This window comes from Devosia sp. J2-20, assembly GCF_055808475.1.
In genome coordinates, this window is record NZ_CM147870.1 from 229,118 (window position 1) to 283,352 (window position 54,235).

At 62.4% G+C, this 54,235-nt stretch carries 60 protein-coding genes, 2 tRNA genes and 3 pseudogenes (2 of these 65 cut by a window edge); 38 read left to right on the forward strand and 27 right to left on the reverse strand.

Translation table 11 applies throughout. The features are described from left to right. Window positions 1-72 carry the 3' end of a DUF4260 domain-containing protein gene (locus AC0L37_RS01125; protein ID WP_282222224.1) on the forward strand. Its footprint begins 315 nt before the window's first position, so 72 of the gene's 387 nt are visible here — the last part of the coding sequence; its start codon lies beyond the left edge, outside the window; it ends in the stop codon at window positions 70-72. A gap of 13 nt (window positions 73-85) precedes the next feature. On the opposite strand, the gene gluQRS is transcribed toward AC0L37_RS01125, so the two are convergent. Next, window positions 86-946: a tRNA glutamyl-Q(34) synthetase GluQRS gene (gene gluQRS, locus AC0L37_RS01130; RefSeq protein WP_282222223.1), complete on the reverse strand. Its 861-nt coding sequence runs from the start codon at window positions 944-946 to the stop codon at window positions 86-88. A gap of 14 nt (window positions 947-960) precedes the next feature. On the opposite strand from gluQRS, the gene AC0L37_RS01135 reads away from it, so the two are divergent. The 3 genes and pseudogenes from AC0L37_RS01135 (at window position 961) to AC0L37_RS01145 (ending at window position 2,922) form a co-directional block, all read left to right on the forward strand. After that, complete coding sequence (locus AC0L37_RS01135) at window positions 961-1,620, forward strand: DNA-3-methyladenine glycosylase family protein (RefSeq protein ID WP_212659722.1); 660 nt, start codon at window positions 961-963, stop codon at window positions 1,618-1,620. Next, a complete protein-coding gene (locus tag AC0L37_RS01140; RefSeq protein ID WP_212659721.1) occupies window positions 1,617-2,276 on the forward strand; it encodes an alpha/beta hydrolase in 660 nt (219 codons plus the stop codon). The genes AC0L37_RS01135 and AC0L37_RS01140 overlap by 4 nt, the downstream gene beginning before the upstream one ends. Before the next feature lie 89 nt (window positions 2,277-2,365). Beyond that, window positions 2,366-2,922 (forward strand): annotated as a pseudogene (locus tag AC0L37_RS01145) (HNH endonuclease). Here the strand turns inward: AC0L37_RS01145 and AC0L37_RS01150 are convergent. The 3 genes from AC0L37_RS01150 to AC0L37_RS01160 form a co-directional block, all read right to left on the reverse strand. Then, the gene (locus tag AC0L37_RS01150; protein ID WP_212659719.1) at window positions 2,919-3,428 is read right to left on the reverse strand and encodes a disulfide bond formation protein B; all 510 of its coding nucleotides are present in this window, start codon (window positions 3,426-3,428) and stop codon (window positions 2,919-2,921) included. The pseudogene AC0L37_RS01145 and the gene AC0L37_RS01150 sit on opposite strands and share 4 nt — an antisense overlap. A gap of 84 nt (window positions 3,429-3,512) precedes the next feature. Beyond that, the gene (locus AC0L37_RS01155; RefSeq protein WP_212659718.1) at window positions 3,513-4,346 is read right to left on the reverse strand and encodes a DUF72 domain-containing protein; all 834 of its coding nucleotides are present in this window, start codon (window positions 4,344-4,346) and stop codon (window positions 3,513-3,515) included. Between the two features lie 37 nt (window positions 4,347-4,383). Next, window positions 4,384-5,241: an EamA family transporter gene (locus AC0L37_RS01160; RefSeq protein ID WP_282222222.1), complete on the reverse strand. Its 858-nt coding sequence runs from the start codon at window positions 5,239-5,241 to the stop codon at window positions 4,384-4,386. A gap of 77 nt (window positions 5,242-5,318) precedes the next feature. Between AC0L37_RS01160 and AC0L37_RS01165 the strand changes: the two genes are divergently transcribed. Then, entirely contained in the window at window positions 5,319-5,798 is a 480-nt protein-coding gene (locus AC0L37_RS01165) for a MarR family winged helix-turn-helix transcriptional regulator (RefSeq protein WP_282222221.1), read from the forward strand. An 83-nt stretch (window positions 5,799-5,881) separates the two neighbouring features. Here AC0L37_RS01165 and AC0L37_RS01170 read toward each other — a convergent pair whose 3' ends face one another. The 4 genes from AC0L37_RS01170 to AC0L37_RS01185 form a co-directional block, all read right to left on the reverse strand. Continuing rightward, window positions 5,882-6,559 carry an outer membrane protein gene (locus AC0L37_RS01170; RefSeq protein ID WP_282222220.1) on the reverse strand — a complete coding sequence of 226 codons (678 nt, stop codon included), beginning with the start codon at window positions 6,557-6,559 and terminating at the stop codon, window positions 5,882-5,884. Between the two features lie 197 nt (window positions 6,560-6,756). Next, window positions 6,757-6,840: transfer RNA gene (locus AC0L37_RS01175), tRNA-Leu, on the reverse strand. Between the two features lie 54 nt (window positions 6,841-6,894). Then, window positions 6,895-7,203, reverse strand: a complete 309-nt coding sequence (locus AC0L37_RS01180) for an AzlD domain-containing protein (protein WP_212659714.1) — start codon at window positions 7,201-7,203, stop codon at window positions 6,895-6,897. Next, entirely contained in the window at window positions 7,193-7,915 is a 723-nt protein-coding gene (locus tag AC0L37_RS01185; protein WP_269371491.1) for an AzlC family ABC transporter permease, read from the reverse strand. The genes AC0L37_RS01180 and AC0L37_RS01185 overlap by 11 nt, the downstream gene beginning before the upstream one ends. A gap of 265 nt (window positions 7,916-8,180) precedes the next feature. On the opposite strand from AC0L37_RS01185, the gene AC0L37_RS01190 reads away from it, so the two are divergent. From AC0L37_RS01190 to AC0L37_RS01205, 4 genes are all read left to right on the forward strand, one after another. Beyond that, window positions 8,181-9,539 carry an MATE family efflux transporter gene (locus AC0L37_RS01190; RefSeq protein WP_282222219.1) on the forward strand — a complete coding sequence of 453 codons (1,359 nt, stop codon included), beginning with the start codon at window positions 8,181-8,183 and terminating at the stop codon, window positions 9,537-9,539. A 107-nt stretch (window positions 9,540-9,646) separates the two neighbouring features. Beyond that, the gene (locus AC0L37_RS01195; protein ID WP_282222218.1) at window positions 9,647-10,231 is read left to right on the forward strand and encodes a TetR/AcrR family transcriptional regulator; all 585 of its coding nucleotides are present in this window, start codon (window positions 9,647-9,649) and stop codon (window positions 10,229-10,231) included. Beyond that, window positions 10,224-11,237: an NAD-dependent epimerase/dehydratase family protein gene (locus tag AC0L37_RS01200; RefSeq protein WP_282222217.1), complete on the forward strand. Its 1,014-nt coding sequence runs from the start codon at window positions 10,224-10,226 to the stop codon at window positions 11,235-11,237. The genes AC0L37_RS01195 and AC0L37_RS01200 overlap by 8 nt, the downstream gene beginning before the upstream one ends. Window positions 11,238-11,277: 40 nt before the next feature. After that, window positions 11,278-11,841, forward strand: coding sequence for a peroxiredoxin family protein (locus AC0L37_RS01205; protein ID WP_282222216.1), 564 nt, complete (start codon window positions 11,278-11,280; stop codon window positions 11,839-11,841). Window positions 11,842-11,933: 92 nt separating this feature from the next. On the opposite strand, the gene secA is transcribed toward AC0L37_RS01205, so the two are convergent. Continuing rightward, window positions 11,934-14,678: a preprotein translocase subunit SecA gene (gene secA, locus AC0L37_RS01210; protein WP_212659708.1), complete on the reverse strand. Its 2,745-nt coding sequence runs from the start codon at window positions 14,676-14,678 to the stop codon at window positions 11,934-11,936. A gap of 378 nt (window positions 14,679-15,056) precedes the next feature. On the opposite strand from secA, the gene AC0L37_RS01215 reads away from it, so the two are divergent. Further along, complete coding sequence (locus AC0L37_RS01215; protein ID WP_282222215.1) at window positions 15,057-15,440, forward strand: SurA N-terminal domain-containing protein; 384 nt, start codon at window positions 15,057-15,059, stop codon at window positions 15,438-15,440. Further along, entirely contained in the window at window positions 15,437-15,949 is a 513-nt protein-coding gene (locus AC0L37_RS01220; protein WP_282222214.1) for a peptidylprolyl isomerase, read from the forward strand. Before AC0L37_RS01215 ends, AC0L37_RS01220 begins: the two co-directional genes overlap by 4 nt. Window positions 15,950-15,957: 8 nt before the next feature. Here the strand turns inward: AC0L37_RS01220 and AC0L37_RS01225 are convergent, their stop codons facing one another. Then, window positions 15,958-16,569, reverse strand: a complete 612-nt coding sequence (locus AC0L37_RS01225) for a TetR/AcrR family transcriptional regulator (protein ID WP_212659706.1) — start codon at window positions 16,567-16,569, stop codon at window positions 15,958-15,960. A 101-nt stretch (window positions 16,570-16,670) separates the two neighbouring features. On the opposite strand from AC0L37_RS01225, the gene AC0L37_RS01230 reads away from it, so the two are divergent. From AC0L37_RS01230 to AC0L37_RS01250, 5 genes are all read left to right on the forward strand, one after another. Further along, window positions 16,671-16,898, forward strand: a complete 228-nt coding sequence (locus tag AC0L37_RS01230; protein ID WP_282222213.1) for a putative antibiotic biosynthesis monooxygenase — start codon at window positions 16,671-16,673, stop codon at window positions 16,896-16,898. A 130-nt stretch (window positions 16,899-17,028) separates the two neighbouring features. Continuing rightward, window positions 17,029-18,261, forward strand: coding sequence for a bifunctional glutamate N-acetyltransferase/amino-acid acetyltransferase ArgJ (argJ, locus tag AC0L37_RS01235; protein ID WP_212659704.1), 1,233 nt, complete (start codon window positions 17,029-17,031; stop codon window positions 18,259-18,261). Window positions 18,262-18,263: 2 nt separating this feature from the next. Further along, window positions 18,264-19,013: a GNAT family N-acetyltransferase gene (locus AC0L37_RS01240; protein ID WP_212659703.1), complete on the forward strand. Its 750-nt coding sequence runs from the start codon at window positions 18,264-18,266 to the stop codon at window positions 19,011-19,013. Further along, window positions 19,010-19,414, forward strand: a complete 405-nt coding sequence (locus AC0L37_RS01245) for a (deoxy)nucleoside triphosphate pyrophosphohydrolase (RefSeq protein WP_282222212.1) — start codon at window positions 19,010-19,012, stop codon at window positions 19,412-19,414. Before AC0L37_RS01240 ends, AC0L37_RS01245 begins: the two co-directional genes overlap by 4 nt. 34 nt (window positions 19,415-19,448) lie before the next feature. Beyond that, window positions 19,449-19,640 (forward strand): Flp family type IVb pilin, encoded by a 192-nt coding sequence (locus AC0L37_RS01250; RefSeq protein WP_212659701.1) that lies wholly within the window; start codon window positions 19,449-19,451, stop codon window positions 19,638-19,640. Window positions 19,641-19,656: 16 nt separating this feature from the next. Here the strand turns inward: AC0L37_RS01250 and AC0L37_RS01255 are convergent, their stop codons facing one another. Both AC0L37_RS01255 and AC0L37_RS01260 read right to left on the reverse strand, forming a co-directional pair. Then, entirely contained in the window at window positions 19,657-21,135 is a 1,479-nt protein-coding gene (locus AC0L37_RS01255; RefSeq protein WP_282222211.1) for a M48 family metalloprotease, read from the reverse strand. After that, the gene (locus AC0L37_RS01260; protein ID WP_473313946.1) at window positions 21,135-21,974 is read right to left on the reverse strand and encodes a thermonuclease family protein; all 840 of its coding nucleotides are present in this window, start codon (window positions 21,972-21,974) and stop codon (window positions 21,135-21,137) included. The genes AC0L37_RS01255 and AC0L37_RS01260 overlap by 1 nt, the downstream gene beginning before the upstream one ends. A gap of 144 nt (window positions 21,975-22,118) precedes the next feature. Here AC0L37_RS01260 and AC0L37_RS01265 point away from each other — a divergent pair, with 144 nt between their 5' ends. Continuing rightward, complete coding sequence (locus AC0L37_RS01265) at window positions 22,119-23,273, forward strand: D-alanyl-D-alanine carboxypeptidase family protein (protein WP_282222209.1); 1,155 nt, start codon at window positions 22,119-22,121, stop codon at window positions 23,271-23,273. Between the two features lie 3 nt (window positions 23,274-23,276). Here AC0L37_RS01265 and AC0L37_RS01270 read toward each other — a convergent pair whose 3' ends face one another. The 6 genes from AC0L37_RS01270 to AC0L37_RS01295 form a co-directional block, all read right to left on the reverse strand. Next, window positions 23,277-23,441, reverse strand: a complete 165-nt coding sequence (locus AC0L37_RS01270; protein WP_473315466.1) for a sulfurtransferase TusA family protein — start codon at window positions 23,439-23,441, stop codon at window positions 23,277-23,279. Between the two features lie 46 nt (window positions 23,442-23,487). Further along, a complete protein-coding gene (locus AC0L37_RS01275) occupies window positions 23,488-23,982 on the reverse strand; it encodes a CAP domain-containing protein (protein ID WP_282222207.1) in 495 nt (164 codons plus the stop codon). 129 nt (window positions 23,983-24,111) lie between these two features. After that, window positions 24,112-24,624, reverse strand: a complete 513-nt coding sequence (locus AC0L37_RS01280; protein ID WP_282222206.1) for a GNAT family N-acetyltransferase — start codon at window positions 24,622-24,624, stop codon at window positions 24,112-24,114. A 131-nt stretch (window positions 24,625-24,755) separates the two neighbouring features. Next, window positions 24,756-24,832: transfer RNA gene (locus tag AC0L37_RS01285), tRNA-Arg, on the reverse strand. Window positions 24,833-24,975: 143 nt separating this feature from the next. Continuing rightward, a complete protein-coding gene (locus tag AC0L37_RS01290) occupies window positions 24,976-27,432 on the reverse strand; it encodes a beta-glucosidase (protein WP_282222205.1) in 2,457 nt (818 codons plus the stop codon). Between the two features lie 90 nt (window positions 27,433-27,522). After that, window positions 27,523-27,945 (reverse strand): DoxX family protein, encoded by a 423-nt coding sequence (locus tag AC0L37_RS01295; protein WP_282222204.1) that lies wholly within the window; start codon window positions 27,943-27,945, stop codon window positions 27,523-27,525. A 95-nt stretch (window positions 27,946-28,040) separates the two neighbouring features. Here AC0L37_RS01295 and AC0L37_RS01300 point away from each other — a divergent pair, with 95 nt between their 5' ends. From AC0L37_RS01300 to AC0L37_RS01315, 4 genes are all read left to right on the forward strand, one after another. Beyond that, window positions 28,041-28,478 (forward strand): winged helix-turn-helix transcriptional regulator, encoded by a 438-nt coding sequence (locus AC0L37_RS01300; protein ID WP_212659692.1) that lies wholly within the window; start codon window positions 28,041-28,043, stop codon window positions 28,476-28,478. Window positions 28,479-28,591: 113 nt separating this feature from the next. Beyond that, window positions 28,592-28,906 carry a YrhK family protein gene (locus AC0L37_RS01305; protein ID WP_212659691.1) on the forward strand — a complete coding sequence of 105 codons (315 nt, stop codon included), beginning with the start codon at window positions 28,592-28,594 and terminating at the stop codon, window positions 28,904-28,906. Next, the gene (aac(3), locus tag AC0L37_RS01310; protein WP_282222203.1) at window positions 28,906-29,685 is read left to right on the forward strand and encodes an aminoglycoside 3-N-acetyltransferase; all 780 of its coding nucleotides are present in this window, start codon (window positions 28,906-28,908) and stop codon (window positions 29,683-29,685) included. Before AC0L37_RS01305 ends, aac(3) begins: the two co-directional genes overlap by 1 nt. A 106-nt stretch (window positions 29,686-29,791) precedes the next feature. Next, window positions 29,792-30,475, forward strand: coding sequence for a hypothetical protein (locus AC0L37_RS01315; protein WP_282222202.1), 684 nt, complete (start codon window positions 29,792-29,794; stop codon window positions 30,473-30,475). Window positions 30,476-30,485: 10 nt separating this feature from the next. Here AC0L37_RS01315 and AC0L37_RS01320 read toward each other — a convergent pair whose 3' ends face one another. From AC0L37_RS01320 to AC0L37_RS01335, 4 genes are all read right to left on the reverse strand, one after another. Then, a complete protein-coding gene (locus tag AC0L37_RS01320) occupies window positions 30,486-31,508 on the reverse strand; it encodes a L,D-transpeptidase family protein (RefSeq protein ID WP_212659688.1) in 1,023 nt (340 codons plus the stop codon). Window positions 31,509-31,692: 184 nt separating this feature from the next. After that, window positions 31,693-32,646 carry an acetyl-CoA carboxylase carboxyltransferase subunit alpha gene (locus AC0L37_RS01325; protein ID WP_212659687.1) on the reverse strand — a complete coding sequence of 318 codons (954 nt, stop codon included), beginning with the start codon at window positions 32,644-32,646 and terminating at the stop codon, window positions 31,693-31,695. A 174-nt stretch (window positions 32,647-32,820) separates the two neighbouring features. Then, complete coding sequence (gene xerD, locus AC0L37_RS01330) at window positions 32,821-33,729, reverse strand: site-specific tyrosine recombinase XerD (protein WP_212659686.1); 909 nt, start codon at window positions 33,727-33,729, stop codon at window positions 32,821-32,823. Beyond that, window positions 33,726-33,944 carry a hypothetical protein gene (locus AC0L37_RS01335; RefSeq protein ID WP_331284421.1) on the reverse strand — a complete coding sequence of 73 codons (219 nt, stop codon included), beginning with the start codon at window positions 33,942-33,944 and terminating at the stop codon, window positions 33,726-33,728. The genes xerD and AC0L37_RS01335 overlap by 4 nt, the downstream gene beginning before the upstream one ends. Before the next feature lie 138 nt (window positions 33,945-34,082). Here AC0L37_RS01335 and AC0L37_RS01340 point away from each other — a divergent pair, with 138 nt between their 5' ends. After that, entirely contained in the window at window positions 34,083-34,670 is a 588-nt protein-coding gene (locus AC0L37_RS01340; protein ID WP_282222201.1) for a shikimate kinase, read from the forward strand. Next, window positions 34,670-35,782, forward strand: coding sequence for a 3-dehydroquinate synthase (gene aroB / locus AC0L37_RS01345; protein WP_282222200.1), 1,113 nt, complete (start codon window positions 34,670-34,672; stop codon window positions 35,780-35,782). The genes AC0L37_RS01340 and aroB overlap by 1 nt, the downstream gene beginning before the upstream one ends. Here aroB and AC0L37_RS01350 read toward each other — a convergent pair. Then, window positions 35,779-36,069, reverse strand: coding sequence for a BolA family protein (locus AC0L37_RS01350; protein WP_212659683.1), 291 nt, complete (start codon window positions 36,067-36,069; stop codon window positions 35,779-35,781). The genes aroB and AC0L37_RS01350 overlap by 4 nt on opposite strands. 45 nt (window positions 36,070-36,114) lie before the next feature. Between AC0L37_RS01350 and AC0L37_RS01355 the strand changes: the two genes are divergently transcribed. The 6 genes from AC0L37_RS01355 to AC0L37_RS01380 all read left to right on the forward strand — a co-directional run bounded on the left by AC0L37_RS01355 (window position 36,115) and on the right by AC0L37_RS01380 (window position 41,759). After that, complete coding sequence (locus AC0L37_RS01355) at window positions 36,115-36,756, forward strand: J domain-containing protein (RefSeq protein ID WP_269371459.1); 642 nt, start codon at window positions 36,115-36,117, stop codon at window positions 36,754-36,756. Between the two features lie 98 nt (window positions 36,757-36,854). Beyond that, a complete protein-coding gene (cobS, locus tag AC0L37_RS01360; RefSeq protein ID WP_212659681.1) occupies window positions 36,855-37,838 on the forward strand; it encodes a cobaltochelatase subunit CobS in 984 nt (327 codons plus the stop codon). A 154-nt stretch (window positions 37,839-37,992) separates the two neighbouring features. After that, window positions 37,993-39,879, forward strand: coding sequence for a cobaltochelatase subunit CobT (cobT, locus tag AC0L37_RS01365; RefSeq protein WP_473313959.1), 1,887 nt, complete (start codon window positions 37,993-37,995; stop codon window positions 39,877-39,879). Next, on the forward strand, window positions 39,879-40,481 hold the full coding sequence (locus AC0L37_RS01370; RefSeq protein WP_282222199.1) for an esterase-like activity of phytase family protein: 603 nt from the start codon (window positions 39,879-39,881) through the stop codon (window positions 40,479-40,481). Before cobT ends, AC0L37_RS01370 begins: the two co-directional genes overlap by 1 nt. After that, on the forward strand, window positions 40,433-40,870 hold the full coding sequence (locus AC0L37_RS01375) for an esterase-like activity of phytase family protein (protein ID WP_282222198.1): 438 nt from the start codon (window positions 40,433-40,435) through the stop codon (window positions 40,868-40,870). The genes AC0L37_RS01370 and AC0L37_RS01375 overlap by 49 nt, the downstream gene beginning before the upstream one ends. A 319-nt stretch (window positions 40,871-41,189) precedes the next feature. Then, window positions 41,190-41,759: a CarD family transcriptional regulator gene (locus tag AC0L37_RS01380; RefSeq protein ID WP_427857115.1), complete on the forward strand. Its 570-nt coding sequence runs from the start codon at window positions 41,190-41,192 to the stop codon at window positions 41,757-41,759. 64 nt (window positions 41,760-41,823) lie between these two features. Here the strand turns inward: AC0L37_RS01380 and AC0L37_RS01385 are convergent, their stop codons facing one another. Beyond that, a complete protein-coding gene (locus AC0L37_RS01385) occupies window positions 41,824-42,654 on the reverse strand; it encodes a class I SAM-dependent methyltransferase (RefSeq protein WP_282222197.1) in 831 nt (276 codons plus the stop codon). Window positions 42,655-42,826: 172 nt separating this feature from the next. Here AC0L37_RS01385 and AC0L37_RS01390 point away from each other — a divergent pair, with 172 nt between their 5' ends. The 5 genes from AC0L37_RS01390 to AC0L37_RS01410 are packed head-to-tail and all read left to right on the forward strand — an operon-like array spanning window position 42,827 to window position 46,020. Next, a complete protein-coding gene (locus tag AC0L37_RS01390) occupies window positions 42,827-43,495 on the forward strand; it encodes a phosphoribosyltransferase family protein (RefSeq protein WP_473313963.1) in 669 nt (222 codons plus the stop codon). Between the two features lie 34 nt (window positions 43,496-43,529). Continuing rightward, complete coding sequence (gene grxC, locus AC0L37_RS01395; protein WP_212659677.1) at window positions 43,530-43,784, forward strand: glutaredoxin 3; 255 nt, start codon at window positions 43,530-43,532, stop codon at window positions 43,782-43,784. Window positions 43,785-43,795: 11 nt separating this feature from the next. Further along, the gene (locus AC0L37_RS01400) at window positions 43,796-44,686 is read left to right on the forward strand and encodes a carbon-nitrogen hydrolase family protein (RefSeq protein WP_282222196.1); all 891 of its coding nucleotides are present in this window, start codon (window positions 43,796-43,798) and stop codon (window positions 44,684-44,686) included. After that, entirely contained in the window at window positions 44,683-45,108 is a 426-nt protein-coding gene (locus AC0L37_RS01405) for a DUF1178 family protein (protein WP_212659676.1), read from the forward strand. The genes AC0L37_RS01400 and AC0L37_RS01405 overlap by 4 nt, the downstream gene beginning before the upstream one ends. A gap of 42 nt (window positions 45,109-45,150) precedes the next feature. Then, the gene (locus AC0L37_RS01410; protein ID WP_282222195.1) at window positions 45,151-46,020 is read left to right on the forward strand and encodes an aldo/keto reductase; all 870 of its coding nucleotides are present in this window, start codon (window positions 45,151-45,153) and stop codon (window positions 46,018-46,020) included. A 167-nt stretch (window positions 46,021-46,187) separates the two neighbouring features. Here AC0L37_RS01410 and ilvD read toward each other — a convergent pair. Then, window positions 46,188-48,033, reverse strand: a pseudogene (gene ilvD / locus AC0L37_RS01415) (dihydroxy-acid dehydratase). Window positions 48,034-48,278: 245 nt separating this feature from the next. On the opposite strand from ilvD, the gene AC0L37_RS01420 reads away from it, so the two are divergent. Beyond that, window positions 48,279-48,662, forward strand: a complete 384-nt coding sequence (locus tag AC0L37_RS01420; protein WP_282222194.1) for a hypothetical protein — start codon at window positions 48,279-48,281, stop codon at window positions 48,660-48,662. Here AC0L37_RS01420 and AC0L37_RS01425 read toward each other — a convergent pair. Next, entirely contained in the window at window positions 48,659-49,102 is a 444-nt protein-coding gene (locus tag AC0L37_RS01425; RefSeq protein ID WP_212659672.1) for a hypothetical protein, read from the reverse strand. The genes AC0L37_RS01420 and AC0L37_RS01425 overlap by 4 nt on opposite strands. Window positions 49,103-49,176: 74 nt before the next feature. Continuing rightward, on the reverse strand, window positions 49,177-49,917 hold the full coding sequence (gene ubiG, locus AC0L37_RS01430; RefSeq protein WP_282222193.1) for a bifunctional 2-polyprenyl-6-hydroxyphenol methylase/3-demethylubiquinol 3-O-methyltransferase UbiG: 741 nt from the start codon (window positions 49,915-49,917) through the stop codon (window positions 49,177-49,179). Window positions 49,918-50,081: 164 nt separating this feature from the next. Here ubiG and AC0L37_RS01435 point away from each other — a divergent pair, with 164 nt between their 5' ends. From AC0L37_RS01435 to prfA, 3 genes and pseudogenes are all read left to right on the forward strand, one after another. Continuing rightward, window positions 50,082-51,347, forward strand: a complete 1,266-nt coding sequence (locus tag AC0L37_RS01435) for an aspartate kinase (RefSeq protein ID WP_269371443.1) — start codon at window positions 50,082-50,084, stop codon at window positions 51,345-51,347. Between the two features lie 66 nt (window positions 51,348-51,413). After that, complete coding sequence (gene ptsP / locus AC0L37_RS01440) at window positions 51,414-53,681, forward strand: phosphoenolpyruvate--protein phosphotransferase (RefSeq protein WP_212659669.1); 2,268 nt, start codon at window positions 51,414-51,416, stop codon at window positions 53,679-53,681. A gap of 110 nt (window positions 53,682-53,791) precedes the next feature. Then, a pseudogene (gene prfA / locus AC0L37_RS01445) lies at window positions 53,792-54,235 on the forward strand (peptide chain release factor 1) (it continues 632 nt past the right edge of the window).

Genomic DNA, 54,235 nt, shown 5'->3' on the forward strand with positions numbered 1-54,235 from the left:
CTGGGCTATGGGCTGAAGTCAGCAGGGAGCTTCTCGAACACCCATCTGGGGCGTATCGGCAGGCATCGCTGAGCGTGTTGCAGCGCTATAGCCCCAGGGCGCGGCGGACATCAGCGGGTGTCCAGCCCTCGTCACGCAGGCTCGCCAGCGATGGCGAGCCTTTTGATTTGGCCAGCTTCTTGCCGGCATCATCCAGGATCAACCGGTGGAAATTGTAGATTGGTGTGGGCAGGCCCAGCAGCATTTGCAGCAGCACATGCAGATCGGTCGCCGCTTCCATGTCGCGGCCCCGGGTGACGTGGGTAATGGCCTGGGCCGCATCGTCTACAACAACGCTGAGGTGATAGCTGGTCGGTGTGCCCTTGCGCTGCAGCACCACATCGCCCCAACGCTCGGGCTTGGCATAGCGGATTTGCGGGCGGTCGGTGATCAGCGGGCCAACCACTGAAAAGGTCAGCATGCCGGCACGCGCCATGGCGGCTTGACTGTCGAGCCGGAACTGGACCGGATCGCCGCGCTCAAGCCGTTCGATCTGCTCGCCCCGATCAAGGTGTCTGCAGGTGCCGGGATAAAGCGGCGCACCGTCGGGGTCGGTCTCGGTTGCGGCCTCGGCAATCTGGCTGCGTGAACAAAAACAGGGGTAGAGCAGGTCCGCATCGCGCAGATGGTTGCCGGCGTCTGCATAGACATCCAGGCGCTCGGACTGCAGCATGACCGGCGTCGGCCAATCCAGACCCAGCCAGGCAAGGTCGGTATAGATGGCGTCGACAAATTCGGGTTTACACCGCTCGAGGTCGATGTCTTCGATCCGCAGCAAAGTGGTGCCACCCAGCGCTTCGGCGGCGCGCCAGGTCACCAGCGCCGAAAAGGCGTGACCCAGGTGCAGTCGTCCATTGGGGCTGGGGGCGAAGCGAAGAACGGGATTTTTGGATGGATGTTTCGACACAGACGCCTTCTAGCATGACGGCAATTGTCCCGTCACCGCGTCTGGATAGCGCGGCGGCGATTGCCGAGCATATCAAGCTGCTGGTTGCCATGGACCCTCGTCTGACACCGGTGTGGGAAAAGGCGGGCACCGTACAACCGCGCATCACGGCGCCGGGCTTTGCCGGCATCGCCAAGGTGATTTGCGGGCAGCAGGTGTCGGTGGCCAGCGCGCGTGCGATCTGGGCTCGGTTCGAACAATTGCCGGGCGCGCTGGAGCCACAAAGCTATCTAAGCCTGAGCGAGGAAATCGTGCGGGCCAGCGGCTTCTCGCGCAGCAAGTTTGCCACCGTGCGGGTGATTGCCGAGGCGATGGTGGCTGGCGCGCTGGATTTCGCGCATCTCGAAACCCTGCCGGCGGCCGAGGCGGTGGCCTATCTGACGGCGCACAAGGGCATCGGGCCTTGGACCGCCGAGGTTTATCTGCTGTTTTGCGCGGGGCACCCTGATGTGTTTCCGGCCGGCGATCTGGCGCTGCTCAAGGCGGTCGGCCATGGGCTCGGACTTGACGCTCGTCCGACGATCAAGGACATGATCAGCATCGCCCAGGACTGGACGCCCCACCGCTCGGCGGCGGCACTATTGTTCTGGCGCTATTTCGCTGTGCTGCGCGACCAAGAAGGAATTGCCCTGTGACCAAGCTCTCCGGCCCCATGCTGCCCCCCAAATCCGGCGGTGTGCCGACGCAGGCCGTGATCCTGCTGCACGGCTATGGCTCCAACGGCGCCGATCTGATCGGGCTGGCACCCTATTGGCAGGATATTCTGCCTGACGCCATTTTCATCGCGCCCAATGCCCCCGAGCGTATCGAGGGGCTGGCCGAGGGGTTTCAGTGGTTCGGCATCGACTTTGACGGCGATCAACTGGCCAGCCGGCAGACCGGCTGTGCCAAGGCGCGTCCGGTCCTGCTCGAATTTCTGACCGATCTGTGGGCCCAGACCGATATTGCGCCCCAACAGACACTGCTGGTCGGGTTCTCGCAGGGCACGATGATGGCGCTGCATGTGGGGCTGTCGCTGCCGCAACAATTGATGGGCATCGTCGCGTTCTCGGGCAGCTTCCTGCCGCCCGCCGAATTTGGTGCGTCTGAACTGGCCAGACCCCCGGTGTGCCTGGTGCATGGCGATGCCGATACGGTGGTTGCGCCCGAGCGCAGTGCCGAGGCCCAAACAGCGCTCAAGGCTGCTGGTGTGGCAGTGGACTATTACGTCAGCCCGAACACCGCGCATGGCATTTCCCCGGATGGGCTAGAGTTTGCCAGCAAGTTCATCGCCAGGATCGCCGGAAAATAACGACACGCTCCCCGCTTCACAGCCCTGACACAAAGGGCTTAGTATAAAGGGGATATGGACTTACTCGATTCCCTTTTCGGGAGACTCAAGTGACCATCCACGTGTCGCCTGAGGCCTGTCCCGCGCTGGTACTGAACGCCGACTTCCGGCCGCTCAGTTACTACCCCCTTTCGCTCTGGTCCTGGCAGGATGCGATCAAGGCGGTGTGCCTGGATCGGGTCAATATTGTCAGCCATTATGACACCGTGATCCACTCGCCCAGCTTTGAGATGCGCTTGCCCAGCGTGGTGTCGCTGCGCGACTACATCAAGCCGGCACGCAATCCGGCCTTTACCCGGTTCAACGTGTTCCTGCGCGATCGCTTCACCTGCCAGTACTGCGGTTCGCGCGAGGATCTGACCTTCGATCACGTGATTCCGCGCTCAAAAGGCGGGCAGACCACCTGGGAAAACGTGGTGGCCGCCTGCGCGCCGTGCAATCTGCGCAAGGCCAATCGTATGCCCAGCGAGATCAGGATGTTCCCGCATCAGGCGCCCTACCACCCCAGTGTGCACGACCTGCACAATAATGGCCGCTCATTCCCCCCAACCATCTGCACCAGAGCTGGCTGGACTATCTCTATTGGGATATCGAGCTGGAGCCCTAGACCTTGCGGGTGTGGCGCATCTGGGCGACGATCGACACGATCAGCAGGGCCACCATGGCCAGCGAAATCAGCGCGTTGAAACCGGCCAGGGATATGCCCAGAAAGCGGAACTGCACGACGTCGCAGCCAATGACCGGGGTCATGTTGCTCAGCGCGTCGAAATCCATGGCATCGCCCACACCCGTGCAGGCGGTCGGGCCGGGCCAGAAGCCCCATTCGACGCCAGCGTGATAGCTGCCCATATAGACGCCCCAGGCAAAGATCGCGGTGACGATAGCCATGGCGACATACCACACTTTGAGCGGCAGGCGGTTCCATAGCACCAGCACGCCGAGCAGGATCGGCAGGCCAATATAGTAAGCCATGCGCTGCTCGAGGCAGAGTTCACATGGATAAAGCCCGCCAATGATCTGGCTGCCCCAGGCGCCCAGAATAGTCGCCAGACCCAGCACAAAGGCGAGCGCTGCCGATTTCTTGTCGAGCGGGTGGAGGATCGATGCAGCCATGGAACGGGTCTTTCAGGTGACGCTTGAGACCCGCGCTGATTAGCCTGCGATTGCGGCAAAGGCCAGACGGGAACGCGGTTTTGATCAATCGCCGGGCAGGCTGATGCCCAGTGCCTGCCGCAGGGCGATGGCATTGGCGGGCGCGTGCAGCTTGTCTTCATGCACGAAATAGGCAAACACGTCGCCGCCCGCTGCGGTCCAGTCGCCAATGGTGCTTGCCCAGTCGGCAATGTCGGCCGGCTGATAACCGGTCGCAGCATTGTGGGCCGGGCCCTGCAGGCGGCAATAGGCGAAATCGGCGGTTAGCGCGCGGGCCGGGCTTTGCGCGGTGTCGGTAATCACTCGTGCCACATTGTGGCGGGCCAGCAGATCATTGACGGCGGGGTCGTCAAAGCTGGCGTGGCGCAGCTCGATGGCGTGGCGCAGTTGCCCCACATTGGTCGCGTCAAGATAGGGCGCATGCTTGATCCGCTCATCAGCCTTTTTGGCAAGCGCGATATAGTCAGGGATGGTGTGGGGCAGCATGGACAGGAAATTGTCCAGCACCTGGGCATCAAAGCTCAGATTGGGGGGCAATTGCCAGATGAAGGGCCCCAGCTTGTCCCCCATGGCCAGCGGGCCGGACGCCAGGAAATTGGCTAGCTCGATCTCGCAGTTCTTGAGCCGCCTGATGTGGGTGACCAGTTGCGGGCCCTTGAGCGAAAACACGAACCCCTCGCGGGTCTGCTCGGCCCATTTGGCAAAGCTGGCCGGTTTCTGGTTGCCGCGGAAGGTGGCGTTGATCTCGATGCTGCCCAGGCGCGAACTGGCATAGGCCAGCTCGTTTTTCTGCACCAGGCCATCGGGATAGAAGGTGCCGCGCCAGGGTGCGAACACCCAGCCTGCCGTTCCGGTGCGTGCGATGCCTGTCCTGCTCATGGGTCACCCTCTTGAATTGGCTCAGGCGCCATAGTGGCTAGTCCTGCGCCTTTCTCAAGGCATATTGGCCCAGCAAGATGCTGGCCAGCACGATGATCATGCCCAGTGCCTGGGGCAGGCTGAGCATTTCGTTGAGGATCCACCAGCCCAAAACTGTGGCGCTGAACGGGCTGAGAAACCCCAGTAATGACACCGCGCTTGGGTGCAGCCGCGCAATGCCGCGGATCCAGATCAGATAGGTCAGGGCGGCGCCGATCAGCCCCAGATAGGCCAGTCCCATCAGATTGGTCGGGGTGATGGTACCCCAGTCGGTGCTGGCCAGCGGCAGGAAAGGCAACAGCAGCAGGCCGCCGGCGGTTAATTGCCAGGCGGTGAAGGTCAGGGTGGATACCGGTGGCTTCCATTTGCGGCTGAGCACGGTGCCCAAGGCCATGGACGCCGAACCGAGCAGGCCGGCGGCGACGCCGACCATGTCAAGCCGGGCGGCTGGCGTCAGGATGAGCAGGGCGACGCCGCCAATGCCGATGGTGACGGCGATGACCGATAGCGCCCGGATGGGGGTGCCGAGCAAAACGCGGGCAGCAAAGATCACGATGAAGGGCTGCAGCGCGCCCATAATGGCCGCAACGCCACCGGGCAGGCGATAGGCCGCCACAAACAGCAGGCTCCAGAACAGGGCAAAGTTGAGTGCGCCCAGCACCAGCATGCGCCCGATCCAGCGACCTTGGGGCAGGTCCCTCACTATGAGCAAGAGCAGCAGGCCCGCGGGCAGGGCGCGCAGTACCGCAATGGTCAGCGGGTCCAGATTGGGCAGCATCTGGGTGGTGACAATATAGGTGCTGCCCCAGATCAGGGGCGCGGCTGCGGTCAGGGCGATATCGGCGAAGCGCGTCATGGTACATCCATTTATCTTGACGTCAAGATACATGGATTAATCTTGACATCAAGATAAATTCGGGATGGCATGTACGCATGGATGATGTCGACAAAATCAGGGCGCAATGGGCCCGCCAATGCCCCGATCTGGATACCGCGCCCATGGGGCTGATCGGCCGTCTGGCTCGGGTATCGCAGCATATGTCACAGGCCATGGCGGCCAATTTTGCCGCTCACGGTTTGAGTAGTGCGGGTTTTGATGTGCTGGCGACGCTGCTGCGGTCCGGACCGCCCTACGCGCTGTCGCCGGGGCAGTTACTCGCCACCATGATGGTGACATCGGGTACGATGACCAATCGTATTGATCAGCTGGAAAAGGACGGTCTGGTCGCCCGCCAGCGCAGCCTCGCCGACAAGCGCAGCTATGCTATTGGCCTGACCGAGCGCGGTCGCGCAGCCGTCGAGGGCGTGTTGGCGGACCATGTCAAACTGCAGGCTGATCTGGTGGCGATATTGCCCGAGGACGAGCGGGCGCAACTGGACGGTTTGTTGCGCAGCTATCTGGCGCGCATTTGAGGGCAGGGGCCGCCAGAAAAAAGGGCTGGCCGAAGCCAGCCCATAGTTGGGTGTTGTGTTGACCCGATTTGGTCGGGCACTGACTAGAACTTGTAGTTCACACCTGCACGGACGACACCGAAGCGCTGGGTGATGTCCTGATTGCCGATGGGCAGGCCGTTATAGGTCTGGGTGCCCAGATCGACGTAAAGATACTCGGCCTTGACGGTGATCTTGTCGGTAGCTTGAGCTTCCAGGCCGACGCCCAGCGTCCAGCCCACATGGGTGGCGGATTGCGAGGTCACCACATTGGCCGGATCGGTCAGACTGGCGCTGCCCCGACCGGCTGCAATACCGCCGGTGACATAGGGCAGCACGGTGCCAAAGCTCATGCCGGCACGGCCGCGCACGGTGCCATAGAAATCCACACCAGATTTGAACTTGCCGGTGGCGCCCAGATCTTCTTCATAGCCGATGGAGGCGAACTGCAGGTCGCCTTCGGCGCCCAGCACGAAGCCGCCCATATCCATATTGTAGCCAGCCTGACCGCCCAGCTGCCAGCCGCCGGTATTGCGTTCGGTGGTAGCGCCACCAGCCACGTTCTGACGCGCGCCGGTGCCCCAGCCATGGCCAGCGTTCAGGCCAGCGTAAAAGCCGTCCCAGCCCGAGGCAGGGGAGGGGGAATACAGGGGGCTGGTGCCGCTGTTCCAGCTCAGATCAGCGGCGTGCGCTGCGGGGGCGAACAGCATCAGGGCAGCAATGGAAAGAGCCTGGCGCTTCATGGAAGACCTCGTCGGAAATCGCGTGATGAAATTTCCGCTAAAATGCGACGCGATCCATTAACGTTCAGGTAAGGAACACGGTTAACGCCACGGCGCCAAAGCATGGCTGCGATCACATTTATGCGCGCCGCGCAGAGCTGACGCAAAACCGGCGACGTGACCCATCAACGCCCGGGCATCTCAGAAAAAGGGGAGAATGGTGCCCTCCGCCGGACTCGAACCGGCACGCCTCGCAGCGGAGGATTTTGAATCCTCTGCGTCTACCATTCCGCCAGGAGGGCACGGAAAACTCTCTAACCCAGGTCGGGTTGCGCTGCAACTGGCTGTGTGCGGGTTTAAGCGGCGAGCAGCAGGCGGGCGAGATAGACACACAACACGCCGGTGGCCATGGCCGCAAACAGGTTGCGGGTCACGACATAGACCAGGGCGGTCGCGGCGGCAGCGATGATTTCGGCCGGGCTGCCGGTGACCAGCGCGGGTGCTACCAGGGCAGCGAGCACGGCACCGGGGATATGCTTGAGCCAGGCAGCGGCAAAGCCGTGCTGGGGCAGGCGATTGGCGAGCAGCAGGCCGCCGGCCTTAACTGCAAAGCTGACCAGCGCCATGCCGGCAATGGCGTAAAGGGCTTCGGGGCTAGTCCACATGACGCACCTTGTCGGCGATGGCGCCGGCCAGGCTGCCAACAATGCCGCCAATCAGGATGTGCCAACTGCCATCGAGCAGTCTGGCGGTGATGATGGCCGTCAGCGCGGCAACCGCCCAGGGCAACAGGTCGGCTCTGGATTTCCACATGCCCAGCAGCAGCACCAGAAAGGTGGCGGTAAAGGCAAAGTCGAGCCCATAGCGGGCGGGGTCGTCAATGGCCGAGCCCAGGATATGGCCGGTCATGGTGGTGGCCATCCAGCAGGCATAGGCCAGCGCGCCGCCGCCGAGCAGAAAGGCGACGCTCCCGCGCCCCTTTTTCATTTCCAGTACGGTCATGGCCCAGTTTTCATCGGTCACCAGCGCCATCATCAGGGCGCCCTTGAGGCCGGAGTCCGGCTTGAACAGCGGGCGCAGCGTGGCGGTCAGCAGCAGGTAGCGCAGATTGACGATCAGCGCGGCAAGGATCAGCGCCCCGATGGGCAGGGTGGCTGGTGTTGCCGTCCACAGATCCAGCGCCACGAACTGGGCGGCACCGGCAAAGACCAGCCCGCTCATCAACATGACTTCGAGCAGGCTCAGCCCGGCACCGCGCGCCAGCACGCCCCAGACCATGCCATAGGCGGCCACAGAAATGATCACGGGGATGCAGGCGCGCGCACCAGCATAAAACTGGTCGGCAAATGTCTGGTCGGTCGGGGCGATGGCGCTCATGGGCCCAGCCATAGCGTCCCGGCGCGGTTCGCGCATCGCAAAATCGTGCCGGCGGCGATGACAAGTGGTGATGGCCCCCATTGGCCAGCGTGATAGCGACATGGCGATTGACGCCTTGTGGTGGCGGGCCTAGTGACGAGGCCGGTCGGACCAGATTGACTGTTGCTGGCCGTGGTCCAAGAGCGGTTTGAAACGTATTGAGTTGGCGCCGACCATCAGCATTGTGCCTGATGGCGTTGCAGCGTCAGGTTCCCGGAGCTTTTTCATGACAGTGCAATCTCGCCCTCTCTGGCAGCGATTTGCCGTCTTCCTTGTGCCGCTGATGGCGGCCAATATCCTGCAGGCGCTTTCGGGCACGGTGAACGCGATCTATGTCGGGCAGCTGGTGGGTGTTGATGCGCTGGCCGCGGTAGCGGTGTTTTTCCCGATCCTGTTCTTCCTGCTCAGCTTTATCATCGGGCTGTCTTCGGGCTCGACCATATTGATTGGTCAGGCCTGGGGCGCGCGCAATCTGGTCAAGGTCAAGCAGGTGGCCGGCACGACATTGTCGGCAGCCATTGCGCTGGGGCTGGTGGTCTCGCTTGTCGGCGGGCTGTTTACCGAGCAGATCATGGCGGTGCTGGGCGCACCGGAAAACATCCGGACCCTGGCGGTGGGCTATGCGCGCATCATGCTGATCAGCATGCCGGGCTTTTTCGTGTTCATCGTGGTCACCTCGGTGCTGCGCGGGGTGGGCGATACCATCACGCCTCTGTTCTCGCTGATCCTGTCGCTGATGGTCACCATGGTGGTGACCCCGGCGCTGATCCTAGGCTGGGTGGGGCTGCCACAGCTGGGGGTCAATGCGGCCGCGGTGGCGTTTGTCTGCGGCTTCCTGACGGTGCTGAGCTTTCTGCTGATCTATATGCGCGCCCGCAAGATGCCGCTGGCGCCTGATGCGGTGCTGCTGGGCGCCATGCTCAAGCCGGACTTCAAGCTGCTCGGCCTGATCTTGCGGCTTGGCGTGCCGGCGGGGCTGCAAATGGTGGTCTCGGCGGTTTCGGGCATTGTCATTGTCGGGCTGGTCAACCGCTTCGGCTCGGAGGCCACTGCGGCCTATGGCGCGCTGGGGCAGGTGATGAGCTATGTGCAGTTTCCCGCCATGTCGATCGGCATTGCTGCCTCGATTTTTGGGGCGCAGGCGATCGGGGCGGGTCAGATCGACCAGCTGGACCGGATCACCCGCACCGGCTTCGTGCTCAACCTGATCATTACCGGTACGCTGGTGCTGATGGCCTATCTGTTCAGCGAACGGCTGGTGGCGCTGTTCATCACCGATCCATCGGTGATCGCGGTCACCGAAACGCTGCTGCATGTGGTGCTGTGGAGCATTGTCGCCTTTGGGGGCAGCGTGGTGTTTTCGGGCGTGATGCGCTCGAGCGGCACGGTGCTGGCGCCCATGGCGCTGTCGATGGCCTGCATCCTGCTGATCGAGCTGCCCGGTGCGGTCTGGCTGAGCCAGACGAGTCTGGGGCTGACCGGTATCTGGGTCGCCTATGCCGCCAGTTTCCTGATGATGCTGGTGCTGCAGGCGGGCTGGTACTTCTTTGTCTGGAAGAAAAAGACCATTACTGCATTGGTTTAGACCCTTTCGCAGCACGTTCAAAAGGCCCGGCATTATCCGGGCCTTTTTTGTGGACTTGACTCCACTGGAGCCAAGTAAGATAACTTACTTAGTATTGGAGGCATGGCATGGCGGCACGGGCAAACAAGAGTGAGGCACTTTGGAAAGCGGCGTCGCAGGTTGCCTATGAGCGCGGCCTGGCTGGGCTGACGCTGGCCAATGTGGCCGAGGCGGCCAAGATGCCGCTGGGCAGCCTCTACTATTATTTCAAATCACGCGACGACATGGTCGACGCCGCGGTGGGGAGGATCCACCGACGCTTTGAGCAGTTGCGCACGGAGTGGGACGGATTGGGTGATTCCCGGCTGGCACTGCGCGCGTTTGCCAATATGACCGCCGAGCAGACCGATAGTCTGGCGCGCCATGGCTGTCCCATCGGCACGCTGGTGGCACAACTGGGCAAGAAGCAGCAGGCCGGTACGGGCGATGTCGGGCAAGTGTTTTCCCAATTGTGCGACTGGGCCGCGGGGCATTTTGTCAATCTGGGGCTGGCGCCCGAGGCGGCCCGTCTGGCCGGGCGCAAAATGGTGCGTGATCTTGAAGGCGCCGCCATGCTCGCCCACGCCACTGGCGACACCGATCACATCAGTGAGGTGGTGTCCGAAATTTTGCTGCAGATCGATCAACGCGCAGGAGGAACCAGCCTTGACTGAGATCAACACGGTGCTGGTCACCGGTGCCACGGGCTTCCTGGGTGCCCATATTCTGGCGGCCCTGCGTGACAGGGGCATCACCACCATTGCGGCCTGCCGCTCCCCGGAAAAATTGCCAGACTGGTTCGATGGAGCGGTGCGCCAGGGCGATCTGACCGATCCGGGCTATCGCAAAAGTCTGGTCGAGGGTGTCGATGCCATCTGCCATGCGGGCACCTGGGGTGCCTTCTGGGGCCATGAAGATGAGGAGCGCCGGCTGTTCCTTGAACCCACCATGGATCTGATCGATCTGGCAGCGGAAGCGGGGGTGGGGCGGTTCCTGCTGGCCTCGACGCTAGTGGTGGGCCAATTGCCAGGCAAGGGGGGCGAAGTCGATGATTTCAGCCCCATGCGCAAAACCGGGTTCTGGCCACACCTGGATATGCTGATCGATATTAATCACCACATGCGGGCGCTGGCCAGCCCTGTCAGCGGCATGGTCAATATGCGGCTGGGCCATTTCATCGGACCGGGCAATCGGGTGGGCTTTGTGCCCGCAGTCATTCCGCGGCTCAAGACACGGCTGGTGCCGTGGCTGGGCAATGGTAAGGCGCGCATGGCGCTGGTGACCGGCGAGGATATGGGGCAGGCCTTTGCCCTGGCCGCAACCACGCCGGGTCTGGCGCCCTATGAGAGCTTCAATATCCATAGCGGCGCGTTGCCCAGCCTGCGCGAGGTGTTTAGCCATATCGCGGCTGTGGCCGGGGTGCCCAAGCCGCTTTATGCGGTGCCTTACTGGGCGGGCTATCTGTTCGGGGCGCTGATGGAGACGCTGCCGACCCGCACCCCGTTTCTGACCCGCTCGCTGGTGCATGTCAGCGAAGACTGGAACACCCCCATAGAGCATGCCCGCTCGGCACTGGGCTACCGACCCAGCGGGGATTGGCGACAAGCCATCACCAGGGCGGTTGAAGAGCGTCGCAAGACTGGATTTGCCTGGCCGGCACTGACGCAGGCACTGGCCTAAGCACTGGCCTAAGTGTGCCGCTTGGGCACGGGAGAATATTATGACGAGACTGGTTGAGGGCGCGCGCGCGCCGCATTTCGATACTGTGGACAGCTTTGGCGAGCCGGTTTCGCTGGCGGCTTTGCGAGGGCGCAAGGTGATGCTGTCGTTCTATCGCTACGCGGCCTGTCCGCTCTGCAATATGCGGGTTAATGCCATGACCCGACGCCATGCCGAATGGGCTGCGCAGGGGCTCGAGGTACTGGCGGTGTTTCAGTCCTCGGCCGAGGAAATCGGGCGCTATGTCGGGCGCCAGGATGCGCCGTTCCCCATCATTCCAGATGCGCCCATGACCCATTACCGCCGTTTTGGGGTGGAGAAGAGCTGGGGCGGGTTCTTCATGGCCAGCCTCAAGCTGGACGTGGTGATCAAGGCCATCATGCGCGGTTATTTCCCGACCAGTTTTTCTGGCCCGCTTAACCGGCTGCCGGCCGATTTCCTGATCGACGAGAATGGTCGGCTGGTGCGGTGCTATTACGGCACCGATGCCGCTGATCACCTGCCATTTGAAGAGATCGATGCCTTTGCGGCCAGCCAGGGCGCCAGCAGGCTGATCGCGGTCTAGCTGACGTCAGCGTTTCCAAAAACATATGGGCACCAACCGCGTGGTTGGTACCCATATTGCATTTTGACGCCGGCTTGTGCCCGAGGCCTGGCCTAGAACTGGCCGTGGCAGTGCTTGAACTTCTTGCCCGAGCCACAGGGGCAGGGCGCGTTGCGCGACACGCCGACCAGCAGGGCCGGATCGATGGGCTTGAGCGACGGATCGCCGCCCGTGGCACCCAGCGAATCGGCGACGGTATCGCCACCATCGGCGTCGTTTTCACCGGTCAGCGGATCGATATGGGTTTCGCGCAGGGCGCTCAGATCAGCTGTCGGCGGCGCGACGGGGCGGGGCTGCAGTTCGACATGGCTGAGCTGCGTGGTCACCAGCTCGCGCAGGTTTTCCAGCAGGCTCTGGAACAGCTCATAGGCTTCCTGCTTGTATTCGCTGAGCGGATCGCGCTGGGCGATGCCGCGCCAGCCCACCACCTTGGACAGGTGATCAAGCGTGACCAGATGCTCGCGCCACAACCCGTCAATGGACTGCAGGACGATGGATTTTTCTACCTGACGCATCACGGTTGGGTTGGACGAGCCAGCCGCTTCCATGGCTGTGATGGTGCGGGCTTCCTTGGCGGCAGCGTGTTCGTCAGCGGCAGCGAGCAGGCGCTCGGTGACGATTTCGGCGTCGATGCCTTCCTCGGCTGCCCACTCAATGACGGGTACGTCGATATTGAGATAGGTCTTGGCGGCTGCCTGCAGCTGCTCGGCCTTCCACTGCTCGGGATAGGAGCGGGCGGGGATGGCCTTGGACACGATATTGGCGACCACGTCGTGGCGCATATCGATGACGATTTCGCTGATGTCTTCGGCGTCCATCATTTCGAGGCGCTGTTCGAAGATCACCTTGCGCTGATCGTTCATCACGTCGTCGTATTTCAGGATGTTCTTGCGGATATCGAAGTTGCGCGCCTCGACCTTGCCCTGGGCGCGTTCGATGGCCTTGGACACCCATGGGTGGGTGATCGATTCGCCCTGTTCCAGTCCCAGCTTGCCGAGCATGGAATCCATGCTGTCGACCGGGAAGATGCGCATCAGGTCATCCTGCAGGCTCAGGAAGAAGGCGGAATGGCCCGGATCGCCCTGACGGCCGGAACGACCACGCAGCTGGTTATCGATACGGCGGCTTTCATGGCGCTCGGTGCCAATCACCATCAGACCGCCAGCGGCCAGCGCCTTGGCTTTTTCCTCGGCAATGGTGCGCTTGATCTCTTCGATCTTGGCCTCGCGTTCGGCGCCTTCAAGATCAGCGGCTTCCTTTTCGATGCGCATTTCGAGATTGCCGCCGAGCTGGATGTCGGTGCCGCGACCAGCCATGTTGGTGGCAATGGTGATGGCGCCGGGCAGACCGGCATCGGCCACGATGTGGGCTTCCTGCTCATGGTGACGCGCATTGAGCACGTTCATGGTGCCGACATTCTTCTGGCGCAGCAGTTCGGCCAGCATTTCGGACTTTTCGATCGAGGTGGTGCCCACCAGCACGGGCTGGCCGCGGTCCTGACATTCCTTGATCAGATTGGCGATGGCCTCGAATTTTTCCTCCGCGGTGCGGAAGATGGCGTCTTCGTCATCGATACGCTGCACCGGCACGTTGGTGGGGATGGTCACCACGTCGAGCTTGTAGATATCGGCGAATTCCTCGGCCTCGGTGGCGGCGGTACCGGTCATGCCGGCCAGCTTGTCATAGAGGCGGAAATAGTTCTGGAAGGTGATCGAGGCCAGGGTCTGGTTTTCTGGCTGGATCTTGACGTGTTCCTTGGCTTCAAGCGCCTGATGCAGGCCCTCGGAGTAGCGGCGGCCCGGCATCATGCGGCCGGAGAACTCGTCGATGATCACGACTTCGTCGTTGCGGACGATATAGTCCTTGTCCTTGCGGAACAGCTTGTGCGCCCGCAGCGCCGAATTGGCGTGGTGCACCAGGGCGACGTTTTCCACGTCGTACATGGAATCGGACTTCAGCAGCCCATCCTCGGCCAGCTTGGCCTCGAGCTTTTCAATGCCGGCATCGGTGAAGGTCGCCGAGCGCTGCTTTTCATCGAGCTCGAAATCGCCCTCTTCGATGATGGGCATCAGCGCGTCGATAGTGGTGTAAAGCGTAGAGCGATCCTCGGACGGACCCGAAATGATCAACGGCGTGCGCGCCTCGTCGATCAGGATGGAGTCGACCTCGTCGACGATGGCAAAGGCGTGGCCGCGCTGCACCATCTGATCGCGGGTATATTTCATGTTGTCGCGCAGATAGTCGAAGCCGAGCTCATTGTTGGTGCCGTAGGTGATGTCGGCAGCGTAAGCCTGCTTGCGCTCCATATCGGTCATGCCGTGCACAATGGTGCCGGTGGTCAGGCCGAGGAAATTGTAGATCTGGCCCATCCAGGCGGCGTCGCGCTTGACCAGATAGTCGTTGACAGTGACCAGGTGAGTGCCCTTGCCGGTCAGGGCATTGAGATACATGGGCAGGGTTGCCACCAGCGTCTTGCCTTCACCGGTGCGCATTTCGGCAATGCCGCGCTCATTCATCACCATGCCGCCGATCAGCTGCACGTCGAAGTGGCGCAGGCCAAGCACGCGCTTTGAGGCTTCACGCACCGTGGCAAAAGCGGGGACGATCAAATCGTCGAGATCAGCGCCCTTTTCGAGCTGCGCCTTGAACTCGGCAGTGCGGGCCTGCAGCTGCTCGTCGCTGAGTTTTTCAAGCTCGGCTTCGAGTGCATTGATGGCGGTGACTTTGCCCTGATAGCGTTTGACGTGCCGATCCGATGTAGACCCGAAAATCCGCCGGGCGAGCGCAGCTAGTGCCATGTGTCAGGTCCTTCGATTTACTCATCGGGGGCGCGGTCGGGGGTGCGGATGGGCCCCGCCAGGCCATCGTCAGCGCGATGAGAAAGCCTTTCCGGCTTTGAATTTATGTATCCCCGCCGGGCGGCGGAAAAGCGCGTGAGATGTAAGAGCGGGCCCTTGTCTTGTCAACGTCGCCGAAATCAGCGACACCTGCCTTGGCCTGCCGGAATCCGGGCAGAAACGGGGCTCGGAGCCCTTTGGTTGCTGACGAAATGGGGCGTGGCACAATTTGGCCGCCTTAGGGTGTCAGCCAGCCAAGCAAATATTCAATGGCACAATCTGCCAGTCACCAACGCGCCGGGACGCGCTGCAACAGCGCCGGCCAAGGAGATCGACCCCATGAAATTTTCCCCCATGCGCCTCGCCTGCACCGCTGGCGTGATTGCCGCAATGATGGCTGGCACCGCGCTGACGCCGTCCATGGCGCAGGACGCGCCGGCCGCTGTCATGCCCGAAACCGTGGTGGCCACGGTTGACGGTTCGCCCATCACCGAGGCCGATCTGGGGTTTGCCGCCGAAGATCTGGCGCAGGAGTTGCAGCAAATGCCTCCAGAGCAGCGCAAGCCGTTTCTGGTGCGGGTGCTGATCGACATGAAGGTGATGGCCAAGGCTGGCGAAGCGGCCGGCATGGCTGACACCCCCTGTTCAAGCAGCGCCTGCAATATCTGCAGGACCGTTCGCTGCGCCGCGCCTATTTCGCCGAGACCATTGCCCAGGGCGTGACCGAAGAAGCCGTGCGCGCTGAATATGACAAGCTGGTTGCCGACTTCCAGCCGAGCCCGGAAATCCGCGCCAGCCACATTCTGGTGCCGACCGAGGAAGAAGCCCAGGCCGTCAAGGCCGAGCTGGATGGCGGCGCTGACTTCGCCACGCTGGCCAAGGAAAAGTCGATTGATCCGGGCGCGGCCAATGGCGGCGATCTGGGCTTTTTCGGCAAGGGCATGATGGTCGCGCCGTTCGAGACGGCCGCTTATGGACTGACCGAGATCGGTCAGGTGTCCGAGCCCGTGCAGAGCCAGTTCGGCTGGCACGTCATTCGTCTGGAAGAAAAGCGCGATTCCGCCCCGCCAGCGTTCGAGCAGGTGGCCCCGCAGCTGCAGCAGCAATTGCTGATGACCACATTTGACGACACGGTTGCCAAGCTGATGGAAGGCGTGGCGATCGATATTCCGGATGCCGAGCTGTCCGCTGCGGTGGACGCACAGACCGAAACCGAAGCACCAGCGCAGTAAAACCTGGTTCAGGTCCCGGGGGCGCTGAGCCCCCGGACCATCTGCCGGGCCACCTGCCGAAGTCTTGCCGGGTCCCGTTCGAGCCGCTCGGTGAGCAGGCGCTGCCAGATAAAGCCCGCCACCATATCGGCGGCCAGTCCCACATCAATATCGTCGGCCAGTTCGCCCCGCTCCACGCCCCGCGCGAAGATCGTGCCGGTCTGCTTGCGCCGTTCGCGGGCATATTCGGCCAGTGCCGCTGCAGCGGTGGCGTCGCGCTGGGCCTCGGCAATGACGTAGCGAAAGATCTGGCCAGCGCCGCTATCGCCCCAATGGGCAAAAATTCCGGTCAGGAAAACCAGCAGGTCCTCTTCAACTGACCCGGTGTCGCTGTGCACATTGGCGGGCTTTTGCCGATGATAGACATCAAGCAGCAGGGCTGTCTTGTTTGGCCACCACTTATAGATGGTGGGCTTGCCGGCGCGGGCGCGCTTGGCCACCGCCTCAATGGAAAACCCGGCAATGCCGGCTTCAGTCACGATGGCTTCGGCCGCCATCAGAATGGCGGCCTCGGTCTCGGGGCTGCGGCGGGCGCCGATGGAACGGCGGCGGTCTTCGGGTTCAGGCTCTGGCGTACTCATGGGCACAATATCGGGCAATTCGGTACCGAAGAAAAGGACTTGAACGAAACGTGTCGTTCCGTTACATAACGAAACGTACCGTTTCAATTGGGAGATGACAGATGTCTCTTGCTGCCCGCCTTCGCCTGACCCTGATGATGACCCTGGCCGTCTATCCTGTGGTGACGCTCTATCTTTACGTTCTGATGCCCCTGACCGCTGGCTGGACCATCTGGCAGCGCAGTCTGATCCTGGTGCCCATGATGTCGGCGACAATCGTGCTGGCCGTGGTGCCGTTCATCAATCGCCGCTTTGGCGCCTTCATCGCGGGGCGTCAGCCAGCTGCCTGACGAGGCAGCCCTGGGCGTCAGGGCAGACGTCCCCTTCAGCTTCCGGCGCGGGGTATCTCGCGCCGTCTTGCGAATGGCGCATGTTTGGGGCACACCAAAAGCCTGTCTGCTCGCAACAAGGTTCCGCCCGATGGCCCATCCGGTTTCTCCGCTCGCTCCAAAATCCTATCCGGAACTGCCCGCCATTGATGGCGTGCGCTTTGCCACTGCCGAGGCGGGCATCAAGTACAAGAACCGCACCGATGTGCTGCTGATGGCGTTTGACGCGGGCACCACGGCGGCCGGGGTGGTCACCAAATCGAAATGCTCGTCAGCGGCGGTGGATTGGTGCAAGGCCAACCTGCCCGGCGGCCTGGCGCGCGGCCTGGTGGTCAATTCGGGCAATGCCAATGCCTTTACCGGCGCCAAGGGCGCGCAGAGCGTGGCGCTGACGGCCGAACTGGCCGCCAAGGCGCTGGGCTGCAGCACCGCTGAGATCTTCCTGGCTTCGACCGGAGTGATCGGCGAGCCGCTTGATGCCAACAAGTTCGAAGGTGTGCTCGATACCATGGCGACCCGGCTGGGCGATGGTCCGTGGATGGACCCGGCCAAGGCCATCATGACAACCGATACCTTCCCCAAGCTTTATGGCGCGATCCTCGAGATCGACGGCGTCGAGGTCAAGATCAACGGGATCGCCAAGGGCAGCGGCATGATCGCGCCCGATATGGCGACCATGCTCAGCTTTGTGGTCACCGACATGCCAATTGCCGCGCCCGTGCTGCAGGCCCTGCTGAGCCGTCACGTAGCTACCAGCTTCAATGCGGTCACCGTTGATAGCGACACCTCCACTTCCGATACGCTGCTGGCCTTTGCCACCGGCAAGGCGGCGGTCGAGCCGATCGAGAGCCTGGATGATCCGCGCGCCGAGACCTTTGGCGAAGCGCTGCGTGATGTGCTGTTTGATCTGGCCATTCAGGTGGTGCGCGACGGCGAAGGCGCCACCAAGCAGGTCTCTGTGCATGTCGAGGGAGCGGTCGACGATGCCAGCGCCTTCCGCATCGCCAAGTCGATTGCAGATTCGCCGCTGGTCAAAACTGCCATTGCCGGGGAGGACGCCAATTGGGGTCGTGTGGTAATGGCTGTGGGCAAGGCGGGCGAGCCCGCTGATCGCGACAAGCTGTCGATCCGCTTCGGTGATCTGCTGGTCGCCAAGAATGGCGAGCGCGCCCCGATCTATGACGAGGCTGCCACCAGCGCCTATATGAAGGGCGAGGATCTCGAGCTCACCGTCAGTCTGGCGCTCGGCGAGGGGCGGGCCACGGTCTATACCTGTGATCTGACCCATGGCTACATCACCATTAATGGCGACTACCGGAGCTAGGCATGGCATTGCCCAGTGCTGCGGTGTTCGAGCAGGCCGGGCTAAAGGCGTGGCCGGGGATCGAGGTTGAGTGGGATGGCGCCTGGGTGCGCCGGGCCACCAATGGCTACACCAAGCGCGCCAATTCGGTGCAGAGCCTCGACATTGCTGATGACGCCAATGCACCCGCCCGGCTGGCGGCCGCGATCGACTGGTTCGGCGCCCGTGGCCTGCCGCCGGTGTTTCGCATCACGCCATTGGCGGGGCCCGGCATAATCGCGGCGCTGGATGCCCAGGGCTGGGGCAGTCTTGACGCCAGCTATCAGTACGCCATGACGCTGACCCCGGGTGCGCCCGAGCCGGGTGGCCAGACCTATGATGTGTTTGATCCGGACTATCTGGCGATCCACCAGCGACTGGCAGGTTATTCCGAGGCCCGGCAGGCCGGTCTTAAGGGGCTGCTGGCGGTGCTGACCGTGCCGGCGCGGGGCATTGTGCTGCGCAATGATGCAGGTGTGCCGGTGGCCTCAGGGCTGATGGCGATTGCCGATGATATTGTGGTCACCGGCAATGTGGTGACCGATCCCGGCCAGCGCCGCAAAGGCCACGCCGCCGCGATGATGCGGACGGGCCATGCCTGGGCCTATGGGGCCGGGGCGCGGATTGCCGCGCTCAATGTGCAGGCCGACAATGTTGGGGCGCAGGCGCTCTATCAGGGCCTAGGCTACGCCTATCAATATGATTATCACTATCGTCTTCCGGGGGGCTTATGAGCCAAACTATTCTGCTCGTGGTCGCCTGTGTGCTGGTTGATGCGGACCGGCGCGTACTGATTGCCCAACGCCCGCCGGGCGGCTCCATGGGCGGGCTGTGGGAGTTTCCCGGCGGCAAGGTCGAGCCGGGCGAGACGCCCGAAGCCGCGTTGATCCGCGAGCTTGAAGAAGAGTTGGGCGTATCCACCAAGACTGCCTGTCTGGCACCGCTGTCCTTCGCCAGCCACTCTTACGAGAAATTTCACCTGTTGATGCCAGTTTACGTCTGCCGAAAATGGCAGGGTACACCGGAGCCCAGGGAGCATACCGCACTTAAATGGGTGCGGCCGCAGGCCCTGCGGGACTATCCAATGCCGCCGGCCGACGAGCCGCTGATCGCCGCCCTGTGTGATCTGCTCTAGCCCGTTGTGGGGGTCACGCTTCTGGAGAGCGAGCATGCTGAAGGCGAGTATTACGGCGTTCATCGATGACGAATCGGGCGCAACGGCAATGGAATATGCTTTGCTGGCAGCGCTGATCGGGATCGCCATCGTTGGCACATTCGCCACGCTCGGCAACGGGCTGCAGGGCCTGTTCAACAATGGCGCGGCCAATTCAATCAGCAGCGGCGCCAATTCCCTGAACTAACAGTCGAGCAGACGCATTATTGCAGCGTCACGACCTTGTACTGCTCGCCGACCGTAACGGGGTCGCCGGGGTAGAGGTCGTTGATGATGTAGAACAGATCGCTGCCCCGACTGAGTGCGCTCATCTGGCGGGCCAGTGAATCGGCGGTGTCGCCAGCCTTGGCCGTGACGATGCGGATTGCCACCTTGCGAATGCCCGAAATGTCGCTGGCCGTGGTGCGGCGGAAGCTTTCGAGCGTGGAGGCGGCACCCTGGGCAAAGCGGGTGCTGTCAGCCTTGGCGGCAAAGATGAAGCGATAGACCTGGCCATCCAGGCGCATTACCGAGACGCGGAAGAACCACTGATCGGTCTGGGCCAGACCGGTCGCCATCTCGATGCCGTTATGGGTCTGGCTGTAGACGCTGTCGGTCTTGAGGCCGGCGATCCAGCCCGATTTGAGATAGTCGGTCAGCGCCACGTTGGGCTGCACATCGGCGCTGTCAAAGCGCACGGCCTCGCCATCGCCCGCCACGCCGACAACCGCGCTCTGGGAGTTCTGCAGCGTATAGCCCTGCGGCACGGTGAAGGTGAATTTGGATGCCGGATGTACGAATTGGCGGCCAATGATCGAGCCCTGGGCGGGGCTGTCACCAAAGGTCAGGCCCGCGATCGAGGCCAGATAGCCAGCACGGTCGACCTCACCCAGGCCCGGCTTGCCGAACATGGAGCGGGCGGTGTCGATGGCCTTCTGAATGCGGGCAGGGGTGGAGGGATGGGAAGACAAGAAGCCCTCATTGTCCTTGCCAGCACCGGCCGAGAAAGTGGCAAAGCGGCTCATCACGCCCAGGAAGCGGGCGGCGGCCTGCGGGTCATAGCCCGCCTTGCCGGAAAACTTGATGCCTTCGCGATCGGCCTCGAGCTCCTGGCTCTGGCCGAAGGCGGCCAGCGACTCGCGGGTGCGGCTGGCGGTGGCATCGGTGGAGGTGTCGCCACCGAACACGCTGGTAATGACGCGGTCGACAATGGCGGTGGTGCGGGTGCGGTCGGTGCGGGCTCGGGCATGGCGCAGGGTGACGTGGGCGATTTCATGGGCCAGCACGGCTGCCAGTTCGCTGGTGTCGGAGGCCAGCGCCAGGATGCCACGCGTTACATAGATATAGCCACCGGGCAGAGCGAAGGCATTGACCTCGGAGCTGTCCAGAATGGTCACCTGGAACTGGGCATTGGGCTGGTCGGCAGCATCGAGAAGGCGGCCGACAATGCGGGCCACCATGATTTCGGCGGGCCGGTCGGAATAGACCCCGCCATAGGCGGCGATGATGCGCGGGTGTTCGCGCCGGCCGATCACGGCGTCATCGGGATCGGTGCCTTCGGGCACCACGGTGGGCGCAGGGCGGTCGCCGGTCTGGCTGACCGCAATGTTGGAGCTGGTCAGGGTCGTGCAGGCGGCAAGCGCCAGCAGCGACACGGCCATCAGCCCGTTGCGCAAACCCTTCGCGATATGCCCCTTGCCCATCATCGTGTCGCCAGAACCTCAAGCTGTTTGGGATGGGTGATCTCGATGCGTGGACCATCCCGGTCATCCACCCATCCTCGTATGCGCACGAACGCCCCTTCGAGCACCAGCGGATCAACGCCGGCCGCCTTGAACAGTTTCAACCCGGGCGCTTCAATCACGGCGGTGAAGTCTTGCTTCCAGATCCGGCCAAAATTGAGGTAAGCCCGCCCGCCGCGATGCTCGGCGTGCAGAATTCTGCCTTCGACAAGTTCGTAATGGCCCGCCTTGGTGAGCAGGTCACCAGGCGCGTCCGCCGCACGCACGCTGTAATAGGGATCGCGCCAGATGCCAAGGCCAGACAGACGGGCGCGGCCCTCGGCAGCGAACAACAAATCGAGACATTGACGGTTGTCTGGGAAGGAATAGACGCGGGCCAGTCCCATGGCGACCATGGCGTGCTGGGCCCAGGTAGGCCCGTCCGGCGTGTCGACGAAGACATGGGCCAGCTGGCGGTCATAGCGGTCGATCTTTTCACCGCCATAACCCAGCTGCACCGTCTTGTTGAGCACCATGACCTCGAGGGCGGCCTTGGCCTCGGGACCCATTGGCCAGGTGTCAAAGCCATCGCGACCCAGAGGCAGTTTTGGTGCCTGGGTACCGATCATGCGCACCACCCGGCCGTCATTGAGCACGATGGTGTCGCCATCGGTCACTTCCACGACCGTGCCGCCCGCCACCATGTCCAGTGCGGGACAGGCGATGGTTGCGGTGGACACCGATGAGAGCGCCGCGAGCGTGGCAAGCTGGACAAGACTGGTATTGAGCAAATCGGGCCCCGGAAAGATTTCGTTCACCATGCACCCAAATACGGCAAAAAATCATTACCATGCGTTCATGGCTTCAAAAGCCTGTCAGCAGCGCCCTGGCTCGGTTGAGCCAGAGCGGTGGCGCTGGTAAGAGGGGCGGGTTTTCAATACCGCATTTTTCGGAGCCGTTCCGCTTTGTCGATTGTCCGCCGACTTGCCCTTGTGGCGCTGCTTGCCCTGCTCAGCCTGGGTCGTGCACACGCCAATCCGATGCTGCTGGTCGATATGGACACGCTCGAAGTGCTCTATGCGCAGGAGGCTGGCCAGCCCTGGCACCCGGCCTCGCTGACCAAGATGATGAGCGCCTATGTCACCTTCGAGGAAATTGCCAAGGGCAATATGACGCTTGATACCCCGGTGGTGCTGTCCAAAAAAGCAGCCGGTCAGGCGCCCTCCAAGACCAGCCTGCCCGCGGGCAGCGGTCTGACCCTGAAAGACGCGCTCTACATCATGGTGGTCAAATCGGCCAATGACGTTTCCATGGCGATCGCGGAAACCGTTGGTGGCAGCGAAGCGGGGTTTGTCGCCAAGATGAATGACGCGGCGGCACGCATGGGGCTGACGGCGACCCATTTCACCAATCCCAACGGGCTGCACGATCCCGACCAGTACACCTCGGCGCGTGATCTGGCGGTGCTGGCGCTCTATATCCGGCAGAGCTTTCCGCAGTATCTGCCGCTGTTCGGCACCGATGTTGTGCGGCTGGGCAAGGCCAATCTGGAATCCAATAACAGCCTTCTGACCAGCTTCGCGGGCACGACGGGCATGAAGACCGGCTTTGTCTGTGCCTCGGGGCTGAACATGGTGGCCACGGTCGAGCGCAATGGCCGCAATCTGATGGCCATCGTGCTGGGCGGCTCATCTGCGCGCGAGCGCAATGAACGGGCGGCTGAACTGATCCTGCGCGGTTTTTCCGGCGCGGTGCGGTCAACCGGCCAGCAGGTGCTGACCCTGGCCAATAATCCGGGCGTGCCACCGGTCGATATGCGGGCCCAGATCTGCGGCAAGGAAGCCAAGACCTATGTCGCGGCGCAGGAAGCGGCCTTCCCGATGGGACTGACGGGCCAGCCCAGCTATCTCAATGATGTGGTGCCGCCGCGCTCCTATGTGGCAACCGATCTGGGGCGTATCGCGGTTGGGGTCAGCCTGCCGCGCCCACGCCCGGCGCATCTGCCGCAATTCGCTGCGCCGGTTAGCGCTGAGGCCGTTGCAGGCGATTTGCGGCCCAGCCTGGCGGCTGCCGCGACCAATGCAGCGCCGTTCCCGAGGCCGCGTCCAAACAACCTCTAGGGCTCAGCCCTTGATGATGGTGAAGTTCATGGCGTCGTCCTGGGTGACGAGGCTGCACTGATGGCCGTTCTGACGGCAAAACAGCGGGATATCGATCTTGGCCATCGGGTCGGTGGCCAGAACGTTCAGCGTGGCGCCCGAGGCCATGGCCTCAAGGCGCTTTTCCATTTTCAGCACGGGCAGGGGGCATTTGAGCCCCCGTGCATCAATGATCTCAGCGGGCAATGACCAGCACCCAGTGCGTGCCATAGGTCGAACTGCCGTTGAAGCTGACAGCGATACCGGCTCGCGATGCAGTGCCGGTCAGGCCAGCGGCATCAGCGGGATTATTGCGCCAGCCTGAAAAGGTTTCGGCAAAGGTGGCGTAACCCGCGCTCAGCTTCATGCCGGCCAGATCCTGTGGGGTCTGGGGCGGGGTGCCGGTGCGGGCATATTGATCGGCCAGGGCCTGCGCGGTGCCGTCCAGCCCGGTATCATGGCTGAGGGCCGCCAGGCCCTTGGTGGCGCGATAGGCGTTGATCATGTCGATGGCCTGGGCGCGGTCGAGGCTGGCGCCGGGCTGGTCCATGCGGGCCGACAGGCCCGGTGCCAGCGCGGTGGCTGAGCCGCCGCCCGCCATGCCGCCCATGGAGCAGGCCGAAATGGTCAGCGCGGCAAGAAGCGCCGCAAGCGGCAAGACGGCTGGTTTGAAATTACGCAGAGCGGGCATGAAACTGTCCTGAAAGGCAAAAGTGGCTGGCAGGCCGATATAGCCGCACCAAGGCCAAATCATGGTGTGCAGCGGTGATACACCACTGCGATTGCTGAGGAATGAATGCACGACCGCAGCCAACGGCGCCTAGGGCGTGTGCGGCTCATCGAGCCGGGCCATCAGGATGATGTCCTCGAAACGTTCGTCGATATATCGCGCCCTGCGTTTGCGGCCTTCCTCGATAAAGTCCAGACGGCGATAGAGGCTGATGGCTCTGGCATTGCTGGCGTGGACCTCCAGTTCAATGCGGCTCAGCCCGATCTGGCGGGCACGAGCCAGCGTCGCCAGCAGCAATTGGCCGCCATGCCCCTGACCGCGCCAGGCGGGCAGAAGACCCATCCCCATGCTGCCGACATGGCTCTCGTAGTCGCCATCACTGCGCACGATATCGCACCAGCCGATCAGCGTGTCATCGCAGATTGCCACAAACTGGGGGTGGCCGTGGGCAATATTGCTGCGCACAAAATGGGCGGCACCATCGGGGCTGGGGCCTGCCATGCGGCTGAGATAGCGCCGCTCTCTGGCCACCAGATCCACCGCAGCGCGAAAACCTTCAATGTCACCTTCGGTGATGGGCCGTATACTGACCTCGTGCGCCATCCTTGCCGTCTCCCCTCCTGCTGGCTGAGCACTATGCCCAAGACGCTGGCACGGTCGAGCGCAAAAATGCAGGCGGGTGTCTGGGAGGGGTGACCGGACCGACGTCTGGCGCGACACCGCAGTCAGGTCAGTGGTGATCTCGGCGGGATTCGAACCCACGACCCCAGGATTAGGAATCCTGTGCTCTATCCGACTGAGCTACGAGACCACGCCTTTCCGATAGCAAATGTGCGGAAATAGCGAAACCCGTATGGTGCTGGCATCGGCAAACAAAAAGCAGCCCCGGTGGGGGCACAGTGGGTTCGGGCATGCCGCGCGAACCCACCATGGCGTCGTTGCGCCTTTCTTGCCCTAGACCGGCAGCATCAGCGTGGTGGCGCGGGTCACGCTGGCGCTCAGCGGCAGATCATCGGAAGACTGGCCCAACCGCAGGGTGAAACTGCCATTCTCGAGCAACCAGTGTTTGGACTGGGGGCGGAAAAAGGCAAAGGCGCGGGCGTCCAGTCTGAGGGTGAGCTTGGTGCTCTGGCCCGCCTTGAGCCAGGCCTTGGCAAAGGCCTTGAGTTCCTTTTCCGGGCGCGGGTCGGACGCCTCATCGTCGCATACATAGAGCTGGACCACGCTGGCGCCATCGCGGGCCCCGCTATTGGTCAGGGTGACGGTCACTGTCACGGCGCCATCGGCTTCAAAGGCGGTATCGTCCACCTGCAGATCGCTCAGGGTGAAATCGGTATAGCCCAGGCCAAAGCCGAAGGGGAAAAGCGGCTTGATGCCGTGCCTGTCATAGTGGCGATAGCCTACAAAGATGCCCTCTTCATAGCGCACCTTGCCGTCGAGGCCGGGATAGATTTCGGCATCCTGGCTCTGGGTGGGGTTATCGCTCCAGCGGGCGGGGAATGTCTGGGGCAGGCGGCCAGTGGGTTCGGCCGCGCCCGTGAGCACATCGGCAATGGCATTGCCCGCTTCCTGGCCGGGATACCAGGCCTGCAGCAGGGCGGCGACCGAGCCGATCCAGTCCATTTCCACCGGGCCGCCAGTCTGCAGCACGACGATTGTGTTGGGATTGGCCTTGGCAATGGCGGCCACCAGCTCGTTCTGCCGACCGGGCAGGGTGATCGAGGGCAGGTCGCTGCCTTCGGTGTCCCACTCGCCGCTGCGGCCAATGCAGACAATGGCAGTCTCGGCGCTGGCGGCCAGCGCGGCAGCCTCGGCAATGGCCTGGTCGCCCAGCGGCAGCCCGATACCGGCGGCAAAGGCGGCCAGCCCCAGCGTGGCAAAATCCTTGGTGGCAAATTCGATCACCACCTGATGGGCGCGTCCGGCTTGCAGCTCGACTGTCCCCACCACCTCGTCGCAGCCCTCTTCAAAGAAGGTGCGGCCCTTGGTCCAGTTGGTCCAGGCATCGGCGATCAGTTCGCCATCAACAAACACCTTGGCAAAGCCCGCAGCATAGATGCCGACGCGGTGGGTACCGCTGACTTCGGGGGTGAAGCTGCCGGTGATGCGGGCAGAAAAATGCATCGGATCGACCTTGCCCTCAGCAACATGGCCAATCCAGAAAGCCTGCGCCTCTTCCTGGGTGCCGATATGGACCGGGGCGCCCTCAAGCCGTTCATTGGCGAAATACGCCACCTGCAGATCGCCGCGCAGCAATGGCTCAAAGCGGTGATTGGTGCAGCCGGGGGCGTAGCGCAGGCGCTCCTGGCCCAGTGCGTTGATCAGTCCCTGCCAGGGCGAGATGCGATAATGGGCGTTGAGCTGGGCGCTGCCGCCCCCCATGATCTGGGCGGTCTTGGCATTGGGGCCGATCACCGCAATGGTGCCATCGCCCTTGAGCGGCAGAATGCCGTTATTCTTGAGCAGCACGGCCGCCTCGGCGCCGGCACGGCGGATCAGGGCACGGTGCTCGGGTCGGTCATTGGCGTGCTCGACAAAATCACGGTGGTCATCGAGCGAGCCGACGCGCTGCATCAGGGTGAGCATATCGACGACGCGCTGGCGCAGGGTTGCCCTGCTGACCGTACCGGCATTGACCGCGTCGATCAGCTTGTTGCCGCGATCGCGGGTCGGGCCGGGCATTTCCAGATCAAGGCCGGCATTGACCGTTTCGGCGGTCGAGTGCGAGCCGAACCAGTCGGACATGACGATGCCGTCATAGCCCCATTCGTCCCGCAGGACGGTGGTCAGCAACCAGTTGTGCTCGGAAGTGAAGGTGCCGTTGAGCTTGTTGTAGGAGCTCATCACGCCCCAGGTGCCCGCCTTCTTGACCGCCCACTCAAAGGGCACCAGATAGATTTCGCGCAGGCTGCGCTCATCGATCTCGCTGGAAATTGTGGTGCGCTCGATTTCCGACTCATTGCCGGCAAAATGCTTGATGGTGGCGCCGATGCCCTGGCTCTGCAGACCGGTAATATAGGCGCTGGCCAGTTCGGCGGTCAGGATCGGGTCTTCCGAATAGCATTCGAAATTGCGGCCACTGGTGACAGAGCGGTGGATATTGACCGTGGGGGCCAGCAGCATGTGGGCGCCCTTGGACTTGACCTCATCGGCCAGCGCCACGCCGACCTGTTTGAGCAGATCGATATTCCAGGTCGCGCCCAGCGCGATGCCCACCGGGAAGCTGGCCGATTTGACGCCGCCGATCAGCGAGCCGCCGCCGCGCGCGCCATTGGGGCCGTCGGTGACGCGCAATTTGCCGATGCCGAGACGATCAATGGCGGGCACCGACCAGAAATCTTCGCCCGAGAGGATGGCGACCTGTTCGTCCAGCGTCATCTGGTCGGCTAGCTGTTCGATGCGGTCAGTCATGGCAGGCCCCTATGTGTCTGTGGTGGCCTCCACAGATCGCACTGTCCGGGGTCGTGTCAATTCGCCCGGACAGGCAGATCAGTCGAAAAGTCAGCGGGGGCTGATTGGCGCCTTTTTGGTGCGGCCCCAGACGATAAAGAGCGAAAGGGCCAGCAGGACCAGATTCATGGGCAGCACGCTGAACTCTGCACGGCTGATATGGACGCCCATGGCGAGGACCTGAATGACCGAGAAACCAACAGCGGCCAGCGGCGTCAGACGCGGCAGGATGCGGGTCAGCGCGGGCAGGATGAGGCCGATGGCGCCGAGCACTTCCACGGTACCGATAAAGCGGGTCAGCATTTCGGGGTAGTCCAGTGCGTAGCTCATGCCCATGGCGCCGAGTGCTTCCATGGACTGGGTGAGCTTGTTGAAGCCGGCAAAGCCGTACATCAGGGCCAGAAGCGCCTGGGCGAGCCAGAGGCCGATATTCCATCCATTGCGGCCGGTGGCGCCGTTGGTCGTGTCCGTCATGTTGTATCCTTATGGCAGGTGCGACAACTGCGCCCTAGGCACAGAAGAGAACCATGACTATATTTGTGCCTAAGGAACGACAAGAAGGCACATTCATGTCACTGCAAGATGACGAGTTCAAATCGCTGCAAGACACCTCCAAATCATCCAACTGCACGGCCATGTCCGATGTGCTCAACCGGATTGGTGACAAGTGGAGCGTGATGGTTGTGGGCATTCTGGGTCATAACGGCACGCTGCGCTTTAACGAGCTCAAGCGCATGATCAATGGCGTCAGCCAGCGCATGCTCACCCTGACCCTGCGCAATCTGGAGCGCGACGGTCTGGTGACCCGCACCATCTATCCCGAGGTGCCGCCGCGCGTGGAATACAAGCTGACCGAACTGGGCAAGACGCTGCAGCAGCCAATCAACGCGCTGTGGAACTGGTCCTCGGAAAATCATGGCTCGATCATGGATGCCCGGGCCATCTATGATGCGCGTGAGACAGCTGTGGCCGCCGAGCCGCGCAAGGTCGCCTACGTCCGCAGCTGATCGGGCACGCCTGATCGCCACGGATTTGCCAATGCCGGGCCAATGCGATCTGCTGGGTCGGTATTGGCAACGCGCCATCCTCGCCTCGGCGACCACACCAGTTGGAGACGGCGATGAAGCTGTTCGATCACCGCCTGCGCACGGCCTCTGCGCAACACGCCGCCGCCGTGCGGCATTATGAGTTGGCCCGCACGCTGGTGGAATTTCTGGCGGCTATCGCCTTCATCGTCGGCAGCGTGCTGTTTTTCTATTCCAGCCTGCTGTTCGCCGGCACCTGGCTGTTTCTGATCGGCTCGATCCTGTTTGCGGTGCGCCCCAGCATTCGCCTGATGCTCGAACTGCATCTGATGCGCCTGCCCGTCCCGGCAGAATTTCAGCCTCTGGGCATGACGCAGCAGAGCGCATCAGACAGCGCATCTGCCCGATAATGATCACGCGCCAGGCGCTGGCTGAACAACTGGCCGAGTTCGGCCTTGTGTCTGGTGATGCTGTGCTGGTGCATGCGGGGCTGCGATCCATTGGCCCCATTCTGGGCGGACCGGATAGCTTGATCGGTGCGCTGACTGACGTCGTGGGACCGTCCGGCACGATTTTGGGCTATTGCGACTGGCAGTTCGATGATGGCGTGATCGATCGGGCCGAATTGCGCGCCCATATTGCGCCCTTTGATCCGGCCGCCTCCCGGTCGATCCGCGACAATGGCGCCTTTCCTGAACTGCTGCGCACCAGGCCGGGGGCCCTTCGGAGTGCCAGTCCGGGCGCCTCATGCGCGGCGCTGGGTGGCCGTGCCGCCTGGTTCGTGGCCGATCACGCGCTCGACTATGGCTATGGGCCGCAATCGCCATTCGGCAAACTGGTTGCCGCCGGTGGCAAGACATTGCTGCTGGGGGCGCCGCTCGACACCATGACCTTGCTGCACCATGCCGAGCATCTGGCCGACATTCCCGGCAAGCGGATACGTCGCTATCAGACGCCGATCCTGGTCGATGGGCAAATAGTCTGGCGCTGGTTTGAGGAATTCGATACCGGCATTCCGATTATCGACGGGCTGGCCGATGACTATTTCGCGGATGTCGTGGAGGATTTCCTCGCCACCGGACAGGGCCGGCGCGGGCTTATCGGGTATGCGCCATCGGTGCTGGTGGAGGCTTCCCCAATGGTGGAGTTTGCCGTCAGCTGGCTTGAACGGCGCTTCGGGCGTTCCTGAGGCCGGGATTGGCCAATGGCTGGTTTCTGACCATATCAGGGCCGCATTGTCAGGCGATCCCCGGGCTGGATCATGCTAGGGGTCTGGGACAACGGAGAGTGTTGCTGTGGCAGACGATTGGGCCGTCAAAGGCGTTTCACGAGATGACGAGCGGGTCGTGCCGGGCGACAGTGGCGCTAAACCGGCCCCTGAGCCTGTGGCCGCACGCCGGTCAACGGGTCTGCTCTTGAGCAATCTTGTCAGTATGGCGGTGGGCGTGATCGGTCTGGCGGCGCTGGGCGCCTCGGCCTGGGTCTATGCCGAAACCCAGCGCGACATCAAACGGGTCTCCACCGATATCGCGCAGATCCGGGTGAGCCTGGAGCTGTTCGGGCGCCAGCAGGGCGCGGGCAGCAGTGCGGCCAGCGATGATGGCGCCTTGCTTGATCTATCCAACCGGCTGGCGGTGCTTGAAGCCGAGCAGCGCATGGGCGGGGCGGCCACAGCCCTTTCGAGCTTGCCGGGCCTGCCCAGCGCTACCGTCGAGACCCCGACCATTGCAACGGGCGGCGACTGTCTGCCAGTGGGCATGCGGTTCATGGTGTCGGCAGGGGATGTCTATCCGGTATGCGGCACCAGCGGCACGGTGGGCATTGCCGCGGTCGATGATGGCTATATCACGCTGTCGGATGGCACCATTATTGCGCGCGGCGGCACGGTGGGCCTGCCCAATACCCAATGCATGCTGGGCGTTGTGCCCAGCGATGGTGGCGGGGTGAGCGACTACGCAGAAATCCGCGTCGTCTGCTGATCGATAAAACCTAGCGGGCGAGCCGGGGACGGGGCACGGGTGCGGTCTTGCCGCTCATGACCGGGGTTACCTCTTCGCCGCCAAACAGGCCGCCCAGGCCACCAAACAGATTGGTGACGGCGCCATTGACTGCGCCGTTGACGGCCTCGCTGCGCTCCTTGAGCGCGGCTTCCTCGGCGATGCGCCGTTCGGTTGCCGCCAGTTCGTCGGCCACAGCTTTTTCGTCGGCCAGCAATTTGGCCTGCAGCGCAGCGCTGCGGGTCACGGCAGGGCAGGGGCCGGCCGCATTGAGCGCACCGCCACCACTGGCGTTGAAGATATACTGGCGTTCGCACACATCCCAGGCCGGCGGCTGCTTGTTGAGCTCGAACAGGTCGTAGCCTTCCTTGATGTCCTTCCAGAAATTGAGGTGCTGGCTCTTGGCCTGCTTTGCCAGGTTGGTCGAGGTCATCTTGAAGGGGAAGATCTGCAGCTGGAAGCTGGAATTGCCGCCCTTGAAGCTCTCGCGGGCCAGCGCATAGATTTCGGCAATGCCGTGATCGGTCATGGCGTAGCAGCCGCGCGAAGAGCAGTCGCCATGCACCATCAGATCCGAGCCCGTGCGGCCATGGACGCGGTCGAACTTGTTGGGAAAGCCGGTATTGAAGGCCAGATAATAGTTGGACTTGGGATTCATCAGGCCCGGCGTGATCGTATAGAACCCCTCAGGGCTCTGCCGGTCGCCTTCCTTGATCTTGGGGCCCAGATCGCCCGAGAAGGCGCAAATCTCATAGGTGCGGAACAGCTTGAACTGGCCGGCGCTGGTGCGCTTCCAGACTTCGAGCGACTGCTCCTGCTTGAAGATGCGGATCATCATGGCTTCGCCGGGTGACGAGCCCATGGATTTGAGCGCCGAGACGACGCTCGACTGCAGCGGCTGGTTGTGCCGGTTGCTCGATGATTTGGGCAGGAAGCCACCACAGGCAGCCAGGCCGAAGACGACCCAGAGCAGAATGATCGCAGAGCAGATTTTACGAAGAACGGTGGCGGTCACGATGGCGCGGCCCAATTGCGAGAACAGTCGCTGACCTTTAGGGGCCAGTGGTTACCCAAGCATGAGAATTGCTGGTGAATGAAGTCTTACCATGGGCCAAAATCCCCAGCTAGTCGGGGCTGATCACACAGATGTGTGGGCAGGGCCCTCGCCCGCATGGGCAAAGGCCAGCGTGCAGACAGGCTTAAAGCGCGGTGCCGATGGCCATGAATTTCTCGCGGCGGTGCTCGCGCACTTCGAGCCGGCTCTTGCCAGAAAAGTCGGCCAGGAACTTGGCAAGTGCCTCGCGGGTCGAGGCCATGACCGCCTCGGGATGGCGATGGGCGCCGCCGGTGGGCTCGGGAATGATGCCGTCGATCACACCAAAGCCGAGCAGGTCGGCCGAGGTGATCTTCATATTGGTGGCCGCATCCTGGGCCCGGGCCGCGTCACGCCACAGAATGGTGGCGCCGCCTTCGGGCGAGATGACCGAATAGATGGCGTGTTCGAGCATCAGCACGCGGCTGGCCGTGGCAATGGCAATCGCGCCGCCAGAGCCGCCTTCGCCGATGACGATGGCGATATTGGGCACGCCCAGTTCGAGCGATTTTTCGGTGGAGCGGGCAATGGCTTCGGCCTGACCGCGCTCTTCAGCGCCGATGCCGGGATAGGCGCCAGCGGTGTCGACGAACGAGATCACCGGAATATTGAACCGGTCGGCCATTTCCATGATGCGGACGGCCTTGCGATAGCCTTCAGGCCGGGCCATGCCGAAATTGTGCTTGAGGCGGCTCTCGGTGGAGTTGCCCTTTTCCTGACCCAGAACGGCGACAGGCTGACCATTGAAGCGGCCAAAGCCGGCCTGAATGGCAGAGTCCTCGGCGAACTTGCGATCGCCAGCCATGGGCTGCCATTCGGTGATCAGCGTCTTGATATAATCGGAGAAGTGCGGCCGCTGCGGATGACGCGCGACCTGGGTCTTCTGCCAGGGCGTGAGTTTTTTGTAGATTTCCACCAGCGCCTCGTCGGCGCGGCTCGACAGGCGGTTGACCTCCTCGTCGATGCTGACGGCCTGATCGGTCGCTGCAAGAGACTTGAGCTCGGCGATCTTGCCTTCAAGATCGGCTACCGGCTTTTCGAAATCGAGATAAGACTGCATTCCACCTGCCCGTTAGGGGTCACATTTCTGGACCCATGCATCAGGGCCGCTGCTGTCGCGCCCTAAAGTGGCCGGAAAGTGACGATGGCGCAATGGCAAGTCAAGCGGAGTCACAGCGATAGGCGCTTTGTGGGGCTCGATGCTAACAGTCTGTTACCCGATTACCCCCAGATGTCATGACTGGTTGAGGGGGTGGTGGGTCTCCACCAGGGTGCGCAGCTTCTCGTCCAGAACATGGGTATAAATCTGGGTGGTCGAAATATCGGCATGGCCGAGCAGCATCTGTACCACGCGCAGATCGGCGCCGCCGGCCAGCAAATGGCTGGCAAAGGCATGGCGCAGCACATGAGGGGCGACACGGGCCGCGCTGATCCCGGCCAGCCCGGCCAATCCCTTGAGATCGCGGGCAAAAACCTGGCGCGACAGATAGCCGTCGGCACCCTTGGCGGGGAACAGGAAAGGGCCCGGCTCCAGCGTTGCCAGATAGGTCTTGATGGCATCGCGGGCGCGATCGTTGAGCGGCACGATGCGCTCCTTATTGCCCTTGCCGGTGACGGTGATGAAGCTGGTGTCGCGCATTACCGCGGCGCGGCGCAGGCTTACCAGCTCGGAAACGCGCATGCCGGTGGCATAGAGCAGTTCGAGCAGCACATAGAGCCGCAATGCCCCCGCCTGCTCAGCGGGTGAAGCCTCTGCATTGGCTTGGCTTTCTGCGGTGGTGAGCAGTTTATCCACCTCGGCCACCGAGAGCACCTTGGGCAGGGCCCGGCGGCTCTTGGGGCTGGCGACAATGCGGGTGGGGTCATCGCCGCGCAGATTATCGGCGCACAAGAACTGGTGGAACTGGCGGATGGCAGACAGGCGGCGGGCACTCGAAGAGGCCGATAAACCCTGACTATCGAGCCCGGCGAGATAGGCCATGACCGCCTCGCGGTCGCTCTTGAGCGCCGTTTGTCCCCGCCCGGCCAGAAAGGCTGCATAATCATCGAGGTCGCGGCGATAGGCATCGATGGTGTTCTTGGCCGCACCCCGTTCGGCGCTCATCATTTCAAGAAATGATGCGACCAGATGGGTGCCGCTCATTGGCCGGTGGTCTGCGGGGTAGCGGTGTCTGCGCTGGCCGGTTCGGTGCTGCCGGGCAGGGCCGGCGCGCCGCCATTGAGCAGGTCGCGGGTGGGGATGCGAATGGTCACCTGTTTGGGCTCGGGCTCGACAAAGGCCACCAGGGCGAACATGCCCACATAGACAAGGCCTGCCAGAAACAACAGCGTGATGATGAGGCGGATCAGGGTCGGCATGAGGGTCCACTAAACTGCATTTGCCGAAAATATGGCAGTAAATGGTTTCATTTCCGTAGGGATAAGGCAATGGCGCGCTAGTTCTTGACAGCGACGGCGCAGGCGGGTTGATAGCGGCCATATCAGGAGTGCCACTGCTTGACCCGACCCGATCCGGCATTGCGACAGGCCCGCGCCGAGGAGCTTGCCGAACTATTGGACGGCCGGCCGCTGGTGCTGGTCGGCATGATGGGCGCCGGCAAAACCACTGTCGGCCGCCGGCTTGCTGCGCGCCTCAACCGTCAGTTTCTCGACAGCGACGAAGAGATTGAAAAGGCCGCGCAGATGAGCGTGCCCGAGATTTTCGAGCAGCGCGGCGAGCCCGAATTCAGGGCCGGCGAAACCCGGGTGATTGCCCGGGTGCTCAAGACCCGGGGCGTTGTTTTGGCGACGGGCGGCGGGGCTTTTGTCAATCAGGAGACCCGTGCGCTGGTCAAGGCGGAAGCCATTTCGGTCTGGCTCAAGGCCGAGATCGGTATCCTGTTCGATCGGGTGTCGCGGCGCTCCAACCGCCCCCTGCTCAAGACGGCCAATCCGCGTGCGACGCTGGAAAAGCTGATCGAGGAACGCTACCCCATTTATGCCGAGGCCGATGTTACCGTGACCAGCCGCGACGTGCCGCAGGAAGCGGTCGCCAGCGATGTGGTGCAGGCGGTGCTGGCCCATCTCAAACAACAGGACACCTGATGGCCGATATTGCGCACACCGTTCATGTCGGCCTGGGCGATCGGGCCTATGACATTCTCATCGGCGACCGGCTGCTCGATGATGCGGGTGCGCTGCTGGCCGAACGGTTTCCGGGGCGGCGCTATGGCATCATCACCGATGACAATGTCGCCAAGGCGCAATTGCCACGGCTGCTGGCCTCGCTCGATGCCGCAGGGTTACAGCACAGCGAAATCGTGCTGCCAGCGGGCGAAAGCACCAAGTCATGGGATATGCTGGGGCAGGCTGTCGAGGGCATTCTGGCCGCCCGTCTGGAGCGCGGCGATCTGATAATCGCGCTGGGGGGCGGGGTGATCGGTGATCTGGCCGGCTTTGCATCGGCGATTGCCCGGCGCGGTATGGGGTTTGTGCAGATGCCGACCTCGCTACTGGCGCAGGTCGACAGCTCGGTGGGAGGTAAGACCGGCATCAACTCTCCGCATGGCAAAAACCTGATCGGAGCGTTTCATCAGCCAAAACTGGTGCTGGCGGACCTGTCCACGCTCGACACGCTGTCGCCGCGACAGTTCGCGTCGGGCTATGCCGAAGTAGTCAAATACGGCCTGATCGACGATGAAGCGTTCTTTTTCTGGCTCGAAGAGAATCAGGCGGAAATCTTTGCTGGTGGTCCCGCGCGCGGCGAAGCCATTGCGCGCTGCTGCGCCCACAAGGCGCGCGTGGTGATCGAGGACGAGACCGAGCTGGGCGTGCGCGCACTGCTCAATCTTGGGCACACCTTCGGCCATGCGCTGGAAAAGGACACCGGCTATTCAGATCGCTTGTTGCATGGCGAGGGTGTGGCCGTCGGCATGGTGCTGGCGCACGGCTTCTCGGCCCGGCAGGGTCTGGCACCGAGCCAGGACACCGGCCGCATCGTGGCGCATTTGAAAAAGGCGGGTCTGCCCACCACATTGGCTGAGGTGCCCGGCACGCTGGGCAGTACAGAAGCGCTGATGGCCGCGATCGCCCAGGACAAGAAAGTCAGCCGCGGCGCGCTGACCTTCATCCTGACGCGCGGCATCGGTCGGGCGTTCATCGAAAAAAATGTCGACCCCAAAGCGGTCTCGAGCTTTCTTGACGATATGCGCGGCTAGTCTTTGTCTGCTACAGGGTATGGCCCTGCCGATGGCAGGACTTCGATGGCGAGAGCGTGGACGCGTTCCTTGAGTTCGTCATCAAGCGTTTCCATGATCGCGCGGTGTTGCGCGACGCGGCTGAGCCCGTCAAAATGGGCGGTCGCGATTCTGACACGAAAGTGGGTTTCACCCCCTTCACGCCAGCCGGCATGACCATGATGGAGCATCGACTCGTCGATCACATCGAGGAAGGCAGGAGTAAACCTGCTGGAGAGCTTGGCGGTAATGGTGTCTTTAGCGGACATCGGGCGGGCACTTTCTAACTGATCCAAGGCAAGTAACTAGGCGCAATGAAATCCCAATCCAAGCTCTTCGATAACATTCGCATCCGTCCGCGCCGGGAAGAAAAGCCCGCGCCCATTGAACATGTGTGTGAATGGGAAGGTTGTGAAAAGGCCGGCGAGTACAAGGCCCCCAAGGGCAATCGTACCGAAGGCAAGCGCAGCGAAGCCGAGTATCACCGGTTTTGCCTTGAGCATGTGCGCCACTACAATACGGCGTTCAACTTCTTTGCTGGCATGGAAAAGGACGAGCTCAACGAGGCGCTGACCAAGCCGCCCAAGGCCGAAAGTCGCTCCAGCTTTGCCACCGGCAATCCCGGCGTGCGGCCTCGCGCCGCTGCCACGGCCGGCATGCGGCCGGGCGATCGCTATGGCGATCCGTTCGGCGTGTTCGCCAAGTATCGTCACCGTCAGGCGCAAAAGCCTGCCGAAGAACGGGTCAAGGCGCTCAATGAAAACGATCGTCGTGCGCTCGAAACGCTTGGCATTCTGGGCCAGGCCAAGGCCGATGAGATCAAGAGCGCCTACAAGACCCTGGTCAAGATTCATCACCCTGACGCCAATGGCGGCGACAAATCGTCCGAGGAACGTCTTCGGACTATCATCGCGGCCTATAGCCATTTGAAGAAAATGGGCTTTGTCGGCAACTAGGCCTGCCGGTTCGGTGGCTACCGTCCCTGCGACATTGCTGCTATAGAGCGCCCAAGTTTTTCTGTCCCTCCTGTCTCGATTTCGCCAAGAGCTTTGCCATGACTGACTACACCAATCTGCCCGACACCGAATACTCGGCTCGGGAGCTGTTCGGCATCGACACCGACATGAAGGTGATGGGTTACAAGGAAGCCAATAGCCATGTGCCGCCGATCGATCCGGACTATCTGTTCGATCGCAACACCACATTGGCAATTCTGGCCGGCTTTGCCTTCAATCGCCGCGTCATGGTGCAGGGCTATCACGGCACCGGCAAATCGACCCATATCGAGCAGGTTGCTGCGCGGCTGAACTGGCCGCTGGTCCGCGTCAACCTCGATAGCCATGTCAGCCGTATTGACCTGGTCGGCAAGGACGCGATCGTGCTCAAGGACGGCAAGCAGATCACCGAATTCCGTGACGGTATCCTGCCATGGGCCGTGCAGAACAATGTTGCGCTGGTGTTTGACGAATATGATGCGGGTCGCCCCGATGTGATGTTCGTGATCCAGCGTGTGCTCGAAGTGGCGGGTCGTCTGACCCTGCTCGACCAGAACCGCGTGATCGTACCGCATCCCGCGTTCCGTCTGTTCTCCACCACCAATACGATTGGTCTGGGCGATACATCGGGCCTCTATCACGGCACCCAGCAGATCAACCAGGGCCAGATGGACCGCTGGAGCCTGGTCACCACGCTGAACTACCTGCCCCATGACAAGGAAGTCGGCATCGTTCTGGCCAAGAACAAGGCCTATGCGGCGACCGAGGCGGGCAAGAAGCTGGTGGGCAATATGGTGCGCCTGGCGGACCTGACGCGCTCGGCCTTCATGAATGGCGATCTGTCCACCGTGATGAGCCCGCGCGCTGTCATCACCTGGGCCGAAAATACCGAGATTTTTGGTGGCGATGTCGGCTTTGCCTTCCGCCTGACCTTCCTGAACAAGTGCGACGAACTTGAACGCCCTGTCGTGGCCGAGTTCTACCAGCGCGTCTTCGGCGAAGATCTGCCTGAATCATCAGCCAATCTGGCTGTGACGGTCTAAGACAAGAAGGCCCCCTCACCCGGCCCGCTCGGGCCGACCTCTCCCCCAAGGGGGAGGTGCAGGGGGTCCGGCATTTCTCACTTCTCCCTTGGGGGAGCGGTCGCCGCATTCGTGGCGGGTGAGGGGGCCTTCCCCCAACCGACGAGCATTTTTCATGGCCAACCCACCGCGCAACAAAGCCAACAAGCCCGACCAGACGCAGATTTTCAAATCGGCGATGGGGGCAACGGTGCGCGCCATCGGCGCCAAGCCTGATCTGGAGGTGACATTCACCTCGGATCGGCCCCTGCTGACCTCGGACAAGGCACGTCTAGCCAATCTGCCCCGGCTGCCGACCCGGCGCGATATCGCCATTGCCCGCGGGCAGGGCGACGCCATGGCGATGCGGCTGGCCAGCCACGACCCCGAATCACATCGCAAGCGCTCGCCGATGGATCCCACCGCCCGTGCGGCGTTTGATGCGCTCGAGCAGGCCCGCGTCGAGGCGCTGGGCTGCGTGCGCATGCCCGGCATGGCTGGCAATATTGCCGAAATGCTGGAAGACCGCCTGTTCCGCGGCAATTTCGCCGAAGTCGACGACAAGGGCGATGCGCCCATTGCCGAGGCGCTGGGCCTGCTGCTGCGTGAAAAGCTTGCAGGTGTGCCGGTGCCGCCATCGGGCCATGCGCTGGTTGATCTGTGGCGCAAGGAGATCGAAGACAAGGGCGGCAAGTCGCTCGATGATCTGCTGACGCGCTACGAAAATCAGGACGAGTTCTCCAAAGTGGCCAAGATGCTGCTGCGTGATCTCAATCTGGTGCCCGAAAGCGAACTCGAGGATCCCGCCGATTCCGACGAGAACGATGGGGATGATCAGGAGCCTGATCAGCGCGAGAATTCCGAGCAGGCGCCCGAGCAGGGCGAAGGCGAGAACGACAGCCAGGACAGCGATCAGGACGAACAGACCGGCGACAGCGAAGAAGCTGGCGATGTGGACGGTATCGAATCGGATATGGCCGATACCGATGAGGACGCGGCTGCCGATGCCGGCGAAGACGCCCCCATGCCGCCCCCCGGCAAGGAGGGCAGCAATGAGCTCTCCAACCAGTTCAACTACAAGGTGTTCACCAACAAGTTCGACGAGATCGTCAAGGCGGCCGAGCTGTGTCCACCCGATGAGCTTGATCAGTTGCGCGCCTTGCTCGACAAGCAGCTGGAGAGCCTAGCCGGCGCTGTTGCGCGGCTGGCCAACAAGCTGCAGCGCCGACTGATGGCCAAGCAGAACCGCAGCTGGCAGTTCGATCTTGAAGAAGGCCTGCTTGATACGGCGCGCCTGACCCGTGTGGTCACCGATCCGATGCAGGCACTCAGCTTCAAGGTCGAGAACGATACCGATTTCCGCGACACCGTGGTGACGTTGCTGATCGACAATTCGGGGTCGATGCGCGGTCGGCCGATCACCATTGCCGCGATCTGCGGTGATATTCTGGCGCGCACGCTGGAGCGCTGTGGCGTCAAGGTCGAGATTTTGGGCTTTACCACCCGTGCCTGGAAGGGCGGTAAGAGCCGTGAGGCCTGGCTGGAAGCAGGGCGTCCGGCCAATCCGGGGCGCGTCAATGATGTGCGCCACATCATCTACAAGGCTGCCGATGAGCCATGGCGCCATGCCCGGCGCAATCTGGGCCTGATGATGCGTGAGGGCCTGCTCAAGGAAAACATCGATGGCGAGGCGCTCGAATGGGCGCGCAAGCGCTTGATGGCGCGCCCCGAAGCGCGGCGGATCATGATGGTGATTTCCGATGGTGCGCCGGTCGATGACAGCACCCAGTCGGTCAATGCCGGCAATTATCTCGAGGCCCATCTGCGTCAGGTGATCGAAGACATCGAGACCCGTTCGCCCATTCAGCTGGTGGCTGTTGGTATTGGCCATGACGTGACGCGCTATTATCGCCGCGCCGTGACCCTGCTTGATGCCGAAGAGCTTGCTGGGGCGCTGACCGACGAGCTGGCAGCGCTGTTCGATGAAGAATTGCCGCCACAGTCACGTCGCCGCGGACGGTGATGCAACGGACCCTGGCCACCATCGCTGTCGCGCTGCTGGCGGGGTTGTCGCCCCTTGAGGCATCGGAGGTTGCGGTCAGCGCGACCCAGATCACCAGCTTTGGTGACACCGGGCTGGATGGTCGTGTGGGCCGTCTGGCGTTTCGCGGTGGTCTGGCGCTGGTGGCGCAGGATGATACGTTTGGCGGGCTATCCGGCCTGACCACTACCGGTCCTGACCAGCATGTCAGCTTCGTTACTGACCGGGGCAGCTTTGTGGCTGGACAGCTGGCCTATGACGATACCGATCGCCTGTTCGGGCTGATCGGGGTCACGGTCGAGCCGATCCGCAATTCCAAGGGCGATCCGCTGCCGCGGCAATATGCCAAGGACGCCGAGAGTATCGACACCATCTATCGCAGCGGCATTCCGGTAGGGGTGCGGGTGGGGTTTGAGCATTTGACGCGGGTAGCAGATTTCGCGCTGACCGACGGGGTGCCGGGTGGCGCGGCGCGCGAAGTGGAATTGCCCGGCTGGCTCGATGATCTACGCACCAATGGTTCGCTGGAATCGGTGTGCATTGCCCCCCAAGCTCCCCCATCGCCGGCTCGACCCTGCTGCTGACCGAAGATCATGAAGACGGCGCGGGCAATCATGCCGGCTGGCTGCTGGGGCAGAACGACAAGGGGCCGATCAGCTATGCGGTCAGCCCGGTGGTGTATCCGACCGATTGCGCCTTTCTGCCCAATGGCGATCTGCTGGTGCTGGAGCGGGGCGTGTCGATGCTGACGTTTTCGATGGCGCTGCGGCGCGTCGGGGCGGCCGATGTGCGCCCGGGCAGTGTCATGACAGGCGAGCTTTTACTGGCTGTCAGCGGCAGTGCCATCGACAATATGGAAGCGCTGGCGGTGCATCAGGCACCCGATGGCGAGACGCGGATACTGATCGGCTCGGATAATAATTTCAATGACTGGCAGCGCAGCCTGCTGCTGGAATTTGCGCTGCTCGACTAGTGTGTTTTGGCGGTCGGCCAGAGTGCGGTTCTGGCGAAACACGACTGCCATAGTGGCGAATAGGCCACTGATCTGTAGTTTTTGATTTTGCTGATTTTTTGTGCTATGGTGAGCCCATATGCAGTTCAGCTCGTCACCCAACCCGTGCCTTCAGGCACGATTTTTTTGACAACATCGTAGGATGCGTGCGCTCCGGAACAAGCGGGTCCGGTGTGCGTGGGGTTGTGCTGCGCGCGGCGTTCCGTTTGGACGCCAATAAGTAATGATGGACGGTCCTTTCCGCGAGGAACTGTCCGTTGGGGCGTCAACAAGGAGTTCCATGAATATGGTAGCCAAGAAGTCACAGCAGCGACTTGGGTTCAAGACGGGCGAGTTTGTCGTCTATCCGGCGCATGGCGTCGGCGTCATCGTCTCCATCGAGGAACAGGAAGTCGCCGGTTTGGTTCTCGAGCTGTTCGTGATCAGCTTTGAACAGGACAAGCTCACCCTGCGCGTCCCCGTCGCCAAGATCAAGTCCGTTGGCATGCGCAAGCTGGCCGACGAGGATATGGTCGCTCAGGCGCTGACCACCGTGACCGGCCGTGCCCGCGTCAAGCGCACCATGTGGTCGCGTCGGGCCCAGGAATATGAAGCCAAGATCAATTCGGGCGATCTGATCGCCATCTCCGAGGTCGTGCGCGATCTGTATCGCTCCGAAGAGCAGCCAGAGCAGTCCTATTCGGAACGCCAGCTGTTTGAACAGGCGATGGATCGCATGAGCCGCGAAATCGGTTCGGTCAACAAGTTGACGCTGACCGAAGCTGTGCAGCTGATCGAAAAGAACCTCGCCAAGTCACCTAAGCGGACCAAGGACGCTGCGGCTGAAGGCGACGAGGAAGCTGCCGCCTAAGCGCGCAGATATCGACTGAAATAATCAGAAGGCCGGTGGAAACACCGGCCTTTTTGTTGGTCTGTCAGACCTTGCCCAGTACATCGCCCAGGCGCGACGTGGCGCTGCCGGGCTTGAGCGGTTGCTGCTGGCTTTCATGCGGCGCCCAGCCCGAGAGCCAGACGATTTCGAGCGTGGCACGGATACGGCCATCGGGGTCGGCATCGCGCTCGGCATAGGCCTGGGCGGCTGCGGCCAGCAGGGCCGGGCTGGCCAGCCGGCGTGAGCGATCCACCAGTGGATTGGCCGCACCGAGCGCCTTGAGTTCGGCCATCAGCGCAAAGGGGGTGGGGTAGCGCACGACATGGGTTTCCACATCGGCCACGGGCAGCGCCAGTCCGGCGCGCTGCAACAGCCCGCCCCCATCGCGCACCTGCAGCATGGGGGCGACACGCGCCGAGGCGCCGCCAAATATCTGCGCATCGGCGGCCAGAAAGGCCTCGCGCAATTCGGTCAGGGTTTCCCCGCCCAGTGCGGCGATCATCAGCAGGCCATCGGGGGCAAGCCTGGCCCGCAGGCGCGCCAGATAGCCGGGCACATCATTGACCGCCTGCAGGTGCAGGATCGAGACAATCAGATTGAAATCCTCGCCCTCGAGCACCGGTACGTCGTCCTGGCCGCCAAAGGCGGCGTGACGCTGATAGCTGAACCGGGCGCTGGCGGTCTGGCCAAAGGCGGGGAGCTCGTCGACGTCCGGGCCAATAATGGCGGCTTTGGGGAAGTCGCGGATCAGCGCCGCCAGCCGGTCTTCAAGATCGGCCAGCACCAGATCAGTGACGAAATCGCCCGGTGCGCTGCGGCGCGCCAGATGCTGGGCAATCAGGGCTGAATCGAAAATCGCGGGGGTCTGAATCATGTGACTTGCGGCCGTTTCAGGACATGGCACTATGGAAGGCGTTATGGAGAGCGCCGACGAGCTTGTCAAAAGCGGGGCATGGCGCCGACACCTGAGGCAGGGTGTGCGGTGGCTGGGCCGTGGTCTGCTTGATCTGGTCTATCCCCCGGCATGTCTGAATTGCGAGGCGCCCATGGCGTCGCCAGATACGTTGTGCCCACAGTGTTTTGCCCGGTTGCGCCCGATCACGGCGCCACTCTGCCCGCGGCTCGGGCTGCCCTTTGAGGTCTCGCTGGGCCCCGATGCCCTGTCGGCCGAGGCCCTGGCTGATCCGCCACCCTTTGGACGGGCACGCGCTGCGGTGATCTATGATGACATCGCTGGAGCGATCGTGTCGCGGCTCAAATACGGTGATCGACCCGAACTGGCGCGGTTCTGTGCGCGGCTGATGGCAGGTGCCGGGCGTGAGCTGTGGCAATCAGATCCCGTTCTTGTGCCGGTGCCATTGCATCGCGCCCGACACCTGTCGCGGCGCTATAACCAGTCGGCGGAATTGGCGCTGCATCTTGGACAACTCACCGGACTGCGTGTCGATACCGCTCTGGTGCGGCGCACGCGCAAGACCCGGCAGCAGGTTGGGTTGAGCGGAGACGGACGACAGCGGAACGTTGCCGGCGCCTTTGCCGTTGATCGCGAGGCGATGGTGCGGGTCACCGACAGGTCAATTGTGCTGGTCGATGATGTCTATACCACCGGCGCCACAACCAAGGCGGTTACCCGCGCTTTGCTCAAAGGCGGTGCCGGCTCTGTCGATGTCGTGACTTTCGCCCGCGTTGTCATTGGTGCGGAGTTACCCATATAAGAGCAAGCACCCGTATTCATGGGAGAATTTTGAATTGGCTACCATCGAAATCTATACGACGCCGACCTGCCCGTTTTGCCATGCAGCCAAATCGCTGCTGGCTGAAAAAGGCGCAGACTATACCGAGATCAACGTGTTGGACCCGTCCCTGCGCGAGGCCATGATGCAGCGCGCCCATGGTCGCCGCACGGTGCCACAGATCTTTATCGATGATGCCCATATCGGCGGCTATGACGATATGGCAGCGCTTGATCGGCGCGGTGGCCTTGATCCGCTGCTGACTCGCTAGGGATTGCCCGGGTGAAGATAGCGGCGATTCAGATGCGCTCGGGTGCCGACCCGTCGGCCAATATGGCGGCGCTTGAGCCCCTGCTGGCCGAGGCCACGCAGGCGGGCGCGCGCTATGTGTTGACGCCCGAAGTGACGATGGCCTTCGCGGAAAACCGCGCTGGCCTTGCTGCCGTGGCATCGCCTTTTGAAGATGACCCGCAATTGGCGCGTGTGGGCGAACTGGCCCGGCACCATGGTATCCACATTCATATCGGTTCGCTGGCCGTGCCGCTCGATGATGGCCGGTTCGCGAACCGGTCGGTGCTGTTCGGGCCCGATGGTCAAATCGCGGCGCAGTATGACAAGATCCACCTGTTCGATGCCACCATTGCCGGGCTCAATGCCTATCGTGAAAGCGATACCTATCGTGGCGGCGAGACGGCGGTAACGGCGCCAGTTGGCGATTTTACGCTCGGCATGGCGATCTGCTACGACATGCGTTTTCCCAAGCTGTTCAATGCCCTGGCCAATGCGGGCGCCACGCTGATGGCGGTGCCAGCGGCGTTTACGGTGCCAACCGGGCAGGCGCACTGGCATGTGCTGCTGCGCGCCCGGGCGATCGAGACAGGCTCTTATGTGATTGCTGCGGCGCAGGGCGGACAGCACGCCAATGGCCGGGCTACTTATGGCCATTCCATCATTATCGACCCCTGGGGTCGGGTCGTGGGCGAGCTTGATCATGACCAGCCCGGCGTGCTGGTGGCCGAGATTACGCCGGAGTTGGTCGCGGATGCGCGGGAGCGGATTCCGCTCTTGCCAATGAAAAACCCTTCGCCACGCCGGCCGCGTTGCCGCGCTAGGTCAAAACCAGCTATTCTGCTACAGCCGCGCCATAGAGGCGCTCGAGAAGTTTTGCCGTGATCCAGTATTCCCTCCAATGCTCACAAGGCCACCAGTTCGACGTTTGGTTCAGGAACGCTGCAGCGTTTGATGAGCAGAAGACGCGCGGTCTGGTGACCTGCGCGGTGTGCGGCGATGGCGATGTTGAGAAGGCGCTGATGGCGCCCGCCGTGGCCCGTAGTGACGGCGACAAGGTTGTGGTCAGCGCCGGTCACCCCGAGGCCGCCAAGATCCGCGAAATGCTGCGGGCCTATCGCGACAAGGTCACCAGCGAAGCCGATTATGTCGGTGACAAATTTGCCGAAGAGGCGCGCAAGATCCATTTCGAAGAGGTCGAGGCGCGCGGCATTTATGGCGAGGCGACGCATGACGAGGTCGCCGGGCTGGCAGAGGACGGCATCGAGTTTCTGCCGCTGCCGGACCTGCCTGACGAACACAACTAGTTCCGAGCGCCATTCCTGGCGCGACCATGCGGAGAATTCAATATGACAGTTCTGGACGCAGCCCTTGCGGGCACGTTTTCCATTGGCGGTGATCTGACGATCAATCGCCTCGGCTTTGGCGCGATGCGGATCACCGGCCCGGGTATCTGGGGGCCTCCGGACGATGTCGAGGGCGCCAAGGCGGTGCTGCGGCGACTGCCGGAACTCAATGTCAATTTCGTTGATACCGCCGAGAGCTATGGCCCTTTCGTTAGCGAAGAGCTGATTGCGCGGGCACTGGAACCCTATGGCAAGGGGACGATCGTGGGCACCAAGGGTGGACTGACCCGCACCGGGCCCGGCGAATGGCACCATGTGGGGCGCCCTGAATTTCTACGACAGGGCGCGGTGCTGAGCCGCCAACGGCTCAAGGTGGATGTGATTGATCTGTGGCAATTGCACCGGATCGACAAGCAGACGCCACGCCAGGCGCAGTTCGAGGCGGTCGCGCAGCTCAAGATGGACGGGATTATCCGCCATGCCGGCCTGAGCAATGTCAGTGTGGACGACATCAAGGAAGCGCAAAAATACTTCGACGTCACCACCGTGCAGAACCTCTACAATTTTGCCAATCGCGACAGTGAAGACGTGCTGGAATACTGCGCCGCCAATGGCATTGGCTTCATTCCGTGGTTTCCGCTGGCCGGTGGTGAACTGGTTGAAGGCCATGCGGATGCGCGCGCCATCACCGAAAAGCACAAGGCCTCGCCAAGCCAGATTGCCCTGGCCTGGTTGCTCAAGCGCTCGCCGGTCATTCTGCCCATTCCGGGCACCAGCAAGGTGAAGCACCTTGAGGACAATGTGGCGGCAGCCGGCATCGAACTCAGCGACGCGGATTTCGCGACACTGGATCAGATCGGCAAGAAAGGTTGAGGGGTTCTAGGTCGGTCCGATAGGGAGGGTGGAATCCCCGCTATCGAACCTAACCAGCCGGCAATCTTGGCAGACCGCCTTCGGCTGAGCGTGCCTCTAGCACGCGATAACAGGTGTGTCACGAAAATGTAGCAGGGGCCCGCGGATTGATCCGCGGGCCCCTGGTTTTACTTGTCCAGATCACCGAGATCGCGCACGGCGCCGCGCGCGGCAGAGGTGGCAAAGGCCGCATAGGCCCGCAGTGCCTGAGTCACATTGCGCTTGCGCGGCTGGGCGGGTTTCCAGCCCAGCTGATCCTGATCGTGACGGCGCTGGGCCAGCTCATCTTCGCCAACCAGCAGGGTGATGGAGCGGTTGGGGATATCGATCTCGATGGTGTCGCCTTCACGCACCAGACCGATGGTGCCGCCTTCGGCCGCTTCTGGCGAAACGTGACCGATGGACAGACCCGAGGTGCCGCCCGAGAACCGGCCATCGGTGAGCAGGGCGCAGGCCTTGCCCATGCCCTTGGACTTCAGATAGCTCGTTGGGTAGAGCATTTCCTGCATGCCGGGGCCGCCGCGCGGGCCTTCATAGCGGATGACGAGCACGTCGCCTGCTTTGATCTGGTTGGTCAGGATGGCCTTGACGGTATCGTCCTGGCTCTCGAAGACGCGGGCTGGTCCGGTGAATTTGAGGATCGATTCATCAACGCCAGCGGTCTTGACGATGCAACCATCGATGGCGATGTTGCCCTTGAGCACGGCGAGGCCGCCATCCTTGGAATAGGCGGCATCGGCCGAGCGAATGACGCCGCCCTGGCGATCCAGATCCAGCTCGGCCCACCGGTTGGACTGGCTGAAGGCCTGGGTGGTGCGCACGCCGCCGGGGGCGGCCATGAAGAAATTGCGCACGCTTTCGGAATTGGTGCGGGAGATGTCCCACTTGTCGAGCGCATCGCCAATGGTCGGCATGTGAATGGTAGGCTCGTTGCGGTTGATCAGGCCGGCGCGGTCGAGCTGGCCCAGAATCGCCATGATGCCGCCGGCACGGTGCACGTCTTCCATATGGATGTCGGCAATGGCGGGCGCGACCTTGGCCAGCACGGGGACACGGCGGCTGAGCGCATCGATATCGTCCATGGTGAAATCGACGCCGCCCTCATGGGCGGCCGCCAGGATGTGCAGCACGGTATTGGTCGAGCCGCCCATGGCGATGTCGAGCGTCATGGCATTTTCAAACGCAGCCTTGGTCGCGATCGAGGCGCGGCAGCACCGACGCGTCGTCCTGCTCGTACCAACGCTTGGCAATGTCCACGATCACGCGCCCGGCTTCTTCAAACAGGTGCTTGCGATCGGAATGAGTGGCCAGCGTCGAGCCATTGCCCGGCAGGCTGAGGCCGAGTGCCTCGGTCAGGCAGTTCATCGAATTGGCGGTGAACATGCCCGAGCATGACCCGCAGGTGGGGCAGGCCGCTTCTTCGACAGCCTGGACCTCTTCGTCGCTATAGGCGTCGTCGGCGGCCATCACCATGGCGTCGACCAGGTCGAGCGACTGCAGCTTGCCCTTGAGCATGGCCTTGCCGGCTTCCATCGGGCCGCCCGACACGAACACCACGGGGATGTTGATGCGCATGGCGGCATTGAGCATACCGGGGGTGATCTTGTCGCAATTGGAGATGCAGACCATGGCGTCGGCGCAGTGCGCGTTGACCATGTATTCCACCGAATCCGCGATCAGGTCGCGGCTGGGCAGGGAATACAGCATGCCGTCATGACCCATGGCGATGCCGTCATCGACCGCAATGGTGTTGAATTCCTTGGCGACGCCGCCAGCCGCCTCAATCTCGCGGGCCACCAACTGACCCAAATCCTTGAGATGGACATGGCCTGGCACGAACTGGGTGAAGGAATTGACCACGGCGATGATGGGCTTGCCGAAATCACCATCCTTCATCCCGGTGGCGCGCCAGAGGCCACGCGCGCCAGCCATATTGCGGCCATGGGTGGTGGTACGGGAACGATATGCGGGCATTGCGGGGTCCTCGATATTCAGTGCACCCAGAACGGGCTAAGGCGCGGTTGATGCTGTTTAAACCCATTCCAGCATTGGATCAATCGAAAACCGTACCGTACCGTACGGTACGGTTGACATTGCCGTGATGATCGCGACGTGATCAGGTGGCGCGCTGACATGGCCCTTTTGGCGCTCATATACGCCCTCACTGCATCGAAATCGCGGTCCGGGCGTTGGTCAGCCAAACACACAGGAGTGCTCTGATGAACGACGCGCATAGGAGTTTCCGGCAGGTGCCCGTTGGCGCCACAGTGCCGCAGGCAGTTACAGTGGGGATTGAGAGCGATGGCGGTACTGGCCACAAGGCTGCGGTCTGGTGGGATGCGGTGGCCGATGTGGACGCCGATGAAGCCGAGTTTATCGATGTCGCTGCGGCACTGGACGCTGCCGAGGGCGCACGCGCGCTGCACGGATTTTCCGAAGTTGTTGTTACCCTTCAGGACGGCGTGAAATGGCAGGCCGGCTGGGGCGAATTGCGCCCCCTGCACACGGGCAATGAACCGGTTGGCGATATCAGCGGTGTTGGCCTGAGCGAGGAAGAGAGCTTCGAGCTGGCCGCCGATATCGAGGCTGAGCGCGACGCCTAGTTATTGATAGAGAGGATGCCCCATTGCGTCTGGGTGCAGCTGTCGTCGAGACAGACAAGGGTCATCCACAGGGCGCCATTGCCAAAGCCGACGCCTTCGCTGGTCACGATCAGGTCGGCGTAATCCTGCGCTGACAGCGCCTCGATGGTTTGAGGGGTCAGCAGGCTATCGAAATTGTCGACCAGATCCTGCGCCTCAAGCACATCATAGACCTCGCCATTGGCGCGAACCGTGAGCGGATAGAGACCCAGATCGGCAATGGTTGTGGGGTCCCCGAACAGAAAAGCGTCCTGCAGCAGGCCAAAAGCCTCGCCAAAGGCTGTCGCCTCGCCGTGCAAATCCTCGATCCGCGCCATCACCTCTTCTTCGCTTTGCGCGAAGACGGGGGTGATCAGCGCGACGCTGATGATCAGGGCAGTGACAAGGAGTGTGTGGCGCATCATGGCTCCGGGCAAAGTTGCACCGCCATCATAGCGCATCAGCGGCTGGAATATAGCGCCCAAATCTTGCCGGATCAGGCGGCGGGGCGCTGGGCCATCACCATGTAATTGATCGCCATGTCGCGCGATTTGCGCCACTCATCGGCCAGCGGGTGAAATACCACACCGGTTTCCGCGGTGACCTCAAGCCCGTTACGGGTGATCAGCGCCTTGACCTCGTCGGGGGTGAGGAACTTGTTCCAGTCATGGGTGCCCACGGGCAACCAGCGCAGCACGCGTTCAGCGCCAATAATGGCCAGCGCATAGGCGCGGGCGGTGCGGTTGAGCGTGGCTGTCAGCATCAACCCGCCGGGTTTGACCAGATCGGCGCAGCTCTTCATGTAAAGCGGCACATTGTCGACATGCTCGACCACTTCCATGTTGAGCACCATATCGAAGGTCTTGCCTTGGGCGGCCAGGGCTTCGCTGGTGGTGGCCTGATAATCGATATCGAGGCCCGACTTTTCGGCATGCAGCCTGGCGATGACGATATTGCGTTCGGCGGCATCAATGCCGGTAACGGTGGCGCCGAGCCGGGCCAGCGGTTCACAGAGCAGGCCGCCACCACATCCGACATCAAGAATGCTCAGTCCCTCAAAGGGCTGCATGGCGGCGCCATCGAGCTTGAAGTGGTTCAGCAGGTGCTCGCGAATATAGCTCATGCGCACGGGATTGAACTTGTGCAGCGGCTTGAACTTGCCCTTGGGGTCCCACCATTCCTCGGCCATCGCGGTGAATTTGGCGACTTCGGCGTCATTGATGGTGGTGGCGGTCATGGCAGGCTCCTTAATGGCGCCATATGACCCGCTCAGTATGGCTCAGGCAAGGTACGTGGCGTCGCGGGCAACGGATCATAGTTGATCGCGCCCCGCCTTTGTGGCATTGCAGCGCCCAACAATGAGCGTACCGGCGGGTTCGGCCGGAGGAACGGGGTAGGGTCGTGGCCCGGATAGTCGTTAAGTTCGGTGGCACGTCAGTAGCCACTGTCGAGCGTATTCGTCAGGCTGCGCTGCATGTGAAGCGCGAAGTCGATGCGGGCAATGAAGTTGCCGTGGTTGTCTCGGCCATGTCCGGCAAGACCAATGAACTGGTCGGCTGGGTCAATGAAGCCAGCCCGCTGCATGATGCGCGCGAATATGATGCCGTGGTGGCGTCGGGCGAGCAGGTGACAGCCGGACTGATGGCCATCGTGCTGAGCGAAATGGGTATTCAGTCGCGCTCTTTTGCTGGCTGGCAGGTGCCGATCCATACCGATGATGCGCATGGCGCGGCCCGCATAACCGAAATTGACCCGAGCGAACTCGACAAGCGTCTGAGCGATGGCTGGGTGCCGGTGATCACCGGTTTCCAGGGGGTCTCGCCGCATGGCCGGGTGACCACGCTGGGTCGCGGTGGTTCGGATACCTCGGCGGTTGCCGTGGCTGCAGCGGTCAAGGCAGATCGCTGCGATATCTACACCGATGTTGACGGCGTTTACACAACGGATCCGCGCATCGTGCCCAAGGCGCAGCGGCTGACCAAGATTTCCTTTGAGGAAATGCTCGAAATGGCCTCGCTTGGCGCCAAGGTGCTGATGATCCGCTCGGTCGAAATGGCCATGGCCTACAAGGTGCGGCTGTTGGTGCGATCCAGTTTTGATGACCCCAATGCGCCCCAGGTGGCGCCGGATGGTTCGCCGGGCGTCCCCGGCACGCTCGTATGCGATGAGGATGAGATCATGGAAAAGCAGATCGTTTCGGGCGTGACGCTCGCCAAGGCCGAGGCGAAGATCACCCTGCGCGACGTCAAGGACAATCCTGGCGTGGCCGCGGCAGTGTTTGGCACACTGGCCGATCAGGGCATCATTGTGGATATGATCGTGCAGAACGTTGCCGATGACGGGGCCACTACGGACATCACCTTCACTGTCCCCGACAGTGAATATGACAAGGCAATCAAGACCATCAAGGATGCCAGCGACCGCATCGAATATGCCCGCATTTCGGGCTCCAAGGGCGGGGCCAAGGTGTCGGTGGTGGGTGTTGGCATGCGCAGTCATGCCGGTGTTGCATCCTCGATGTTCAAGGCTCTGGCGGACAAGGGCATCAACATCCAGCTGATCACCACTTCGGAAATCAAGACCTCGGTATTGATCGATGAACAATATGCCGAGCTTGCGGTTCGCGCCCTGCATACTTATTACGGGTTGGACAAGAAGGACGCATAAGCTCCGTCGAGGGGGTTGAGCCGCGTCCGTTATAGGGGGGCGGCTTTGCGGGTCGCCTAAGGGTAGATGGTCACGAGTACTGGCGGCCCTCGCGTGCTGCTTCGGCAGCTGCGCGAGACGATGGCGGAGCAGCTGGCTTCGCAAGAGCGGCTCGACAAGATCGTTGGCTTGATCGCCGACAATATGCACGCCGATGTCTGTTCGTTTTACGTGCTGCGTGATGACGGTGCGCTGGAGCTGTTTGCCTCCAAGGGCCTGGCAGCTGAAGCGGTGCATATGACCACGCTGCGGCTGGGCGAGGGTCTGGTCGGTCTGATCGCGGCCGAAGCCGAACCGCTCAATCTGGACGACGCCACCAGCCACCCCTCCTTTGCCTATCGCCCGGAAACCGGGGAAGAGCGCTATAACGCCTTTTTGGGCGTGCCGGTGCTGCGCGCGGGCCAGACGCTGGGCGTTCTGGTGGTGCAGAATGTCGAGCGCCGCCGCTATGGCGAAGACGAATCCGAGGCGATGCTGACTACGGCCACAATTCTGGCCGAGATGATCGCGACCTCCGATTTTGACAATCTGATCAAGCCGGGGTCCGATATCGATCTCAGGCGGCCTCGCATGTATACCGGCGTCAGCTTTACCGACGGCATCGCGCTGGGCACTGTCGTGCTGCATGACCCGCGTGTGGTGGTCACCAATTTCATCGCCGAAGATACCGACGCCGAAAAGCTGCGGCTCGAAGCGGCGCTGGAAAAGATGCGCGTATCGATCGATGCCATGCTCGATCATGGCGATATGGCCGGCGCCACCGATCACCGCGAAATTCTTGAAACCTATCGCATGTTCGCCAATGACCGGGGCTGGGTGCACCGGCTGGCCGAGGCAATCGACAACGGCTTGTCGGCCGAGGCGGCGGTGGAGCGGGTACAGAACGACACCCGCGCCCGCATGCTGCGCCAGACGGACCCCTATATTCGCGACCGGCTGCATGATCTGGACGACCTGGCCAACCGGCTGTTGCGCGTGCTGACGGGCGATGGTCAGGCGCTGGCGCGCAAGGCGCTGCCCGATAATGCTATTCTGGTGGCCCGCAATATGGGCCCCGCTGAACTGCTTGAGTATGACCGCACCAAACTGCGCGGCATCGTCCTCGAAGAGGGCGGCACCACGGCCCATGTGGCTATCGTTGCCCGGTCGCTCGGCATGGTGGCGGTGGGGCAGGCGCAGTCGATTGTCTCGATGTGCGAAACCGGCGATGACATCATTCTTGATGGCGGCGCGGGCATTGTGCATTTGCGGCCTACGCCTGATATCGAGCAGGCCTATATCGACAAGGTGAAGGTCACGGCCAAGCGCCGGGCCCATTATGCCGCCCTCAAGGACAAGCCATCGATAACCAAGGATGGTGTGGCGATTACGCTGCTGCACAATTCGGGTCTGGTGGCCGATCTACCCATGCTCGACGATACTGGCGCGGCCGGGGTCGGGCTGTTCCGCACTGAACTGCAGTTCATGATTGCCAGCAAGCTGCCGCGGCTGAGCGAGCAGACCGAGCTTTATGCCGAAGCCATGGCGATTGCCGGGGAGCGCCCGGTGGTGTTCCGCCTGCTCGATATTGGTGGCGACAAGGTGCTGCCCTATCAGCGCTCGATGGCCGAGGAAAACCCGGCCATGGGTTTCCGCTCGATCCGGCTGGGACTGCAGCGTCCGGGCCTGCTGCGCACGCAGATACGCGCCCTGCTGCTGGCCGCCAATGGTCGTCCGCTCAAGATTCTGGTGCCCATGGTCACCGAGACCTTTGAGTTCGTGCAGACCCGCCTGGTGGTGGACAAGGAAGTGGATCGCCTGCGCCGCGCCGGCAAGCCGGTCCCCAGCCGTCTGGAACTGGGCGTGATGGTGGAAGTGCCGTCGCTCCTGTTCGAACTCGATCAATTGCTGCCACAGGCCGATTTCGTCTCGATCGGTTCGAACGATCTGGTGCAATTTTTGACTGCGTCCGATCGCGCCAATCCACGTGTGGCCAAGCATTACGACCCCATCGGCATGCCGCGCCTGCGCGCCATCCGTCTGGTGGTCGATGCCGCCCGTCGCTACAATATTCCCATCACCATGTGTGGTGAGCTTGCGGGCAAGCCGCTTGAGGCACTGGCGCTGATGGCGGTGGGCATGACCCGGCTGTCGATGGGCCCCGCCTCGATCGGACCGATCAAGGAACTGGTGCTCAATCTTGATCTGGAGCCGATCCGGCAATCGGTCGGCGCGGCGCTCAGCGATGGCGCGGATGGGGTGACCATTCGCCAATTGCTGCAGGAATGGATCGAGAAGCAGAACCTGCCCGTTTGACGTCGGCGCAAGAGCCTTCTACACGCTCTGGATTACCCCGGCCGGTGCGCCTGGGGTGATGACAGGATTTGCGTGACGCGGGGTTGTTGCCCGCACAGGATGAACGATTCATGGCCTCTCTTCCTCAGGACAAGCTCGACGCTCTCGAGACCCGGTTTCAGTATATTGAAGCGGCGCTGTCAGGCGGGGCCGGGCCCGATGAATTCGTCAAGTTCAGCAAGGAACATGCCGAGCTGGCGCCCATCGTCGAGCAGATCCGCGCCTATTCCAAGGCGCTGAAGGACCGCAAGGAAGCCGAAGCGCTGCTCAAGAGTGGCGACAAGGAAATGGCCGAAATGGCCGAGGCCGAGATTGAAGAGCTCGACGAAAAGATCGAAGAGCTGTTCCAGTCGGTTCGCGTGCTGCTGCTGCCCAAGGATGAGGCCGACGAAAAATCGGTCATTCTGGAAATCCGGGGGGCACGGGTGGTGACGAAGCGGCGCTGTTCGCCGGTGATCTGTTCCGCATGTACGAGCGCTACGCGTCCAGTCATGGCTGGAAGGTCACGGTCATGG

Excerpts from the sequence above, each read along its gene's own strand:
- AC0L37_RS01305 (WP_212659691.1), top strand. The coding sequence starts at position 28,592 with ATGAAGCTGTTCGATCACCGCCTGCGCACGGCCTCTGCGCAACACGCC.
- AC0L37_RS01425 (WP_212659672.1), bottom strand. The coding sequence starts at position 49,102 with ATGCGCCACACACTCCTTGTCACTGCCCTGATCATCAGCGTCGCGCTG.
- AC0L37_RS01230 (WP_282222213.1), top strand. The coding sequence starts at position 16,671 with ATGTCTCTTGCTGCCCGCCTTCGCCTGACCCTGATGATGACCCTGGCC.
- AC0L37_RS01295 (WP_282222204.1), bottom strand. The coding sequence starts at position 27,945 with ATGACGGACACGACCAACGGCGCCACCGGCCGCAATGGATGGAATATC.
- ubiG (WP_282222193.1), bottom strand. The coding sequence starts at position 49,917 with ATGACCGCCACCACCATCAATGACGCCGAAGTCGCCAAATTCACCGCG.
- AC0L37_RS01410 (WP_282222195.1), top strand. The coding sequence starts at position 45,151 with ATGACAGTTCTGGACGCAGCCCTTGCGGGCACGTTTTCCATTGGCGGT.
- cobS (WP_212659681.1), top strand. The coding sequence starts at position 36,855 with ATGACTGACTACACCAATCTGCCCGACACCGAATACTCGGCTCGGGAG.
- AC0L37_RS01150 (WP_212659719.1), bottom strand. The coding sequence starts at position 3,428 with ATGGCTGCATCGATCCTCCACCCGCTCGACAAGAAATCGGCAGCGCTC.
- AC0L37_RS01160 (WP_282222222.1), bottom strand. The coding sequence starts at position 5,241 with ATGACGCGCTTCGCCGATATCGCCCTGACCGCAGCCGCGCCCCTGATC.
- secA (WP_212659708.1), bottom strand. The coding sequence starts at position 14,678 with ATGGCACTAGCTGCGCTCGCCCGGCGGATTTTCGGGTCTACATCGGAT.
- AC0L37_RS01155 (WP_212659718.1), bottom strand. The coding sequence starts at position 4,346 with ATGAGCAGGACAGGCATCGCACGCACCGGAACGGCAGGCTGGGTGTTC.
- AC0L37_RS01290 (WP_282222205.1), bottom strand. The coding sequence starts at position 27,432 with ATGACTGACCGCATCGAACAGCTAGCCGACCAGATGACGCTGGACGAA.
- AC0L37_RS01355 (WP_269371459.1), top strand. The coding sequence starts at position 36,115 with ATGAAATCCCAATCCAAGCTCTTCGATAACATTCGCATCCGTCCGCGC.
- AC0L37_RS01370 (WP_282222199.1), top strand. The coding sequence starts at position 39,879 with ATGCAACGGACCCTGGCCACCATCGCTGTCGCGCTGCTGGCGGGGTTG.
- AC0L37_RS01300 (WP_212659692.1), top strand. The coding sequence starts at position 28,041 with ATGTCACTGCAAGATGACGAGTTCAAATCGCTGCAAGACACCTCCAAA.
- AC0L37_RS01225 (WP_212659706.1), bottom strand. The coding sequence starts at position 16,569 with ATGAGTACGCCAGAGCCTGAACCCGAAGACCGCCGCCGTTCCATCGGC.
- AC0L37_RS01390 (WP_473313963.1), top strand. The coding sequence starts at position 42,827 with ATGGCGTCGCCAGATACGTTGTGCCCACAGTGTTTTGCCCGGTTGCGC.
- AC0L37_RS01190 (WP_282222219.1), top strand. The coding sequence starts at position 8,181 with ATGACAGTGCAATCTCGCCCTCTCTGGCAGCGATTTGCCGTCTTCCTT.
- AC0L37_RS01420 (WP_282222194.1), top strand. The coding sequence starts at position 48,279 with ATGAACGACGCGCATAGGAGTTTCCGGCAGGTGCCCGTTGGCGCCACA.
- AC0L37_RS01325 (WP_212659687.1), bottom strand. The coding sequence starts at position 32,646 with ATGCAGTCTTATCTCGATTTCGAAAAGCCGGTAGCCGATCTTGAAGGC.
- AC0L37_RS01255 (WP_282222211.1), bottom strand. The coding sequence starts at position 21,135 with ATGGGCAAGGGGCATATCGCGAAGGGTTTGCGCAACGGGCTGATGGCC.
- AC0L37_RS01180 (WP_212659714.1), bottom strand. The coding sequence starts at position 7,203 with ATGTGGACTAGCCCCGAAGCCCTTTACGCCATTGCCGGCATGGCGCTG.
- aroB (WP_282222200.1), top strand. The coding sequence starts at position 34,670 with ATGGCCGATATTGCGCACACCGTTCATGTCGGCCTGGGCGATCGGGCC.
- AC0L37_RS01165 (WP_282222221.1), top strand. The coding sequence starts at position 5,319 with ATGGATGATGTCGACAAAATCAGGGCGCAATGGGCCCGCCAATGCCCC.
- AC0L37_RS01135 (WP_212659722.1), top strand. The coding sequence starts at position 961 with ATGACGGCAATTGTCCCGTCACCGCGTCTGGATAGCGCGGCGGCGATT.
- AC0L37_RS01205 (WP_282222216.1), top strand. The coding sequence starts at position 11,278 with ATGACGAGACTGGTTGAGGGCGCGCGCGCGCCGCATTTCGATACTGTG.
- AC0L37_RS01170 (WP_282222220.1), bottom strand. The coding sequence starts at position 6,559 with ATGAAGCGCCAGGCTCTTTCCATTGCTGCCCTGATGCTGTTCGCCCCC.
- cobT (WP_473313959.1), top strand. The coding sequence starts at position 37,993 with ATGGCCAACCCACCGCGCAACAAAGCCAACAAGCCCGACCAGACGCAG.
- AC0L37_RS01245 (WP_282222212.1), top strand. The coding sequence starts at position 19,010 with ATGAGCCAAACTATTCTGCTCGTGGTCGCCTGTGTGCTGGTTGATGCG.
- AC0L37_RS01215 (WP_282222215.1), top strand. The coding sequence starts at position 15,057 with ATGAAATTTTCCCCCATGCGCCTCGCCTGCACCGCTGGCGTGATTGCC.
- AC0L37_RS01275 (WP_282222207.1), bottom strand. The coding sequence starts at position 23,982 with ATGCCCGCTCTGCGTAATTTCAAACCAGCCGTCTTGCCGCTTGCGGCG.
- xerD (WP_212659686.1), bottom strand. The coding sequence starts at position 33,729 with ATGAGCGGCACCCATCTGGTCGCATCATTTCTTGAAATGATGAGCGCC.
- AC0L37_RS01250 (WP_212659701.1), top strand. The coding sequence starts at position 19,449 with ATGCTGAAGGCGAGTATTACGGCGTTCATCGATGACGAATCGGGCGCA.
- AC0L37_RS01335 (WP_331284421.1), bottom strand. The coding sequence starts at position 33,944 with ATGCCGACCCTGATCCGCCTCATCATCACGCTGTTGTTTCTGGCAGGC.
- AC0L37_RS01280 (WP_282222206.1), bottom strand. The coding sequence starts at position 24,624 with ATGGCGCACGAGGTCAGTATACGGCCCATCACCGAAGGTGACATTGAA.
- AC0L37_RS01350 (WP_212659683.1), bottom strand. The coding sequence starts at position 36,069 with ATGTCCGCTAAAGACACCATTACCGCCAAGCTCTCCAGCAGGTTTACT.
- AC0L37_RS01185 (WP_269371491.1), bottom strand. The coding sequence starts at position 7,915 with ATGAGCGCCATCGCCCCGACCGACCAGACATTTGCCGACCAGTTTTAT.
- AC0L37_RS01270 (WP_473315466.1), bottom strand. The coding sequence starts at position 23,441 with ATGGAAAAGCGCCTTGAGGCCATGGCCTCGGGCGCCACGCTGAACGTT.
- AC0L37_RS01385 (WP_282222197.1), bottom strand. The coding sequence starts at position 42,654 with ATGATTCAGACCCCCGCGATTTTCGATTCAGCCCTGATTGCCCAGCAT.
- AC0L37_RS01195 (WP_282222218.1), top strand. The coding sequence starts at position 9,647 with ATGGCGGCACGGGCAAACAAGAGTGAGGCACTTTGGAAAGCGGCGTCG.
- AC0L37_RS01260 (WP_473313946.1), bottom strand. The coding sequence starts at position 21,974 with ATGGTGAACGAAATCTTTCCGGGGCCCGATTTGCTCAATACCAGTCTT.
- ptsP (WP_212659669.1), top strand. The coding sequence starts at position 51,414 with ATGGTCACGAGTACTGGCGGCCCTCGCGTGCTGCTTCGGCAGCTGCGC.
- argJ (WP_212659704.1), top strand. The coding sequence starts at position 17,029 with ATGGCCCATCCGGTTTCTCCGCTCGCTCCAAAATCCTATCCGGAACTG.
- AC0L37_RS01380 (WP_427857115.1), top strand. The coding sequence starts at position 41,190 with ATGAATATGGTAGCCAAGAAGTCACAGCAGCGACTTGGGTTCAAGACG.
- AC0L37_RS01240 (WP_212659703.1), top strand. The coding sequence starts at position 18,264 with ATGGCATTGCCCAGTGCTGCGGTGTTCGAGCAGGCCGGGCTAAAGGCG.